The 54,280-nt window shown below is 68.7% G+C and carries 58 protein-coding genes and 2 tRNA genes (2 of these 60 running past the window's edge); 30 read left to right on the top strand and 30 right to left on the bottom strand.

Annotated elements, in window-relative coordinates; genetic code table 11:
- Positions 1–666, bottom strand: the start of a protein-coding gene (gene gltX, locus V5F89_RS08835; RefSeq protein WP_338445292.1) for a glutamate--tRNA ligase. 747 nt of this gene lie to the left of the window's left edge; only the first 666 of its 1,413 coding nucleotides appear in the window; its start codon is at positions 664–666; its stop codon lies off the left edge, out of view.
- A 29-nt stretch (positions 667–695) separates the two neighbouring features.
- Here gltX and V5F89_RS08840 point away from each other — a divergent pair, with 29 nt between their 5' ends.
- Entirely contained in the window at positions 696–2,888 is a 2,193-nt protein-coding gene (locus V5F89_RS08840) for a ComEC/Rec2 family competence protein (RefSeq protein WP_425334343.1), read from the top strand.
- Positions 2,889–2,930: 42 nt separating this feature from the next.
- Here V5F89_RS08840 and lexA read toward each other — a convergent pair whose 3' ends face one another.
- The 6 genes from lexA to V5F89_RS08870 all read right to left on the bottom strand — a co-directional run bounded on the left by lexA (position 2,931) and on the right by V5F89_RS08870 (position 8,707).
- Positions 2,931–3,629, bottom strand: a complete 699-nt coding sequence (lexA, locus tag V5F89_RS08845) for a transcriptional repressor LexA (protein WP_338445294.1) — start codon at positions 3,627–3,629, stop codon at positions 2,931–2,933.
- Positions 3,630–3,711: 82 nt separating this feature from the next.
- Positions 3,712–4,884, bottom strand: coding sequence for a molybdopterin molybdotransferase MoeA (locus V5F89_RS08850; RefSeq protein ID WP_338445295.1), 1,173 nt, complete (start codon positions 4,882–4,884; stop codon positions 3,712–3,714).
- The gene (moaC, locus tag V5F89_RS08855) at positions 4,881–5,354 is read right to left on the bottom strand and encodes a cyclic pyranopterin monophosphate synthase MoaC (RefSeq protein WP_338445296.1); all 474 of its coding nucleotides are present in this window, start codon (positions 5,352–5,354) and stop codon (positions 4,881–4,883) included. Before moaC ends, V5F89_RS08850 begins: the two co-directional genes overlap by 4 nt.
- 126 nt (positions 5,355–5,480) lie before the next feature.
- Complete coding sequence (gene trpC / locus V5F89_RS08860) at positions 5,481–6,266, bottom strand: indole-3-glycerol phosphate synthase TrpC (protein ID WP_338445297.1); 786 nt, start codon at positions 6,264–6,266, stop codon at positions 5,481–5,483.
- A 34-nt stretch (positions 6,267–6,300) separates the two neighbouring features.
- On the bottom strand, positions 6,301–7,062 hold the full coding sequence (locus V5F89_RS08865; RefSeq protein ID WP_338445298.1) for an SDR family oxidoreductase: 762 nt from the start codon (positions 7,060–7,062) through the stop codon (positions 6,301–6,303).
- Positions 7,063–7,288: 226 nt separating this feature from the next.
- Positions 7,289–8,707 carry a sigma-54 dependent transcriptional regulator gene (locus tag V5F89_RS08870; RefSeq protein ID WP_338445299.1) on the bottom strand — a complete coding sequence of 473 codons (1,419 nt, stop codon included), beginning with the start codon at positions 8,705–8,707 and terminating at the stop codon, positions 7,289–7,291.
- A 167-nt stretch (positions 8,708–8,874) separates the two neighbouring features.
- Here V5F89_RS08870 and V5F89_RS08875 point away from each other — a divergent pair, with 167 nt between their 5' ends.
- The 12 genes from V5F89_RS08875 to V5F89_RS08930 all read left to right on the top strand — a co-directional run bounded on the left by V5F89_RS08875 (position 8,875) and on the right by V5F89_RS08930 (position 18,574).
- Complete coding sequence (locus tag V5F89_RS08875; protein ID WP_338445300.1) at positions 8,875–9,000, top strand: aa3-type cytochrome c oxidase subunit IV; 126 nt, start codon at positions 8,875–8,877, stop codon at positions 8,998–9,000.
- 14 nt (positions 9,001–9,014) lie between these two features.
- Complete coding sequence (locus V5F89_RS08880; protein WP_338445301.1) at positions 9,015–10,133, top strand: NAD(P) transhydrogenase subunit alpha; 1,119 nt, start codon at positions 9,015–9,017, stop codon at positions 10,131–10,133.
- Complete coding sequence (locus V5F89_RS08885; protein ID WP_425334344.1) at positions 10,134–10,619, top strand: endonuclease domain-containing protein; 486 nt, start codon at positions 10,134–10,136, stop codon at positions 10,617–10,619.
- Positions 10,620–10,623: 4 nt separating this feature from the next.
- The gene (locus tag V5F89_RS08890; protein WP_006833497.1) at positions 10,624–10,908 is read left to right on the top strand and encodes an NAD(P) transhydrogenase subunit alpha; all 285 of its coding nucleotides are present in this window, start codon (positions 10,624–10,626) and stop codon (positions 10,906–10,908) included.
- Entirely contained in the window at positions 10,908–12,482 is a 1,575-nt protein-coding gene (locus tag V5F89_RS08895) for an NAD(P)(+) transhydrogenase (Re/Si-specific) subunit beta (RefSeq protein ID WP_338447545.1), read from the top strand. The genes V5F89_RS08890 and V5F89_RS08895 overlap by 1 nt, the downstream gene beginning before the upstream one ends.
- A 67-nt stretch (positions 12,483–12,549) precedes the next feature.
- Positions 12,550–13,758 (top strand): parallel beta-helix domain-containing protein, encoded by a 1,209-nt coding sequence (locus V5F89_RS08900; protein ID WP_338445302.1) that lies wholly within the window; start codon positions 12,550–12,552, stop codon positions 13,756–13,758.
- Positions 13,755–14,798, top strand: coding sequence for an SO2930 family diheme c-type cytochrome (locus tag V5F89_RS08905; protein WP_338445303.1), 1,044 nt, complete (start codon positions 13,755–13,757; stop codon positions 14,796–14,798). Before V5F89_RS08900 ends, V5F89_RS08905 begins: the two co-directional genes overlap by 4 nt.
- A gap of 103 nt (positions 14,799–14,901) precedes the next feature.
- On the top strand, positions 14,902–15,597 hold the full coding sequence (locus V5F89_RS08910) for an aspartate/glutamate racemase family protein (RefSeq protein ID WP_338445304.1): 696 nt from the start codon (positions 14,902–14,904) through the stop codon (positions 15,595–15,597).
- A 73-nt stretch (positions 15,598–15,670) separates the two neighbouring features.
- Positions 15,671–16,831 carry a deoxyguanosinetriphosphate triphosphohydrolase gene (locus V5F89_RS08915; protein WP_338445305.1) on the top strand — a complete coding sequence of 387 codons (1,161 nt, stop codon included), beginning with the start codon at positions 15,671–15,673 and terminating at the stop codon, positions 16,829–16,831.
- On the top strand, positions 16,824–17,519 hold the full coding sequence (locus tag V5F89_RS08920) for an NAD(P)H-binding protein (protein ID WP_338445306.1): 696 nt from the start codon (positions 16,824–16,826) through the stop codon (positions 17,517–17,519). Before V5F89_RS08915 ends, V5F89_RS08920 begins: the two co-directional genes overlap by 8 nt.
- A 15-nt stretch (positions 17,520–17,534) precedes the next feature.
- Complete coding sequence (locus V5F89_RS08925) at positions 17,535–17,984, top strand: ABA4-like family protein (RefSeq protein WP_338445307.1); 450 nt, start codon at positions 17,535–17,537, stop codon at positions 17,982–17,984.
- The gene (locus tag V5F89_RS08930) at positions 17,981–18,574 is read left to right on the top strand and encodes a DUF938 domain-containing protein (protein WP_338445308.1); all 594 of its coding nucleotides are present in this window, start codon (positions 17,981–17,983) and stop codon (positions 18,572–18,574) included. The genes V5F89_RS08925 and V5F89_RS08930 overlap by 4 nt, the downstream gene beginning before the upstream one ends.
- 112 nt (positions 18,575–18,686) lie before the next feature.
- Here V5F89_RS08930 and V5F89_RS08935 read toward each other — a convergent pair whose 3' ends face one another.
- Positions 18,687–18,815 (bottom strand): entericidin A/B family lipoprotein, encoded by a 129-nt coding sequence (locus V5F89_RS08935; protein WP_338445309.1) that lies wholly within the window; start codon positions 18,813–18,815, stop codon positions 18,687–18,689.
- A 116-nt stretch (positions 18,816–18,931) separates the two neighbouring features.
- On the opposite strand from V5F89_RS08935, the gene V5F89_RS08940 reads away from it, so the two are divergent.
- Complete coding sequence (locus V5F89_RS08940; protein WP_338445310.1) at positions 18,932–19,165, top strand: hypothetical protein; 234 nt, start codon at positions 18,932–18,934, stop codon at positions 19,163–19,165.
- A 66-nt stretch (positions 19,166–19,231) separates the two neighbouring features.
- Here V5F89_RS08940 and V5F89_RS08945 read toward each other — a convergent pair whose 3' ends face one another.
- A complete protein-coding gene (locus V5F89_RS08945) occupies positions 19,232–20,416 on the bottom strand; it encodes a hypothetical protein (RefSeq protein ID WP_338445311.1) in 1,185 nt (394 codons plus the stop codon).
- 120 nt (positions 20,417–20,536) lie between these two features.
- On the opposite strand from V5F89_RS08945, the gene queF reads away from it, so the two are divergent.
- A complete protein-coding gene (gene queF, locus V5F89_RS08950) occupies positions 20,537–20,995 on the top strand; it encodes a preQ(1) synthase (protein WP_338445312.1) in 459 nt (152 codons plus the stop codon).
- Entirely contained in the window at positions 20,992–22,374 is a 1,383-nt protein-coding gene (fumC, locus tag V5F89_RS08955) for a class II fumarate hydratase (protein WP_338445313.1), read from the top strand. Before queF ends, fumC begins: the two co-directional genes overlap by 4 nt.
- A gap of 181 nt (positions 22,375–22,555) precedes the next feature.
- On the opposite strand, the gene V5F89_RS08960 is transcribed toward fumC, so the two are convergent.
- The 3 genes from V5F89_RS08960 to V5F89_RS08970 all read right to left on the bottom strand — a co-directional run bounded on the left by V5F89_RS08960 (position 22,556) and on the right by V5F89_RS08970 (position 24,929).
- Positions 22,556–22,631: transfer RNA gene (locus V5F89_RS08960), tRNA-Thr, on the bottom strand.
- A gap of 53 nt (positions 22,632–22,684) precedes the next feature.
- On the bottom strand, positions 22,685–23,566 hold the full coding sequence (locus V5F89_RS08965; protein WP_338445314.1) for a hypothetical protein: 882 nt from the start codon (positions 23,564–23,566) through the stop codon (positions 22,685–22,687).
- A gap of 37 nt (positions 23,567–23,603) precedes the next feature.
- On the bottom strand, positions 23,604–24,929 hold the full coding sequence (locus V5F89_RS08970; protein WP_338445315.1) for a replication-associated recombination protein A: 1,326 nt from the start codon (positions 24,927–24,929) through the stop codon (positions 23,604–23,606).
- A 99-nt stretch (positions 24,930–25,028) separates the two neighbouring features.
- Between V5F89_RS08970 and V5F89_RS08975 the strand changes: the two genes are divergently transcribed.
- The 3 genes from V5F89_RS08975 (at position 25,029) to V5F89_RS08985 (ending at position 26,499) form a co-directional block, all read left to right on the top strand.
- Positions 25,029–25,661, top strand: coding sequence for a PadR family transcriptional regulator (locus V5F89_RS08975; RefSeq protein ID WP_338445316.1), 633 nt, complete (start codon positions 25,029–25,031; stop codon positions 25,659–25,661).
- Complete coding sequence (locus V5F89_RS08980; RefSeq protein ID WP_338445317.1) at positions 25,658–25,978, top strand: DUF2218 domain-containing protein; 321 nt, start codon at positions 25,658–25,660, stop codon at positions 25,976–25,978. Before V5F89_RS08975 ends, V5F89_RS08980 begins: the two co-directional genes overlap by 4 nt.
- 68 nt (positions 25,979–26,046) lie before the next feature.
- On the top strand, positions 26,047–26,499 hold the full coding sequence (locus V5F89_RS08985) for a hypothetical protein (RefSeq protein ID WP_338445318.1): 453 nt from the start codon (positions 26,047–26,049) through the stop codon (positions 26,497–26,499).
- A gap of 1 nt (position 26,500) precedes the next feature.
- Here V5F89_RS08985 and V5F89_RS08990 read toward each other — a convergent pair whose 3' ends face one another.
- Entirely contained in the window at positions 26,501–27,649 is a 1,149-nt protein-coding gene (locus tag V5F89_RS08990) for a glycosyltransferase family 1 protein (RefSeq protein ID WP_338445319.1), read from the bottom strand.
- 176 nt (positions 27,650–27,825) lie between these two features.
- On the opposite strand from V5F89_RS08990, the gene V5F89_RS08995 reads away from it, so the two are divergent.
- The 5 genes from V5F89_RS08995 to V5F89_RS09015 all read left to right on the top strand — a co-directional run bounded on the left by V5F89_RS08995 (position 27,826) and on the right by V5F89_RS09015 (position 34,341).
- Entirely contained in the window at positions 27,826–28,953 is a 1,128-nt protein-coding gene (locus V5F89_RS08995) for a phosphoserine transaminase (protein ID WP_338445320.1), read from the top strand.
- Between the two features lie 80 nt (positions 28,954–29,033).
- Complete coding sequence (gene serA, locus V5F89_RS09000) at positions 29,034–30,629, top strand: phosphoglycerate dehydrogenase (protein ID WP_338445321.1); 1,596 nt, start codon at positions 29,034–29,036, stop codon at positions 30,627–30,629.
- 103 nt (positions 30,630–30,732) lie between these two features.
- Positions 30,733–31,845, top strand: a complete 1,113-nt coding sequence (locus V5F89_RS09005) for an ATP phosphoribosyltransferase regulatory subunit (protein ID WP_338445322.1) — start codon at positions 30,733–30,735, stop codon at positions 31,843–31,845.
- 160 nt (positions 31,846–32,005) lie between these two features.
- The gene (locus tag V5F89_RS09010; protein WP_338445323.1) at positions 32,006–33,295 is read left to right on the top strand and encodes an adenylosuccinate synthase; all 1,290 of its coding nucleotides are present in this window, start codon (positions 32,006–32,008) and stop codon (positions 33,293–33,295) included.
- Positions 33,296–33,369: 74 nt separating this feature from the next.
- Positions 33,370–34,341, top strand: coding sequence for a MarR family transcriptional regulator (locus V5F89_RS09015; protein WP_338445324.1), 972 nt, complete (start codon positions 33,370–33,372; stop codon positions 34,339–34,341).
- A 984-nt stretch (positions 34,342–35,325) separates the two neighbouring features.
- On the opposite strand, the gene V5F89_RS09020 is transcribed toward V5F89_RS09015, so the two are convergent.
- The 4 genes from V5F89_RS09020 to argH form a co-directional block, all read right to left on the bottom strand.
- A complete protein-coding gene (locus tag V5F89_RS09020; RefSeq protein ID WP_338445325.1) occupies positions 35,326–36,120 on the bottom strand; it encodes a siroheme synthase in 795 nt (264 codons plus the stop codon).
- The gene (gene lysA, locus V5F89_RS09025) at positions 36,117–37,376 is read right to left on the bottom strand and encodes a diaminopimelate decarboxylase (protein WP_338445326.1); all 1,260 of its coding nucleotides are present in this window, start codon (positions 37,374–37,376) and stop codon (positions 36,117–36,119) included. The genes V5F89_RS09020 and lysA overlap by 4 nt, the downstream gene beginning before the upstream one ends.
- Positions 37,377–37,485: 109 nt before the next feature.
- Positions 37,486–37,734 carry an LPS translocon maturation chaperone LptM gene (gene lptM, locus V5F89_RS09030; RefSeq protein ID WP_338445327.1) on the bottom strand — a complete coding sequence of 83 codons (249 nt, stop codon included), beginning with the start codon at positions 37,732–37,734 and terminating at the stop codon, positions 37,486–37,488.
- Positions 37,734–39,110 (bottom strand): argininosuccinate lyase, encoded by a 1,377-nt coding sequence (gene argH / locus V5F89_RS09035; protein WP_338447546.1) that lies wholly within the window; start codon positions 39,108–39,110, stop codon positions 37,734–37,736. Before argH ends, lptM begins: the two co-directional genes overlap by 1 nt.
- Positions 39,111–39,126: 16 nt before the next feature.
- Between argH and V5F89_RS09040 the strand changes: the two genes are divergently transcribed.
- Positions 39,127–39,705, top strand: a complete 579-nt coding sequence (locus V5F89_RS09040) for a TlpA disulfide reductase family protein (protein ID WP_338445328.1) — start codon at positions 39,127–39,129, stop codon at positions 39,703–39,705.
- A gap of 155 nt (positions 39,706–39,860) precedes the next feature.
- Here V5F89_RS09040 and V5F89_RS09045 read toward each other — a convergent pair.
- Positions 39,861–39,936, bottom strand: a tRNA-Val gene (locus V5F89_RS09045).
- 87 nt (positions 39,937–40,023) lie between these two features.
- Here V5F89_RS09045 and V5F89_RS09050 point away from each other — a divergent pair.
- On the top strand, positions 40,024–41,001 hold the full coding sequence (locus tag V5F89_RS09050; protein WP_338445329.1) for an asparaginase: 978 nt from the start codon (positions 40,024–40,026) through the stop codon (positions 40,999–41,001).
- 48 nt (positions 41,002–41,049) lie between these two features.
- On the opposite strand, the gene V5F89_RS09055 is transcribed toward V5F89_RS09050, so the two are convergent.
- From V5F89_RS09055 to fmt, 4 genes are all read right to left on the bottom strand, one after another.
- Entirely contained in the window at positions 41,050–42,162 is a 1,113-nt protein-coding gene (locus V5F89_RS09055; protein ID WP_338445330.1) for a zinc-binding dehydrogenase, read from the bottom strand.
- Positions 42,163–42,326: 164 nt separating this feature from the next.
- The gene (truA, locus tag V5F89_RS09060) at positions 42,327–43,067 is read right to left on the bottom strand and encodes a tRNA pseudouridine(38-40) synthase TruA (RefSeq protein ID WP_338445331.1); all 741 of its coding nucleotides are present in this window, start codon (positions 43,065–43,067) and stop codon (positions 42,327–42,329) included.
- A gap of 11 nt (positions 43,068–43,078) precedes the next feature.
- A complete protein-coding gene (locus V5F89_RS09065; protein ID WP_338445332.1) occupies positions 43,079–44,116 on the bottom strand; it encodes an alpha/beta hydrolase in 1,038 nt (345 codons plus the stop codon).
- A gap of 34 nt (positions 44,117–44,150) precedes the next feature.
- A complete protein-coding gene (gene fmt / locus V5F89_RS09070) occupies positions 44,151–45,056 on the bottom strand; it encodes a methionyl-tRNA formyltransferase (protein ID WP_338447547.1) in 906 nt (301 codons plus the stop codon).
- A 52-nt stretch (positions 45,057–45,108) separates the two neighbouring features.
- Between fmt and recR the strand changes: the two genes are divergently transcribed.
- From recR to V5F89_RS09090, 4 genes are all read left to right on the top strand, one after another.
- Positions 45,109–45,705: a recombination mediator RecR gene (gene recR, locus V5F89_RS09075; RefSeq protein WP_338445333.1), complete on the top strand. Its 597-nt coding sequence runs from the start codon at positions 45,109–45,111 to the stop codon at positions 45,703–45,705.
- Positions 45,706–45,876: 171 nt separating this feature from the next.
- Positions 45,877–46,443, top strand: coding sequence for a peptide deformylase (locus tag V5F89_RS09080; RefSeq protein WP_338445334.1), 567 nt, complete (start codon positions 45,877–45,879; stop codon positions 46,441–46,443).
- 71 nt (positions 46,444–46,514) lie between these two features.
- On the top strand, positions 46,515–47,927 hold the full coding sequence (locus V5F89_RS09085) for a DNA recombination protein RmuC (RefSeq protein WP_338445335.1): 1,413 nt from the start codon (positions 46,515–46,517) through the stop codon (positions 47,925–47,927).
- 16 nt (positions 47,928–47,943) lie between these two features.
- Positions 47,944–48,663, top strand: a complete 720-nt coding sequence (locus V5F89_RS09090; protein ID WP_338445336.1) for a hypothetical protein — start codon at positions 47,944–47,946, stop codon at positions 48,661–48,663.
- Between the two features lie 36 nt (positions 48,664–48,699).
- Here V5F89_RS09090 and V5F89_RS09095 read toward each other — a convergent pair whose 3' ends face one another.
- The 8 genes from V5F89_RS09095 to V5F89_RS09130 all read right to left on the bottom strand — a co-directional run.
- Positions 48,700–49,101, bottom strand: coding sequence for an META domain-containing protein (locus V5F89_RS09095; protein ID WP_338445337.1), 402 nt, complete (start codon positions 49,099–49,101; stop codon positions 48,700–48,702).
- A 72-nt stretch (positions 49,102–49,173) separates the two neighbouring features.
- Positions 49,174–49,986, bottom strand: a complete 813-nt coding sequence (locus V5F89_RS09100; RefSeq protein ID WP_338445338.1) for an RNA methyltransferase — start codon at positions 49,984–49,986, stop codon at positions 49,174–49,176.
- Complete coding sequence (locus tag V5F89_RS09105; RefSeq protein ID WP_338445339.1) at positions 49,986–50,270, bottom strand: HPr family phosphocarrier protein; 285 nt, start codon at positions 50,268–50,270, stop codon at positions 49,986–49,988. The genes V5F89_RS09100 and V5F89_RS09105 overlap by 1 nt, the downstream gene beginning before the upstream one ends.
- Positions 50,270–50,683, bottom strand: coding sequence for a PTS sugar transporter subunit IIA (locus V5F89_RS09110; RefSeq protein ID WP_338445340.1), 414 nt, complete (start codon positions 50,681–50,683; stop codon positions 50,270–50,272). The genes V5F89_RS09105 and V5F89_RS09110 overlap by 1 nt, the downstream gene beginning before the upstream one ends.
- Before the next feature lie 64 nt (positions 50,684–50,747).
- Positions 50,748–51,659, bottom strand: coding sequence for an RNase adapter RapZ (gene rapZ / locus V5F89_RS09115; protein ID WP_338445341.1), 912 nt, complete (start codon positions 51,657–51,659; stop codon positions 50,748–50,750).
- A gap of 40 nt (positions 51,660–51,699) precedes the next feature.
- A complete protein-coding gene (locus V5F89_RS09120; RefSeq protein WP_338445342.1) occupies positions 51,700–52,143 on the bottom strand; it encodes a serine kinase in 444 nt (147 codons plus the stop codon).
- Positions 52,140–53,720, bottom strand: coding sequence for a sensor histidine kinase (locus V5F89_RS09125; protein ID WP_338445343.1), 1,581 nt, complete (start codon positions 53,718–53,720; stop codon positions 52,140–52,142). Before V5F89_RS09125 ends, V5F89_RS09120 begins: the two co-directional genes overlap by 4 nt.
- A protein-coding gene (locus V5F89_RS09130) for a response regulator transcription factor (protein ID WP_338445344.1) crosses the window boundary here: on the bottom strand, positions 53,713–54,280 show its 3' portion. It continues 179 nt past the right edge of the window; the window shows 568 of its 747 coding nt (coding positions 180–747); the start codon falls outside the window, past its right edge — the gene reads right to left on this strand; its stop codon occupies positions 53,713–53,715. The genes V5F89_RS09125 and V5F89_RS09130 overlap by 8 nt, the downstream gene beginning before the upstream one ends.

Genomic DNA, 54,280 nt, shown 5'->3' on the forward strand with positions numbered 1-54,280 from the left:
CGCGCGATAGATCGGCAGCTGGCGGAAGGCGTTGTTGAGATGATCGTCGCCGCGAATGACGTGGGTGACGCCCATGTCGTGATCGTCCACCACCACCGCCAGCATGTAAGTCGGGCTGCCGTCGGCGCGCAGCAGGACATAGTCGTCCAGTTCGGCATTGCGCACGGTCACACGGCCCTGAACCCGGTCGTCGATCGCGGTTTCGCCGTCCTGCGGCGTTTTCAGGCGGACCACGAAAGGCGCGCCGGTCGGGGCATCGGCCGGATCGCGGTCGCGCCAGCGCCCGTCGTAGCGCAGCGGCTGCTTCGCCGCGCGCTGGGCGGCGCGCATGTCCTCCAGCTCTTCGGGCGTGGCGTAGCACTTGTAGGCATAGCCGGCGGCGAGCAGCTGCTCGGCCACCTCGACATGGCGGGCGCCGCGTTCGGACTGGAACACGACATCCCCGTCCCAATCGAGCCCGAGCCAGGCGAGCCCGTCCAGAATCGCGTCAATCGCCTCGGGCGTGGAGCGCTTGCGATCGGTATCCTCGATCCGCAGCAGCGCCCTGCCGCCGTGGTGGCGGGCATAGAGCCAGTTGAACAGCGCGGTGCGCGCACCGCCGATATGAAGGAATCCGGTCGGCGAAGGGGCGAAGCGCGTCACGACCTGTCCGCTATCGCTTGCCATATCCGACCTGTTCCTTTCCTATGCTGCCTATGGCAACGGGGGTGCCCGAAGTTCCGCTGGGGGGCGGGTCCGAGCGGCCCGATGCTGCGGTGCAGCGCAATTGGCGCAGCGCGGCCCGTTTGTCCAGTGTCGCGGACGGCCTGGCCGACCGGGCGGAGGCATTCCTGGCCGCAGCGGGCTTCGATCGCGGCCCCTGGCTGGCCGTCGCCTTCGCCGCGGGAATAGCGGCCTGGTTCCTGCTTGCATCGCCCTGGCAGTGGGCCGGCGCGATGGCCGCCGGCGCTTTCCTGGCTCTGGCCGCCGCCTCGACGGGGAGCGATCGCCGCGAACGGCCCGGGCTGCGGCTCGCGGTCGCATCGCTGTCGATCCTGTTCGTCGCCGGAATAGCCGTCGTCTGGCTGCGCTCCGAGATCGTCGGCGCCGAACCGTTGGACCGGCCGCGGGTGGAGCGGATCGAGGCCCGCGTGCTCGACCGGATCGAACAGCCGGCCGAAGAGCGCGTGCGGATCGTGCTGGCCTATCGCGATGCCGAGGCGGCGATGGCGCGCAAGGTGCGCGTCAACGTCCCGCTCGGCGAGGACCTGCCGGGGCTGGGCGAAGGCGCGATCGTGCGGCTGCGCGCGCGGTTGATGCCGCCGTCGCCGCCGATGCTACCGGGCGGATACGATTTCGCCCGCGCGGCCTGGTTCCAGGGGTTTGCCGCGACCGGTTCGCTGATCGGCGGGATCGAAATCGTCCGGCCGGCCGAAGAAGGGGGCACGCTGGCAAGCGTCCAGCGGCGGCTGGCCGCGCACGTCCGTTCCAGCCTGCCGGGATCGCCGGGCACGATCGCGGCCACTTTCGCCAGCGGCGACCGCGGCGCGATCGCGCCGGCCGATGAAGCGGCGATGCGCGATGCCGGGCTGACGCACCTCCTGGCGATCAGCGGGCTCCATGTCAGCGCCGTGATCGCGGCCGCCTATGTTCTCGCGATCAAGCTGCTCGCGCTCTGGCCCTGGCTCGCCTTGCGCGTGCGGCTGCCGGTCCTGGCGGCTGCGGCGGCCGCAGGGGCGGGGGTGGCCTATACCCTGCTCACCGGCGCGCAGGTGCCGACGGTGCGCAGCTGCATCGGCGCGCTGCTGGTGCTGGTCGCCCTGGCGCTGGGTCGCGAGCCGCTGTCGCTCAGGATGGTCGCGGTGGCGGCGATCTGCGTCCTGCTGCTGTGGCCCGAATCGCTGGTCGGGCCGAGCTTCCAGATGAGCTTTGCGGCGGTGCTGGCGATCGTGGCGCTGCACACCAGCGCGCCGGTGAAAGCCTTCCTTGCTCCGCGCGACGAGGGATGGCCCGCCTGGTGCGCACGGCGTGCGGCGATGCTGCTGCTGACCGGCCTCGTGATCGAGATCGCGCTGATGCCGATCGTGCTGTTCCATTTTCACCGGGCGGGGGTCTACGGCGCGCTGGCGAACATGATCGCGATCCCGCTGGTCACGTTCGCCTCGATGCCGCTGATCGCCCTGGCGCTCGCGCTCGACCTGTTCGGAGCGGGCGCGCCTGCCTGGTGGCTGGCCGGCAAGTCGCTGGAACTGCTGCTGGCGATTGCCCACTTCACCGCCGGCCAGCCCGGTGCGGTCAAGCTCGCGCCGCAGATGGGGTTGGGGACGATCGCGCTCTTCGTCGCCGGGGGGCTGTGGCTGGCGCTATGGCGGGGGAAGGCACGGCTGCTCGGGCTGGCTCCTGCCGCAATCGCCGCCGCGCTGCTGATCGCGGCGACGCCGGCGCCCGATGTCCTTGTCTCGTCCGACGGGCGGCACGTGGGGATCGCGGGGGAGGGTGACCGGCTGCTGGTCCTGCGCGACAGCCGCAGCGCTTACGCCCGCGACAACTTGCGCGAACTCGCCGGGCTGCAAGGCGAGCCGATCCCGCTGGCGCAGTGGCCGGGCGCCCGGTGCAGCCGCGACTTCTGCGTGCTCACCATCCGGCGGGACGGCCGCCCCTGGACTTTGCTGATGGCGCGCAGTCGCACCCTGGTGGAAGAGCGCGCGCTCGCCGCCGCCTGCGACCGGGCCGACGTGGTCGTTGCGGACCGCTTCCTGCCGCGAAGCTGCCGCCCGCGCTGGCTCAAGGCGGACCGCCGCCTGCTGGAACGCACCGGCGGGCTGGCGCTTTACCTCGACCGGCCGCGAATGGTCAGCGGCGCCGAGAGCCAGGGCGAGCATGGCTGGTGGCGGGGCGCGCGCCGCTAGCCCGGCAATCGCCCGCAGCCTGCAACCGCGGCCCCTCGCGCGTCAGTGGTAGCGGCGCAGAAGGCCCGAGAGCTTGCCCTGGACCTGAACTTCGTCCGGCCGGTAGACCTGCGATTCGTAGGACCCGTTGGCCGGATCGAGCCGGATCATGCCGTTCTCGCGCCGCAGATATTTCAGCGTCGCTTCCTCGTTCCGCACGAGCGCGACCACGATTTCGCCGTCGCGGGCGACATCGGTGCGGCGCACGAGCGCGAAATCGCCGTCGAAAATGCCCGCTTCGATCATCGAATCGCCCGACACCTCCAGCGCATAGTGCTCGCCCGGGCCGAGCAGGGCGGCGGGGACCGGCAGGCTGCTTTGCCCTTCCAGCGCCTCGATCGGCGCGCCGGCGGCGATCCGGCCGTGGAGCGGGATCTCGATCACGTCGTTCGCCGGCTCGGGCACTGCCTTTTCCGCCCGCCTGGCGGCCGCGCTCCGCAAGTCGACGACATTGTCGGCCCTGGCGCCGCGCGCGACGGGCGTGGAATCGGCCGGATCGCGCAGCACCTCCAGCGCGCGGGCGCGGTTGGGTAGGCGACGGATGAAACCGCGTTCCTCCAATGCGGAAATCAGGCGGTGCACGCCCGACTTGCTCTTGAGATCGAGCGCTTCCTTCATTTCCTCGAACGAAGGCGAGATGCCGGTTTCTTCCAGCCGCTGCTGGATGAACCGGATCAGCTCGTGCTGCTTTGCCGTCAGCATGGCGAAAACTCCCTGGCCGCCTGACACGATCGTGCGCGGTTGCGAACGAATACGGAACAATTAGGCAACCTTGCCAGTCAAGTCAAGCAATTGCGCCATTCTCGAGCCGATAGACCGGAACATCCGTTCCCGCTTTCGCCGGCGGGCAGTGCGGCGGGCGCCAGATCAGCGCATCGGCGCGGGCGAGAGGGGAAAGGAGGCTGCTGTCGCGCTGCATGATCGGCAGGGCGCGTCCGCCGCGCAGGTTCGCCCGCAGGAACTCGCCGCGCTCACCCCCCGGCGGCAGGTCGCGGCCCGCCGGCACCGGCTCGCTGGCCGGCAGCGGATCGGGCGCACCCAGCAGCGCGCGCAGCGCCGGGATCGCGAAGAGGAAGCCGGTGACGAAGGCGGACACGGGGTTGCCCGGCAGGCCGAGGACAAGCGCGCCTTCGCGGCGCGCCACCATCAGCGGCTTGCCCGGCCTGATCGCGACGCGCCAGAATGCCATCCGCGCGCCCCAGGCCTCGAGCGCCGGGCGCACGAGATCGTGATCGCCGACCGAGGCGCCGCCGCTCGTCAGCACGAAGTCGCAGTCGTCGCACCGGGCCAACGCCTGGCCGAGCGCCTCGCGATCGTCGGGCACCGGGCCGATCCGGCGCACCTCGCACGGCAGGGCACCGGCCATCGCGGCCAGCATCGCCCCGTTGGTGGCGGGGACGGACCCGTCGACCAGCTCGTCGCCGCAATCGAGGATCGCGACGCGCGGGGCGCGGTGGACGCGCACGGTATCCGCCCCGGCCGAGAGGGCGAGGGCGACTTGCCGCGGGCCGATCCGGCTGCCGGCGGGAAGCAGCGCGTCGCCTTCGCCGAAGTCGATCCCGCGCGCGCGAATGTTCGCTCCGGGGCCCGGCATCGGACCGGCGAGCGCGAGACGATCCCCGTCGCGCCGGGCGTCTTCCTGTATCAGCACCCGGTCGCTCCCCGCGGGCACCGTCGCCCCGGTCGAAATGCGCACGGCCTGGCCGTCTTCCAGCGCGCCGCCGAACGGGGCGCCGCAGCGGCTCTCGCCGATCACGCTCCAGGGTCCCTCGCCGGCGAGCGCGAAGCCGTCCATCGCGGAAAGATCGGCGGCGGGGCGAGTCAGCCGCGCGGCAAGCGGCTGCGCGAGATAGCGGCCACCGGCGGCCCCGACGGCGAGATCCTCCGCCGGCAAGGCCTGCACCAGGGCGAGCAGCTTCGCCCAGGCGTCCTCCAGCGGCAGGGGCGCTCCGCTCATTCCCCCGCGCGCCAGTCGCCGGACCTGCCGCCGGTCTTCTCGATCAGGCGGACGCCTTCGATCGTCATGTCCTTCTGCACCGCCTTGGCCATGTCGTAGATTGTCAGGAGCGCGACCGAAGCGGCTGTCAACGCTTCCATTTCCACGCCGGTGCGGCCGGTCAGGGCGGCGCGCGCAGTGACCCGCAGGCCGTCGTCCTCGAACGCGAAATCGACCGTCACCGCCTCGAGCGCCAGCGGATGGCACAGCGGGATCAGCTCGCCCGTCTTCTTGGCCGCCATGATCCCGGCGATGCGCGCGGCGGCGAGCACGTCGCCCTTGGGCAGGTCGCCGTCGCGGATCGCGGCGAGCGTGGCGGGCCGCATCGCGATCCGGCCGGTCGCCGTCGCCGAGCGCGCGGTTTCGGGCTTGGCCCCGACATCGACCATGCGCGCGGCGCCCGTTTCGTCGAGATGGGTCAGCCCGTTCATCCGGTTGCCCGCTTTCCCGTTCGACAGGGACCGCTCGGCCCCGGCAGCAGGGCCGGTCGCGGGCGAAAAAGGCGGGTGGTGAAGGTCATGCCCCGGTCTTGCCAGATGCGCCGCGGGGAGGGAAGGTCAGCCTTCCAGCAGGCGCCGCGTCGCGCGCGCCACGTCGTCCTGGCGCATCAGGCTCTCGCCCACCAGGAAGCAGCGGACGCCCGCGTTGGCGAGCCGGCGGCAATCGGCGTGCGTCGCAATCCCGCTCTCGCCCACAAGCAGCGCCCCTTCGGGCGCGAGCGACGCGAGCCGCTCGGAAATGGCGAGATCGGTGCGAAAGGTCTTCAGGTCGCGGTTGTTCACCCCGATCAGGCGCGAGCGCAGGCGCGCGGCGCGCTCCATCTCCGCCTCGTCGTGGACTTCGACCAGCACGTCCATCCCGCGTTCGAACGCGGCGGCCTCGATCTCCGCCATCGTGCCGTCGTCGAGCGCGGCGACGATGATCAGGATCGCGTCGGCCCCGATGGCGCGGGATTCGGCGACTTGCCAGGGATCGACCATGAAATCCTTGCGCAGGACCGGCAGGTCGCAGGCCGCGCGGGCCTCCGTCAGATAATCCTCGTGCCCCTGGAAATAGGGCGCATCGGTCAGCACCGAAAGGCACGCCGCGCCGCCCGCCTGATAGGCGAGAGCATGTTTGGCCGGGCGAAAATCGGCGCGGATCAATCCCTTGGATGGGGAAGCTTTCTTGATCTCCGCGATCAGGCCGAAACCGTCCTGCGCCTTTTCCGCCAGGGCGCGGGCGAACCCGCGGGGCGGGCCGGCTCCGGCAGCGGCGTGATCGAGGTCGTCGAGCGTGGCCCGCGCCCGGCGCACGGCGACTTCCTCGCGCTTGGCGGAACAGATTTCGTCGAGCTTGTTCATCGCGCGTGCCTATGCCGCGCCGCGGCGCGCCTGCCTAGAGCGAATAGCCGCCATCGGTTACCAGAACGGCGCCAGTGGTCGAGGCCGCGGCGTCGGACAGCAGGAAGCCGATCTGCCCGGCGATCTCTTCCGCTGCGGCGTAGCGGCCGAGTGGGGTCGCCATTTTCGCCATCGCCGTCAGCGCAGCCTCGCGGTCGCCGTCATGTTCGGCGACGAGGTCGCGGAAGAACGGCGCCTGGTCCCAGATCGGCGTATCGACCCCGCCCGGCGCCACCGCGTTGACTCGCAGCCCGCGCGGCGCGCCCTCTTTCGCGGCGACTTTGGCGAGCTGGATCAGCGCGGCCTTCGATGCGCCATAGGCGGCGGTGCCGGGTTCGGCCTTCATGCCGCTGACCGAGGCGGTCACGACCATGCTGCCCGCACCGGGGATCGCGCGCATGGCCGCGCGCAGCGAGAGGAAGGCGCCGTCGAGATTGACCGCCATGACCCGCCGCCATTCGGCAAAGTCGCATTCGGCGATCGGCGCGCCCGAGGCGATCCCGGCGTTGACGACCGCGTGATCGAGCGGGCCGAGCGCGTCCAGCCCGTCCCACAGCGCCGGGTCGGCCACGTCGCCGGCAACCCGCAGGCAGTCGCACGACACCGCCAGCCGATCGAGCGCCGCCCCGTCGCGATCCACCAGCACCAGCCGCGCGACGCCATGCGCGTCGAGCCAGCGGGCGGCTGCCGCGCCAATGCCCGATGCGGCTCCGGTGACGAGGGCGTTCCTGCCGGCAAAATCGAACGATGCAGTCATGGCCGCGGCGATAGTCCGCGCGCCCGGCCTTGGCAAACGCCCTTGGGCCGCGTGTGGACTATCGATAGATCTCGTCGCCCCGGCAACGGATCTTGTCACCCCGGCAATGGATCTCGTCACCCCGGACTTGATCCGGGGTCTCGCTTGTTCGGGCGCAGCGTCGGAAGGGTAGCGGGACCCCGGATCAAGTCCGGGGCGACGGGGAAGGTCGACCGGGGGCGCTGCCTCAGGCGGCGTCGTCGATGCCGAGGTCGCTGAGCTTGCGGTAGAGAGTGGAGCGGCCGATGCCGAGGCGCCGCGCAACCTCGGTCATGCGGCCGCGGTAATGGCCGATCGCCAGGCGGATCACGTCGGCCTCGATATCCTCCAGCGCGCGCAGGTTGCCGTCCTCCGTATACAGCATGACCCCGGCGCCTTCGTGAACGGGGCTGATCGTCTCGCCCTGATCGCCGACCATCTCGAGGAGCTGGGGGAAGTTCTCGGCGGTAAGGGTCTCGCCATCGCAATAGACCGCCGCGCGGAACAGCACCGACTGGAGCTGGCGGACATTGCCCGGCCAGTCGAACCCGGACAGAAGCTGCAGCGCCGCTTCGGAAATCGCATGATGGCGCAGCCCCGGCTGCTCGCCGATCCGGGCGAGGAAATAGCGGGTGAGCGCGGGGATGTCGCCCGGCCGCTCGCGCAAGGGCGGCAGAACGATCGTGGTCCCTGAAATGGCGGAATGGAGCCGCTCTTCGAAATGGCCGGTCGCGACCAGGTCGGCCAGCGGCAGGTTGCTGGCGCTGATCAGGCGCACGTCGACGCGAAACCCGTGCCGCGCGCCGATGGGGCGGACGATCCCCTGTTCGAGGCACTCGGCCAGCTTCAGCTGCATGTCCGGTTCCAGCCGGTCGATCTCGTCGAGGACCAGCGTGCCGCCGTCGCAGTGCTGCAGCGCGCCGATCTGCCGGTCGAAGGCGCCGGGAAATGCGTTCGGCTCGTGCCCGAACAGGACCGATTCGATCGAGCTTGCCGATATGCCGCCGATATTGATCGAGCGCATCGGCGCCTTCGCCCTGGGGCTGGCGGCGTGCATTGCGCGCACCAGCATTTCCTTGCCGGTGCCGCTTTCGCCCTCGATCAGCACCGCACCGTGGCCGCGCGCCGCCTTGGCCGCGCGGGCCAGCGCGGTGCGGAAAGAGGGTGCGGTGCCGATCATCGCATCGAAATCGAGCGAAGCCGGCATTTTTTCGGTCAGCGGCTGAAGCTCGTCTTTCGGCGCCTCGTGCTTGGTCGCGCTGCGCAGGGCCTGCATCAGCCGGTCCGGTGCGACGGGCTTGATCAGGTAATCGGTCGCGCCCGCGCGCATCGCCTCGACCGCGAGCAGGGGGCTGGAACTGGTCGTCAGCATCAGGACCGGCAGAGCGGGACGGCGGCTCTTGAGTTCCTCGATCAGGCTGCAGGCGTCGTCGCCCGGCACCCACTGGTCGAGGATGATCGCGGCGAGCTGCATGCCCTGCCGGGTGCCCAGCGTGGCGATGGCGGTCTCCGAATCGTTGACCACCAGCGTGCGCCAGCCTTCGCGCGCGGCCAGCGCGGCGATGAGCCGGCTTTGCGCCGGTTCGTCGTCGATCAGCATCAGAAGGCGCGATTCGCTTTCAGCCATTGTCCCCAAACCGTGCCGTTGCGGTACAGGTCTTCGATCTAGGGGGCGGGGGTAAAGGCGAGATTAAGGCTGTTGCGGTTCGCGAGAACGAATGCGCCGGGCTTGATGCCCGTCCGCCCCCGCGATAGACCGCTGCCCGACAGTTCTATCCAGGGGAAACGACATCCATGGCTTCGGGTAACGATATGAAGGCGGCCAAAGAGACGTACGGCAGCTTCATCGCCCTTCTCAAGTGGTCGGTTCCGGTCATCGCGATCGGCGTTCTGATCATCGTCCTTCTGATCGCCAGCTGATCGCCGCCAGCGTCTTGCGGATCGCGATCCTGAAAGAGCGCGCGCCGGGGGAAACCCGGGTCGCCGCCACGCCCGAAACGGTCAAGAAGTTTCTGGCGCTCGGCGCCGGTGTCGCGGTGGAGGAAGGCGCGGGCGAAAGCGCCGCCGTGTCCGACGAGGCCTATCGCGATGCCGGGGCGGAGCTGGGCCCGGCGGCCGCGACCGTGAAAGGCGCGGATATCGTGCTGGGCGTGCAGGCGCCCGATCCGGCGATTCTGGAGGGCGCAAGACCCGGCGCATGGGTCGCCGCGCTGTTCGATCCGTTCGGCAATCCCGACCGGGTCAGGGCCTATGCCGCGGCGGGGCTCGAAGCGCTGGCGATGGAATTCATGCCGCGCATTACCCGCGCGCAGAGCATGGACGTGCTTTCCAGCCAGTCGAACCTCGCCGGATACAAGGCCGTGATCGCCGCGGCCGACGAATACGGCCGCGCTTTCCCGATGATGATGACCGCCGCCGGCACGGTGCAGGCGGCCCGCGTCTTCGTGATGGGCGTGGGCGTTGCCGGCCTGCAGGCGATCGCCACGGCACGGCGGCTGGGCGCGCAAGTCTCGGCAACCGACGTGCGCCCCGAAACCGCCGAGCAGATCGCCTCGCTCGGCGCGAAGCCGGTCTTCGCCGAAGGGCTCGAGGCGTCGGGCGAAGGGGGTTATGCAGCCGAACTGACCGACGAACAGAAGGCCGCGCAGGCCGAGCTGGTTTCCGGCCATATCGCCAAGCAGGACATTGTCGTCACCACCGCACTGATCCCCGGCCGCGCCGCGCCCCGGCTGATTTCCGACGCGCAGATCGCGACGATGAAGCCGGGCAGCGTGATCTTCGACCTCGCGGTGGCGCAGGGCGGCAATGTCGAAGGCTCGGTGGCGGACGAGGTGGTGGAGAGGCACGGCGTCAAGATCGTCGGCTATGCCAACACCGCCGCGCACCTCGCCGCCGATGCCAGCGCGCTCCTGGCCCGCAACCATTACAACTTCCTGTCCGCTTTCTGGGACAAGGACGCGGGCAAGCCGGTGCTCGACGAGGAAATCGGCGACGCCGTGCGGCTGACGCGCGGCGGCGAAGTGGTGAGCGAGAGGTTGAGGGAGCGCGGCTGAATGCGCGACCACTCACCCGCGGCTCTACGGAGCGCTCGCCGTTTGCGGCGTGAGATGACCTTGCCGGAGCGGTTGTTGTGGTCGAGACTGCGCAAGAACCCCGAGGGTATCAAGTTCCGGCGGCAGCATCCGCTGGGCGAGTATGTTGTCGATTTCTTTTGCAGTCGGGCCAGGACTGTAATCGAGATTGACGGCATAGCGCACGATATGGGCGATCGGCCTTCGCGCGATGCGCGGCGGGATGCGGCGCTCTCCGGTATGGGCTTCCGGATCTTTCGCATTCCGGCGAGCGAGGTTCTGGAGGATTTCGACGCCGTGGCGGATGCGATCTTTCGCGCGTGCCGCGATGTGCCCCCTCCGTCAGCGCTTCGCGCTGCCACCTCCCCCGGTGGGGGAGGGGTTTTCCGCCAGGAATACAGTCAGAACACCTCCCCCATCGGGGGAGGGGGACCACCGCCGTCAGGCGGTGGTGGAGGGGGCCTCTAGCCATATGGACTTCATCTCGATCCTGTCGATTTTCGTGCTGGCCTGTTTCGTCGGCTACTACGTCGTCTGGTCGGTCACGCCGGCGCTGCATACGCCGCTGATGGCGGTGACCAATGCGATCTCCTCGGTGATTATCGTCGGCGCGCTGATCGCTGCGGCGGCGGCGGATGTGCCGGGGGCGAAGTGGTTGGGGCTGCTCGGCATAGTGCTCGCCAGCGTGAACATCTTCGGCGGGTTTGCGGTAACAGCGCGCATGCTGGCGATGTACAAGAAGAAGGAGAAGAAGTGATGTTCTCCTTGCTCGCCGCCGCTCCTGTTGCGGAAGCTGCCGCACATGGCCCAGTGAACCCGTGGGTTGCTCTCGCCTATCTCGTGTCGGGCGTATTCTTCATTCTCGCGCTGCGCGGCCTGTCCTCGCCCGCGACGAGCCGGACGGGCAACCGCTTCGGCATGACCGGGATGACGATCGCCGTGGTGACGACACTGGTGACGCACTTTCCATGGGTCTACCCGGATGCAGCCAAGTGCGCACAAATTCGCGAAGGCGCAGGGAACGGTTCGACTTTTGGCTTCGACGGGCCGGGTCCATGCGGATATATGTCTTATCCCGACTGGGCCAGCGCGGGCGAAATCCTGATCGCCATCGCCATCGGCGCGATCATCGGCATCACCATCGCCCGCCGCATTGCCATGACCGCAATGCCCGAACTGGTCGCGGCGTTTCACAGCCTCGTCGGCCTGGCCGCGGTGCTGGTGGGGTGGGCGGCTTACCTCAACCCCGGCGCCTTCGGCCTGCTCACCGACACGGGCATCGCGCCGGTCAGCAAGATCGAGATGGGCCTCGGCATCGCCATCGGCGCGATTACCTTCTCCGGCTCGGTCATCGCGTTCCTCAAGCTCTCGGGGCGGATGAGCGGGTCGCCGATTCTCCTGCCCGCGCGCCATGTCATCAACCTCGGCACGCTGGCGGCAATCATCGTGCTCACCGCGCTGTTCGCGATAACCACCGGCCCGGCGGAGACGCTGCCGCTGATCGTCGCGCTGACCGTGCTCGCCTTCGTCATCGGTTTCCTGCTTATCATCCCGATCGGCGGGGCCGACATGCCGGTCGTGGTCTCGATGCTGAATTCCTATTCGGGCTGGGCGGCGGCGGCGATGGGCTTCACGCTGGGCAATACGGCGATGATCGTCACCGGCGCGCTGGTCGGCAGCTCGGGCGCGATCCTCAGCTACATCATGTGCCGGGCGATGAACCGCAGCTTCCTCTCGGTGATCGCGGGCGGCTTCGGCGCCGACGACAGCGGCGCGGGCGGCGGCGAGGCGCGCGAACAGCGCCCCTACAAGCAGGGCAGCGCGGCCGATGCGGCCTTCATGCTCGAACAGGCGGAAAAGGTCATCATCATCCCCGGCTACGGCATGGCGGTGGCGCAGGCGCAGCACGCGCTGCGCGAAATGGCCGACATGCTCAAGGACAAGGGCGTCGAGGTGAAATATGCCATCCACCCCGTCGCCGGGCGGATGCCCGGGCACATGAACGTGCTGCTGGCGGAAGCGCAGGTCCCCTACGACGAAGTGTTCGAGCTGGAGGATATCAACGGCGAGTTCGCGCAGGCCGATGTCGCCTTCATCATCGGCGCCAACGACGTGGTGAACCCGGCGGCCAAGACGGACAAGTCCTCGCCCATCTACGGCATGCCGGTGTTCGACGTGGACAAGGCCAAGCAGGTCTTCTTCATCAAGCGCAGCATGGGCGGCGTCGGCTATGCCGGCGTCGACAACGACGTGTTCTATATGGACCAGACGATGATGCTGCTGTCCGATGCGAAGAAGATGGTGGAGGAAATCGTCAAGGCGCTCGACTGAGGCGCGTCGGTCGGTCCTTGCATTCCTCTCCCCCCGCGGCAGAATGGGTTGCAGGGGAGAGACCGATATGATCCGACTGTCGATAGCAGCATTCGCGCTTGCCACCGTCGCCGCGCCGGCGCTGGCCGAAACCGTGACCATCGCGCCCGGGGAAGGGGCGCAGGAACGCCTGCAGGAGGCGCTGATCCTCGCCCGGCCGGGCGACGAGATCGTGCTCGCCGCCGGCCGCTTCGCCATGACCGACGGCCTGTCGCTCGATGTCGACAACGTCACGCTGCGCGGCGCCGGGATGGAGGCGAGCGTGCTCGACTTCACCGGGCAGCAGGGTTCGGGCGAAGGGCTGCTGGTGACATCCGACGGAGTGACCCTGCGCGACTTCGCGATCGAGAACCCGAAAGGCGACGGGATCAAGTCCAAGGGCGCCGACGACATCGTCTATCACGCGATCCGCGTGACCTGGACCGGCGGGCCGAAAGCGAGCAACGGTGCCTATGGCATCTACCCCGTCGAAAGCACCAATATCCTGGTCGATGGCAGCGAAGTCTCCGGCGCGTCCGACGCCGGGATCTATGTCGGCCAATCGCGCAAGATCACCGTCCGCAATTCGGTCGCGACCGACAACGTGGCGGGAATCGAGATCGAGAACAGCCGCGACGCGATCGTCGAACGCAATTTCGTCAGCCGCAATACCGGCGGAATCCTGGTTTTCGACTTGCCCGACCTGCCGGTGATGGGCGGGGGCAACGTACTGGTGCGCAACAACCTCGTCGCTTCCAACACGACTGCCAATTTCGCGCCCGAGGGGAATATCGTCGCCAGCGTCCCGCGCGGCACCGGCATCATGGTCATGGCGAACGAGAACGTCTGGGTCGGGCAGAACCTGCTTTACGACAATCCGACCGCGCCGGTCATGGTCATCGCCTATCCGATGCCGTTCGAGGATCCGGACTACAACCCCTATCCGCGCGAGGTCACGATCGACTGGAACATGGTCGACGAAGGCGGCACCGATCCGCAGCTCGAAGGGGCGGCGCAGCTCGTCGCCGCGTTTGGCGGCACTCTCCCGCCGGTCATGTGGGACGGGCTGGAGGCCGGCGACGGCCGGGAAACGCTGCGCGTCCATCCCGAAATGGCGGGCTGGTCGCTGAACCTCGCCGCGCAGGGCGGCGGCATGGCCAATGCCAGACCCGGGCCGCTGGCGGCGGGGGTTCCCGGACAGCCGATCTCGATCGAAGGCTGGGGGGCCGGGCCTGAGCTGGAGGCGCGGATAAAGTGATCCGCGCCGCGCATCTGCTCGCCGCCGGGGCGCTCGCGCTGGCGGGCGCGATTGCAAGCCACCCGGGGGCCGGGCAGGCCGCGCAGGCCGCTTCCGCCGCCGAAGCGACAGCGGTGAACGACGGCGCGGTGCGCACCGGAATTCCGCGCGACCTGGCGGAGTTCGGCTTCTTCGCCGATGCCCCGGGCCAGGTGCCCGCCGCGCGCGTCGTGCCATACCGGCTCAACACCCCGCTCTATTCGGACGGGGCGGACAAGCTGCGCTTTCTCTATCTGCCCGAAGGTGCGCGGATGACCGCCGCCGGCGACGGCCTGCCGGAGATTCCGGTGGGTGCGGCGCTGATCAAGACATTCGCGTTTGGTGAGGGGGAGGGGCGCCGGCTGATCGAAACCCGCGTCCTTCTCCATCGCGCGGACGGCTGGCTTGCCTTGCCGTACTTGTGGAACGAGGACCAGACCGAGGCGCGGCTTGCCCTGGCGGGCGCTCGGATCGATCTGGTGACCCCGCGCGGCGAGGCGATCAGCTATCGCGTGCCGAACAAGAACCAGTGCAAGGAATGCCACGGCCTGTCGGGCGAGGTGGTTCCGATCGGGCCGAAGGCGCGCAATCTCGCGCACGAGTGGCTGGCGGACATCGCGGGCCGCGGCCTGATCGACCGGGTGCCCGACGGGGCGGATGCCCTGCCGCGCTGGGAAGATCGCGGCGCAGCCGGCGTGGCGGAGGCCGCGCGCGCCTATCTCGACGTCAATTGCGCGCATTGCCACCGGCCGGGGGCGATGGCGTCGAATTCGGGCCTCGACCTTCGCTGGGAGCAGCACGACCCCAAAGCGCTGGGCGTGATGAAGCGCCCGGTGGCCGCGGGGCGCGGATCGGCGGGCCTGCTGTTCTCCGTGGTGCCCGGAAAGCCGCAGGAATCGATCCTGCTGCACCGCATGGCCAGCGCCGAACCCGGGGTCGCCATGCCCGAACTGGGCAAGGCGACGGTCGATCCCGAAGGGGTGCGCGCGGTGGAACGTTGGATCGCGGGTCTGGCGCCTTGAATCCCGCGCCCGAGGAATGGGGATGGCGGCCCCCGCCGTCTGGACGCCTGTGCAGCAGCTTCGCTAAGTCTGCCGGCGATAAGGGATTCGGGAAGGACGGATATTGCGCAAGCTGGGGCTGATCGGCGGGATGAGCTGGGTTTCGACCCGCACCTATTACGAATGGATCAACCGGCTGGTGCAGCGGCGCACCGAACCGCTGGCAAGCGCGCCTCTGCTGATCGAAAGCCTCGATTTCCGCCAGCTCTATGGCCTGCGCGAGGCGGACGATTGGGCGCGCGCGGCCCGGGTGCTGGGCGAATCGGCGCGCCGGCTGGAGGCGGCCGGTGCCGGGGCGGTCGTGATCGCGGCCAATTCGATGCACAAGGTCTATGACGACGTGGCCGCGCAAGTGGACGTGCCGATCCTGCATATCGCGGAATGCGTCGGGCGGCGGATGAAGGCCGACGGCGTGGACAGCGCCGCCTTGCTGGGCACGCGCAATGTCATGACCGAGAACTTCTATCGCCAGCGGCTTGTCGCCCACGGTGTGGACCTGCTGCCGCCGGACATGACCAACGTCGAGGCGCTCGACCGGATCATCTATCAGGAACTGATGCTGGGCAGGGCGTCGCGCGACGCGCAGCGGGCGCTCAAGACCATGATCACGCGCAAGGAACAGGACGGGGCACAGGCGATCGTGCTGGCCTGCACCGAACTGGAGATGATCGTCGACGTCGATGCGAACGTCCTGCCGATCTTCGATTCCGCGCGCATTCATTGCGAGGCGGCGGTGGACTGGCTGCTGGGCGAGACCTGAGCGGCGCGCAAAGCGGCAGGTTGCCCGATTGTTCCGGTTGCCGTGCCTGCGGCCCTGACCTAGTCGCCGGCGCATGACCCGTGCGCCCTTCGCCGCCGACCCCGCCCGTTCGCGCGGTCGCGAATTTTCCGAAGATCGCGGCGGGGTGCGCGGCCCGCGCAGCGAATTCCAGCGCGACCGCGACCGGATCATCCATTCGATCGCCTTTCGCCGCCTCCGCTCGAAGACCCAGGTCTTCATCGCCCCCGACGGCGACCACTATCGCACCCGCCTGACCCACAGCCTGGAAGTCGCGCAGATCGGCCGGGTGATCGCCCGCGCGCTGGGGCTGGACGAGGATCTGACCGAGGCGCTGTGCCTCGCCCACGACATCGGCCATCCGCCGTTCGGCCATGCCGGCGAAGACGCGCTGCAGCAGGCGACCGCCGATGCCGGCGGGTTCGATCACAACGCCCAGGGCTTGCGCGTGCTGATGCGGCTGGAAAGCCCCTATTGCGATCATCCGGGGCTGAACCTCACCTGGGAACTGCTGGAAGGTCTGGCCAAGCACAATGGCCCGGTCTCGGCTCCGGGTTGGGCACTGGCGGAACTGGACGCGCAATTCCCTCTCGCACTGGGAGAGCATTCCTCGCTCGAAGCGCAAGTCGCGGCCGTGGCCGACGATATTGCCTACGACAACCACGATATCGACGACGGGCTGCGTGCCGGGTTCCTGTCGCTGGATGACCTGCTGACGCTGGATTTCGTCGCAGACCAGTGGCGCGAGGTCGAAAAGCGCTTCCCCAGTGCCCCCCGCGAACGCCAGTTGCGCGAACTGGTGAGGGTGCAGATCGGATTGATGGTGAACGATGTCATCGCGCAGACGCGGGGCGCCACGGCGGAAATCGCTTCGGCGGGCGACGTGCGCCGGGCGGGACGCGCGCTGGCGACCTTCTCCCCCGAGATGTCCGCGCGCGAGCGGCGGCTGAAGGCCTTCATGTACGACCGCCTCTATTATCACCGCGATCAGCTCGCCACGGCCGCGCGTGCGCGCGATGTCGTCGCCCGGCTTTACGAAGCCTATGCGGGAGATGCCGCGCTTCTCCCGCCGGGATGGCGGGCTTCGCTACCCGCCGAGCAGCCCGGCCGCGCGCGGCATATCCTCGATTTCATCGCCGGGATGACCGACCGCTTCGCGATCGACCAGTACGCTCGAGTTTTCGGCACCCGGCCCGAAGGGCTGAGCAATGTCTGACCCCCTGCGGATCGCGCTTGTCGGTGCATCCGGCCTGGTCGGCCGGGCGATCATCGGGCTTTCGGTCGGGCGCGAGGACTTTCGTCTGACGGGCCTCGCCCGGCGCGAGATGCCACTGCCGCAAGGCGCGAGAATGGAAGTCTTCGTCGCCGAACCCGCCCGGTGGGGCGAAGTGTTCGAGGCGACGCGACCGACCGCGCTCATCTGCGCACTCGGCACGACCTGGCGCAAGGCGGGGGAGGACGAAGCTGCTTTCCGCGCGGTGGATCGCGATCTGGTTCTGGAAACCGCCCGCGCGGCGAAAGCGCACGGGGTCGAACGGATGGTCGCGATCAGTTCGGCCGGCGCATCGCTGGCCGCCAGGACGTTCTATCTGCGCGTCAAGGGCGAGATGGAGCGGGATCTTGCGAAAATCGGCTTCAAGCGGCTCGACGTGCTCCGCCCCGGCCTGCTGCGCGGCGTGCGCGGCGGCGAGCGGCGTCCGGCCGAACGGATCGGCATTGCCGTCAGCCCGGTGACCGACCTGCTGCTCCATGGCAGCTGGCGACGCTATCGCTCGATCCCCGCACGCACCGTGGCCGAAGCTGCGCTGAGCCTCGCGATGCGCCGCGCAGGCGGACGTTTTCACCACGACAACGACGGTATTCGCCGCGCCGCGCGCGAATTGCCGCAACCCGTAGAAGCCTGAGGGGGAGAGCGGCCGATGTGGACTGCACTATTCGCCGCGACCAACCTGATCGCGCTGGCCGCCTGGACGATCCTGGTCGTCCTGCCCCGCCGCCCCGCGGCCATGGCCGCGGTGCTCTATCTCGGCGTAGGGCTGCTGTCGCTCGGCTATGCCGTGCTGCTGGCCCTGCTTCTGACCGGCGTGGTGGCGGGCGGAGTCGATCCCACCGGCCTGGACGAATTCTCCCTCAAGGCCATGCGATCGGCGTTCGCTTCGGATGCGGCAATGGTCCTCGGCTGGATGCACTATCTCGCTTTCGACCTGTTCGTGGGACTGTGGATCGCGCGCGATGCCGATGCGAAGCGCTTCTCTCGTCTGGCACAGGCGCCGGTCCTGCTGGCAACGTTCCTGTTCGGGCCGCTGGGCCTGTTCACCTGGCTGGCGATCCGCGAGCGGCGGGCGCGGGCGATGGGGCGCTGGAAATGAAGCGGCGCGCCCCGGCCGCAGCGCGCAACAGCGCCCCGATCGCGGAGGTCCTGCGCGAGGAACTGCCCGCAACCGGAACGGTGCTGGAGATCGCGAGCGGTTCGGGCGAACATGCGCTGTTCTTCGCGCGCCGGTTCCCCGATCTGGCATGGCAGCCCAGCGACTCAGACCCGGACGCGCTCGCCTCGATCGCGGCCTGGCGCGAGGAGGAAGGCCCGGCCAACCTTCGCCCGCCCATCCGTCTCGACGCCAGCGCGCCGGACTGGTCCGTGAAAAGCGCGGCGGCGCTGGTGTGCATCAACATGGTCCACATAAGCGCGTGGGAAGCGACGCTCGGATTGTTCGCCGGCGGCTCCAAAGTCCTGGCCGAAGGCGCACCGCTGATCCTCTATGGCCCCTATCTCGAAGACGATGTGGAACCCGCACCGTCCAATCTGGCCTTCGACCGGTCGTTGCGGGAGAGGAACCCGGACTGGGGTTTGCGCAGGGTCTCGCAGATCGACCGCGTGGCCGCCGACCGGGGATTCGAACGGACCCATCGCTACGAGATGCCGGCCAACAACCTTGTCTTGGTTTACCGCAGAAGCTGATTTTCGCGTTTGTTGGGTAGCGACCCGCGAAGACGAGCGGCGTTCGAACGGCCAGCATATCATGCCGGCCGCCGGTCTCACGCGCGTCTAGCGCCGGGGCTGACCCGTACGATCAGATTGCTTCGTCGCCGGCCTCGCCGACCGATTCGATGTCTTGCCCCATGCCCTTGACGGTGTTGCAGGCGGCAGCGGTGAGCGACATCGCCGCGATGCCGAATGCGAGCAGAACTTTCCGAGCCATAGTCAGGTCCTTTCGGATATTGGATTGCATGGTGAAACGGCCGCGCAGCGCATCCGTTCCTCCGCTGCCGCCGTGCCGATTGCACGATCCGGCTGCCGCTCCCATATGCTCGCGCGATGACCCGGCTGCAGACTTTCCTGACCTTTGCCAGCGAGGCGGAGATCGTGGGTCTGTGGGGGCTGGCGATGATCGCGCTGGCTCTGGTCGCCACGCTGGCCGAAGTCCGGCGGCAGAAGCGCACGCGAATCGACCGCGTCGGCTGGGTGCCGTGGAGAGCGATCTTCCTGACCGCGCTCATTGCCGGTGGCGGATTGATCCTGCTGGCGATGAAAGGCCTGCTGGCGGGTTAGAGAGGTTTTCGGTCGAGCCGATGCGGCACCGGGCCGATGTCGTCTCGATGAACGCTCCAGGCCCGGTCAGGCCGGGTCGCCGAGCGCCCTTATGCCGATGGCCTGATAGACCTGCGGCATTTCATCCAGCCGGAACGGGCGAAGCCTGCCGCCCGGGCGGTCGGGCAATTGCCCCACCAGATAGGTTTGCGCGACCGGCGCCTTGCCCGGCGCCGTCACGCGCAGGCGCAAGAGCGGCACATAGACCGCCGCGCTGCCCTGCCGGATAACCCGCACCTGCTGGAGAGGCAGGCGGACCTCCGCCGCTATCTCCCGCGACTCGCCGGCCGGCAGTGCGGCGACGCTTTGCACCGGTGCCAGCGGCGTGGCGGGATCGGCGAGTTGGTCGCCGATCGGGGCCGCGCCGTGCGCGGTGACGAGGTCCGCCTCGACGACGATATCCTCCCACGCCTTGCTCCCACGATTCTCCAGCGCGATCCGGCAGGCAAACGTGGCGTTCATCATGCTGCGGCTGAACCGCACCGGCTGCGCAGACAGGGCAAGCGCCGGCGCCTGCGAAGGTTTGGGAGCCGGTGCCGAAGCGGGCGAACTGGCGCCGGCCGCCGGGGCGGGAGTCGGGTCCGGCGGAGGCGGCGCTTGCTCGGCAGCGCGCGTCAGCGGCCGCTCGATAGCCGGCACAGGCTCGTTTGCCCGGCGGCGGCGCAGGAAGGCGAACAGGCCGCCTACGACCACCAGGGCGGCGACCAGCGCCGCCAGCCATACGGCCCAGGCCGGACCTTCCTCCGGCGCGAAAGCTTGCGAGGATGGCGGGCCTTGCGGTTGCGAGGGCGGTGGCGGCGCAACGTCGGGCCGGGGCGTGGCGGCGCCTTGCGTCGCTGCCTCTTCCGCAGGGGAGGCGGCTGTCCCCTCGCTTGTCGGCTGGGGCGCGGGGGCCGGTTCGGGCGCCGCGGGCGTCGATGGCGCGGTGGTGGGCCGCGGCGTGGGCACTGCTTGCGGAGGCGTCTGTTGCGGCGCTTGCCGGGTCGGCACAGGCGTCGGTGTCGCGGTGGCGCGGGGCGTGGGGGTCTCGGTGGGAATCACCCGCGGCGCGGTGACGATCGGCGCCTCGGGATCGACCGGCCCCTGGACTTCGGGCGTCGGAGTCGCTTCGGGATCGGGCGGCAGACGGAAATCGCGCACCGATCCCGATTGGGCGACCGCAGGCGCGGCGAAGGCCAGAAGAACGACCGGAAGCGAATGGCGAACGTGCATAGATCCCGATGCAGTCAAGGAATGCGTGGCGAAAGGGGTGGAGGCGCTGAATAGGCTCTGAACTGCGAAGCGCAATCCCGTGGGTTGTGCACCGGCGGCGATAAAGGCACATGCGGGGGCATGAGCGAGACATCCGGCACCCTGCACCTGGGGCAGGCGAGCACCCTGCCGCCCTCTCCCGAAGAGGCGCGGCTCGATTACGTTCCCAACCCGCGCGAGGATGCGCTGTACCTGGTGCGCTTTGCCGCGCCGGAGTTCACGTCGCTCTGCCCGGTCACCGGTCAGCCCGATTTCGCGCACCTCGTGATCGACTATGCCCCCGGCAGGACGATCGTCGAATCGAAGAGCCTCAAGCTCTTTCTCGGCAGCTTCCGCAACCACAGCGGCTTTCACGAGGACGTGACGGTCGGCATCGGCCAGCGACTTGCCGCCGAGATGGAGCCGAGGTGGCTGCGCATCGGCGGATACTGGTATCCGCGCGGCGGCATTCCGATCGACGTTTTCTGGCAGAGCGGCCCGCCGCCGGAAGGGCTCTGGGTTCCCGAACAGGGCGTGGCGAGCTATCGGGGGCGGGGATGAGCGCGACACGCACCGAAACCGATACGATGGGCGCGGTCGAGGTCCCGGCCGATGCCCTGTGGGGCGCGCAGACGCAGCGCAGCCTGGGCAATTTCCGGATCGGGGGCGAGCGCCTGCCCCTCCCGCTGATCCGCGCACTGGGGACGATCAAGCGTGCGGCGGCGGAGGCCAATCGCGATCTCGGCGTGCTCGACGCGGATATTGCAGAAGCAATTATTGCCGCCGCGCAGGAAGTGATCGACGGCAAGCTCGACGATCAGTTCCCCCTGGTCGTGTGGCAGACCGGGTCGGGCACCCAGTCCAATATGAACGCCAACGAGGTGATCGCGAACCGCGCGATCCAGATGCTGGGCGGCGAGCCGGGCTCCAAGAAGCCCGTTCACCCCAACGATCACGTCAACCGCAGCCAGTCGTCGAACGATACCTTTCCCAGCGCGATCAACATCGCGGTGGCCGGGCAGATCGTCGGCTCGCTGATGCCGGCACTGCGGACGATGCACACCGCGCTGGAGCGCAAGGCGCGCGACTGGGCTGACATCGTCAAGATCGGGCGCACCCACACGCAGGATGCGACGCCGCTGACGCTGGGGCAGGAATTTTCCGGCTATGCGGCGCAAGTGGGCGACGGGATCGAGCGGATCGAACAGGTCCTGCCGGGCCTCTACCGTCTCGCGCAGGGCGGTACCGCGGTCGGCACGGGGCTCAACGCGCCGGAAGGATTCGCGGAGAAAGTGGCCGAACGGGTCGCCGCGATCACCGGGCTGCCCTTCGTGACCGCGCCCAACAAGTTCGCCGCGCTCGCCGCGCAGGACGAGCTGGTCTTCGCGCACGGGGCGCTCAATGCGCTGGCGGCCAGCCTCTACAAGATTGCGAACGACATCCGCTTTCTCGGCTCCGGCCCGCGCTCGGGGCTGGGCGAACTCGCCCTGCCGGAGAACGAGCCGGGCAGCTCGATCATGCCGGGCAAAGTCAATCCGACGCAGTGCGAGGCGATGACGCAGGTCTGCATCGAGGTGTTCGGCAACCATGCCGCGCTGACATTCGCCGGCAGCCAGGGGCAGTTCGAGCTGAACACCTACCGCCCGATGATGGCGTGGAACGCGCTGCGATCGGTGCGCCTGCTGGCCGATGCGGCGGAAAGCTTTACCGCGAACCTGCTGGACGGGCTGGAGCCGCGGCGCGAGAATATCGCGCGCGGGGTCGAAAGCTCGCTGATGCTGGTCACCGCGCTGGCACCGGCGATCGGTTACGACAAGGCCGCCGCCATCGCCAAGACCGCGCACAGGGAAGGACTGACCCTGCGCGAAGCGGCGGTGCGGAGCGGCGACGTGTCGGGCGAGGATTTCGACCGCCTGGTCCGCCCCGAAGACATGGTCTGAAGCCACGCCCGCGCTCAAACAGCGCGGTAGAGCGATAGCGCAGTCAGGAACGCGCTCAAGTAGCGCGTAGCGCGAAGCGCGGTAGCGCAACAAAGGACTCCATTTTCGCGAAGCGAACCCGGCGCTCAAGTAGCGCGAAGCGCGGTAGCGCAGAAAGGAATCCATTTTCGCAAAGCGAAAATGGTGCCGGCTGCAGGATTCGAACCCGCGGCCCCCTGATTACAAATCAGGTGCTCTACCAACTGAGCTAAGCCGGCGCTGCGCCCTCGGGCGGCGAAGCCTCGGGGCAGTCGAGAATTCGCCCTTTGCGTCAAAGCGCGCCGAAGGTCCAGCCCTCCGTACGCGCGATGTCGTCGGACAGGCCGGCGGGGCGCCAGCGATCGGGCCGGTCGGCGACATGGCGCAGCCAGGCCGCGGCGAGAAGTGCGTCGCTGGCATGGTCGTCGATCGGCCCGCACCCGCCGGTGGCGGGTGAGCCGAACGCGGCGAGGGCATCGTCCAGCTCCGCATGGCTGCGTATCTTGGCGCGCCCGGCGCTGCGCCCCGCCTCCAGCGCAGCGAGGGACGTGTAGATTTCCACCGCGACCGATCCCGCCGGCGGCAAGGGATCGATCGGCCAGACCGGCAGGCTGTCGCGCAGACGGTGCAACATGCGCATCCCCGTCAGGCTGGATTTGCCGACTTGCGCAGCACCCACCAGATTGAAGTTGGAATAGGGTTTGCACCCCATCGCGGCCTGCGCGTTCTCGGTTGCGCGGAAGCGGCCGCGGCCGTGGCTCGCGCCATCGCAGCGAAACCGTGTGCCCTCGCGCGCGCCATGGCGGCGGAAATAGGGGGCGAAGGCGGGGTGATCGACAAAGCTGCCCGCGCCCAGATGCGGATCGTCTGCGCAGATACGCTCGACCAGTGCCCAGAGACGATGGGCGTCGGGCGGTGTGTCCGCAAGGCCCGGAAAGAATGCCCCGCAATCGGCAAAGGGTAGCGAAATGCCGAGATCGAGGCCGACCAGCGTGTCGCGCGGCAGATCGTCGCGCAGCAGGGCCAGGACTTCGGCTCGCGACCAGGCGCGTCCGCGGTCCACCAGCACCGGTGGGCCGCCGTTCGCGTCGGCCAGCGCAAGGGCGATCCCGCGGTGCCGCTCTCCCGCCGCGCCCGACCAGTCGATGGCGAGGAAATGAGCGAAACGCGCCACTTAGCCCAAGCGCCGCTGTGCATGAGGTCCCCGCCACTCACGCGTCACCGCGCAGCTCCCGCCGCCGCTTGTCCCAGTAATCGAGCCGTTTGCGTACTTCGCGCTCGAAGCCGCGCTCGACCGGCTGGTAATAGGCTTGCGGCTCCATCTCCTCGGGCCAGTAGTCGGCGCCGGAGAAGCCGCCCTCGGCGTCGTGATCGTAGGCGTAGTCCTTGCCGTAGCCGATATCCTTCATCAGCTTCGTCGGCGCGTTGAGGATCGATTGCGGCGGCATCAGGCTGCCGGTTTCCTTCGCGCTGCGCCAGGCCGTCTTCTGCGCCTTGTAGGCGGCATTCGATTTGGGTGCGGCGGCGCAGTAGAGGCAGGCCTGGACGATCGCCAGCTCGCCTTCCGGGCTGCCGAGGAATTCGTAGGCGTCCTTGGCCGCAAGGCACTGCGCCAGGGCCTGGGGATCGGCCAGCCCGATATCCTCCACTGCCGCGCGGACCAGGCGGCGCAGGACGAACAGCGGATCTTCCCCCGCCACCAGCATCCGCGCGAGGTAATAGAGCGCAGCTTGCGGGTCCGAACCGCGCAGGCTTTTGTGCCAGGCGGAAATCAGGTTGTAGTGTCCTTCGCGATCCTTGTCGTAGACCGCGACGCGGCGCTGGAGGAAACTGCCGAGTTCGGCGGGGCCGAGCGGTTCATCGACCCCGGCGGAATAGAGCGTTTCCGCCTGATTGAGCAGGAACCGCCCGTCGCCGTCGGCGCTGGCGACCAGCGCGGCGCGGGCCTCTTCGGTCAGGGGAAGGGGGCCTTCCAGCGCCTCGGCCTTGTCCAGCAGGCGGCCGAGTGCCTCGGCATCGAGCCGGTGCAGGATCAGCACCTGGGCGCGGCTGAGCAGCGCTGCGTTGAGTTCGAAACTGGGGTTTTCGGTCGTCGCGCCGACCAGGGTCACCGTGCCGCGCTCGACGAAGGGCAGGAATCCGTCCTGCTGCGCGCGGTTGAAACGGTGGATCTCGTCCACGAACAGCAGCGTGCGCTGGCCCGCCTCGGCCGCGCGGTCGGCCTCGGCAAAGGCCTTCTTCAGATCGGCAACACCGGAAAAGACCGCGCTGATCGCGACAAAGCGCATGCCCACCGCGTCGGCGAGCAGGCGCGCGATGCTGGTCTTGCCCGTGCCCGGCGGCCCCCACAGGATCATGCTCGACAGCTTGCCCGCCGCGACCATGCGCCCGATCGCGCCGTCCGCCCCGGTCAGGTGTTCCTGCCCCACCACTTCGTCCAGCGCGCGCGGGCGCAGGCGGTCGGCAAGCGGGGCGTCGGGGCGCGGCGCGTCGGGCGGAGCGTCTTCGGGGAGCGTGTCGGGAAAGAGATCGGCCATCGCGAGCTAGATAGGGGCGCCTGCGCGGCGGCGCGAGACCCTCTTGAAATTCGATAGGTCTAAGATATATCGTGAAGCAGCTTGAGAAGGAATCGACTCATGTATAGCCATTGCCATCGCAACCACCGTCGTCGCGATCCCTCGACCGGCCATCGCTGGAACTGGAAGGCCGGCTTCGGCGCCGAAGGCCCGTTCGGCCCCAAGGGGCCTTTCGGACCAGATGGACCGTTCGGGCCGGGCGGCCCCTTCGGCGGAGGGCGCGGCCCCCGCCGCGGGCGCATGTTCGGCCATGGCGAACTGCGCCTGGCCCTGCTCAAGCTCCTGGCCGACGAACCGCGCCACGGATACGAGTTGATCAAGGCGATCGAGGAACTGACCAGCGGCGCCTATGCCCCCAGCCCGGGCGCGGTCTATCCGACGCTGCAATTGCTGGCGGACGAAGGCCTGATCGCGGAGCAGGACGATGCGAGCCCGCGCAAGGCCTTCCGCGCGACCGATGCCGGCCGGGCGGAGCTGTCGGACAAGGCCGAGGAAGTCGAGGCGCTGTTCGAGCGGCTGGCCGCCCACGGCGAGCGCGAGCAGGGCGGCCGCTCGCCCCATCTCTGGCGCGCGATGGGCAATCTCGCCAACGTGCTGCGGCATCGGGCCCGTTCGGGCAAGCTTGACCAGGCGACGATCGATTCCATTGTCGATATGATCGACGAGATGGCCAAGAGGATCGAACGCCTATGACAATCCGCAGCACCGCCCGCGTCCCGACAACCGGCGGCTCCCGCTATCTCCAGCAGCTGTGCAAGCACTGGGCGCACACCATGCCCGTCGAATACGACGAGCGGGAAGGTCGGGTGACGTTCCCCGCCCGCGGCCGCAGCGGCAACTGGGCGGGGGATGCCGTGCTGACCATGACCGCCGGGCCCGAAACGCTCGACTGCACGATCGCCGCGAGCGAGCCGGGCCAGCTCGAGGCGCTGAAGGACGTGGTTGCCCGCCATCTCGATCGCTTCGCGTTTCGCGAGGCGCCGCTGACCTTCGACTGGCGCGATTCCTGAGCTTGCTGGCGCACGGGTGGCGGGAATGGTATTCTCGCCGCCGGGTCGCGGGGAGAGAGGGTTCGAAAATGGTGGAAGCTGCCAGCAAGACGCCGTGGCACCTGTGGGTGGTGGGCGTGCTCGCCACGCTGTGGAACGCGTTCGGTGCGAACGATTATACGCAGACCCAGATGGGCAATCGCGACTATTTCGCGATGATGGGCTTCGATCCGGCGACGACCGACGCCGCCTTGCGCTTTTTCGGCGATATGCCCGCCTGGGCAAGCGCCGCCTGGGCGCTCGGCGTCTGGGGCGGGCTTGCCGGATCGATCCTCCTGCTTCTGCGCAGCCGCTGGGCGATCGCGGCTTTCGCCGTGTCGGTGGTCGGCCTTGTCGGCTCGACGATTTTCCAGTGGCAGGTCGCCATGCCGGCCGAGCTTGCCGAGCTGAACAACCCGGCGATGTTCGCGGTGATCTGGGCCGTGGCGCTGCTGCTGCTATGGTATGCCTGGAGAATGCGCCAGCGCGCCGTTCTGCGGTAAATCAACCCGATTTCGCCGCGACCAGGCGAAGATAGCTGTCGGCCACCGCCTGGTTGATCGCATCCCACGCGAAATCCTTGCTCCGCGCTTCGCCGGCGGCGCCGTGGCGCGCGCGCAGAGCCGCGTCGGTGCAGTAAGGGGCGAGCGCGTCGGCGAAGGCGAGGGGGCACCCCGGCGGCACCAGGTGCCCGGTCGTGCCGTCCTGAACCAGGCTCGCGCTGCCGGTCGCGCCGGCCGCCACCACCGGCAGACCGCAGGCCATCGCCTCCAGCGTGACGTTGCCGAACGTCTCGGTGATCGAAGGGTTGAAGAACACGTCGCCGCTCGCGAGCGCGCGGCCGAGGTCGGGGCCGGTCTGGAACCCGACAAATATCCCCCCCGGCAGCGCGCGTTCGAACCAGCAGCGGGCCGGGCCGTCGCCGATCACCAGCACCCGGTGCGCGATTTGCCGCCGCCGCAGTTCGACGATCGCCTCGGCGAAGATGTCGAGGCCTTTTTCCATGACCAGCCGGCCGAGGAAGACGATCGCCACTTCGTCGTCGGCGATGCCACGGTCGCGGCGCCAGGCGGGATCGCGGCGCGCGGATGCGAAGATCGTGCGATCGACACCGCGGGTCCAGAGCGAGATGTCGTCGTTCATCCCCTGCTCGCGCAGCGTATCGATCATGCTTTGCGACGGGGCGACCAGCGCGTCGCAACGCCGGTAGTAACGGCGCAGGATCGCCTCCAGCGCGGGTTCGGTGAAGCCGAGGCCGTAATAGCGGGGGTAGGTTTCGAAGCGGGTGTGGACCGATGCCAGAACCGGGATGTCGCGCGCCCGCGCCCAGCGCACGGCAGCGTGCCCGGTGAGATCGGGGGACGACGTATGCACGACATTGGGCGCGAACCGCTCCAGATCGGCGAGGTTGTCGTTCGACAGGCCGAGCGGGAACCGGTATTCGGGCCGCCCGGGGATCGCGACGCTGGGCACGCCGACAAGGTCGCCGGTGGGGGCGAAGGCCGGCTCTTCCACCATCGGGGCATAGACGCGCACTGCCGCCCCCTGGCGCAGCAGGTAACCCACCAGCCGGTTGAGCGCCTGGTTCGCCCCGTCGCGTACGTAGTTGTAATTGCCGCTGAACAGGGCGATGCGAAGATCTGCGGTATCCATGGTCGGCACGGCCATAAGCGGACCGGATCGGAATGGCGAGAGGGTCGCGCGGCAAATGTGGCCCGCCCGGCCGATGAAATGCATCACTGTCCTTGACTTGTTGCAACGCAACATTATTGCCGCGTTTGGGCCACGCGGTCCCAACGCCGCGCGTGCTCTCTGCAAGGAGAGAATACATGACTGACCTTACGCCTCCGGCGCGCAAACCTGCGCGGCCGCAGTTCTCCTCTGGCCCCTGTGCGAAGCCGCCGGGCTGGTCCCTCGAAAAACTGTCCGCCGAATCGCTCGGCCGTTCGCACCGCTCCAGGCTGGGCAAGGCGCGCCTTGCCTATTGCATCGATCTGATTCGCGAAGTGCTCGAAGTGCCCGAGACCCACCGGATCGGCATCGTGCCCGGGTCGGACACCGGTGCGGTCGAAATGGCGATGTGGACCATGCTGGGCGCCCGTCCGGTGACCACGATCGCGTGGGAAAGCTTCGGCGAAGGCTGGGTCACCGACGCGGTCAAGCAGTTGCGGATCGATCCCACGGTGATTCGCGCCGATTACGGCGAACTGCCCGATCTGCAGCAGGTCGACTGGGGCCACGACGTGATCTTCACCTGGAACGGCACGACTTCGGGCGTGCGCGTGCCGGACGGCGAATGGATCGCGGCAGACCGCGAAGGCCTGGCGATCGCCGATGCGACCAGCGCCGTGTTCGCGCAGGACATTGCCTGGGACAAAGTCGATGTCCTGACCTTCTCGTGGCAGAAAGTGCTCGGCGGGGAAGGGGCGCACGGCGTGCTGATCCTGGGCCCGCGCGCGGTCGAGCGGCTGGAAAGCCACACCCCGCAGTGGCCGCTGCCCAAGGTCTTCCGCCTGACCAAGGGCGGCAAGCTGATCGAGGGTATCTTCCGCGGCGAGACGATCAACACCCCCTCCATGCTGGCGGTCGAGGACGCGATCTTCGCGCTCGAATGGGGCAAGTCGATCGGCGGGCTTGCCGCGATGAAGGCGCGCGCCGATGCCAATGCCGCGGCGCTCGACGCCATCGTGCGCGAACGCGACTGGCTCGGCCACCTGGCAGCCGACCCGGCGACGCGCTCGAACACCAGCGTCTGCCTGACGGTCGAGGGCGCGGACGGCGATTTCGTCAAGAAGTTCGCCGCACTGCTGGAAGAGCACGACGCGGCTTACGACATTGCCGGATATCGCGACGCGCCGCCGGGTCTGCGCGTCTGGTGCGGCGCCACGGTCGATACCGCCGATATCGAGGCGCTCGGCCCCTGGTTCGACTGGGCCTGGGCGACGCTCAGGGCCTGAAGGCAGGCGCTTTCCCGCTTCCCCCGACGATATTCTGCACGAGGCCCGGCCAGCGGCCCGGCCCTGCCAAGGAACCGATCATGACCAAACCCAAAGTTCTCATTTCCGACAAGATGGACCCCAACGCCGCGCGCATTTTCGAAGAGCGCGGCTGCGCGGTCGATGTGAAGCCCGGCATGACGCCCGACGAACTCAAGGCCGTCATCGGCGAATACGACGGGCTCGCCATTCGCAGCGCGACCAAGGTGACGCGCGAGATCCTCGATGCCGCGCCCAACCTCAAGGTCATCGGCCGCGCGGGGATCGGGGTCGACAATGTCGATATCCCCTATGCCAGCGGCAGGGGCGTGGTGGTGATGAACACCCCGTTCGGCAACTCGATCACCACCGCCGAACACGCGATCGCCATGATCATGGCGCTGGCCCGCCAGATCCCGGCCGCCAACGCGCGCACGCAGAACGGCGAATGGCCCAAGAACGACTTCATGGGGGTCGAGGTGACCGGCAAGACGCTGGGCCTGATCGGCGCCGGCAATATCGGCTCGATCGTGGCCAGCCGCGCGCTCGGCCTGCGGATGAAGGTGGTCGCGTTCGATCCGTTCCTGACCGCCGAGCGCGCGGTGGAGCTGGGGGTCGAGAAAGTCGATCTCGATACCCTTCTGGTGCGCGCCGACTTCATCACGCTGCACACGCCGCTGACCGATCAGACGCGCAATATCCTCAGCGCCGAGAATATCGCGAAGACGAAAAAGGGCGTGCGGATCGTCAACTGCGCGCGCGGCGGGCTGATCGACGAGGCGGCGCTGAAGGACGCGCTCGACAGCGGCCATGTGGCCGGGGCCGCGCTCGACGTGTTCCAGACCGAGCCGGCGAAGGAATCGCCGCTGTTCGGAACGCCCGGTTTCATCTGCACCCCGCATCTGGGCGCCAGCACGACCGAGGCGCAGGTCAACGTCGCGCTCCAGGTCGCCGAGCAGATGGCCGACTACCTCGTCAACGGCGGTGTCACGAACGCGCTCAACATGCCCAGCCTCAGCGCCGAGGAAGCCCCCAAGCTGCGCCCCTATATGGCACTGGCCGAAAAGCTGGGCAGCCTCGTGGGGCAACTGGCGCACGGCAATCTCGTCAGGATCAGCATCGAGCGCGAAGGCGCGGCGTCCGAACTGGCCGGCAAGCCGATAGAGGCGGCGGTCCTCGCCGGGCTGATGAAGCAGTATTCGGACAGCGTGAACATGGTCAACGCGCCCTATCTGGCAAAGGAGCGCGGGCTCGACGTGCGTTCCGTCCGGCACGAGCGCGAAGGGGCCTACAACACCCTCGTGCGCGTCACCGTGGGCACGAGCCAGGGCGACCGGTCGGTGGCCGGGACTCTGTTCGGCAACGACAATCCGCGCCTGGTCGAGATCTTCGGCATCGGGATCGAGGCCGATCTGACCGGCGACATGCTCTATATCGTCAACGAGGATGCGCCGGGTTTCATCGGGCGCATCGGCACGCTTCTGGGCGAGAACGGGATCAATATCGGGACCTTCCATCTCGGCCGTCGGCCCAATGGCGCCGGCGCCGGGGGCGAGGCGGTCCTGCTGCTCTCGGTCGACCAGCCGATCCCCGAAGACGTGGTGAAGAAGGCCTGCGCGCTCGAGGGCGTCAAGGTCGTGATGCCGCTGGCGTTCTGATCCGGCCCGGGCGCTCCCGGGGTTGACCCGGGAGCGTTCCCGGCACAGGCGGACCCGGCAAGCGCCGTCCGGGATCGCCCCTGCGGCAAGGGAAGACTTGGACATGACCGACCCCGACGATCTCCTGCCCGAAGGCCTCGAAGACAGCCTTCCGGCCGAAGCGGCCCGGCTCACGGCTGCCATGCGCGGCGCGCTCGACGTGCTCGATTCGCACGGATACGACCGGGTGCGCCCGCCGCTGGTGGAGTTCGAGCGCTCGCTGGCCGGGCGGATGGACGGGGTCAGCCCGCGGCGCATGTTCCGCTTCGTCGACCCGGCCAGTCTGCGCACGCTTGCGCTGCGGAGCGATATGACCCCGCAAGTCGGCCGGATCGCCGCCACCGGGCTTGCCCGCGCACCCCGGCCGTTGCGCCTCAGCTATGCCGGCGAAGTGGTCAGGATCAGCGCGGACCAGCTCGACCCGGCGCGCCAGCGGCTGCAGCTCGGCGCCGAGCTGGTCGGCAGCGACGGCCCCGAAGCCGCCGGCGAGCTGGTCGCGCTCGCGGTGGAGGCGCTGTCGGCGGCCGGGGCGCGCGGGATCTCGGTCGATTTCACGATGCCCGATCTCGTCGATACGCTGGCAGCCTCGGCCTTGCCCGTCCGGCCCGACCGGATCGAGGCCGTGCGGCGCGAACTCGACATGAAGGACGCAGCCGCGCTGCGCGAAGCGGGGGGCGAGGGCTACGTTCCGCTGCTCTATGCCGCCGGCGCGTTCGACGATGCCATCGCGCGCGTGGCCGCGCTGGACGGCGCCGGGGTGCTGGAAAGCCGGATCGCGGGGCTGCGCCAGGCGGCCGCGCGCGTCCCCGCCGGCGTCCGCTGCACGCTCGACCCGACGGAACGGCACGGGTTCGAATACCAGTCGTGGTTCGGTTTCACGCTCTACGCCGCCGGATCGCGCGGCGCGGTGGGGCGCGGCGGAACCTACTGCATCCGCGGCAGCGAGGAGCGTGCGACCGGGTTCTCGCTCTATCTCGACGCGCTGCCCGATTGCGGCGATGTCGCCGCGCCGCGCCAGACGCTGTTCCTTCCGCTCGGCCACGATCGCGATGTGGCCGCCCGGCTGCGGGCGATAGGCTGGCGCACGGTCGCCGCATTGACCGAAGGCGAAGACCCGCGCGCGCTCGGCTGCACCCACCGGCTGGAAGGCGCCGAGACGGTCGCGGTCCAGCCATGATGCGTGTTCGGGGCGCGATGCCGCGGCTTGACTCGCCCGCACCAGCCGCTTTAACGCGCCGGGCGCATTCGGGGCCGGGCTGGCCCCTCCATCCCCGTCCCCTGGTCGAGTCCTGTCGAAGGACCATGAGGATTTCCCCGGCAGGGGAAGAGGTGCAAGCATGGCCAACGTAACCGTAATCGGCGCCCAGTGGGGCGACGAGGGCAAGGGCAAGATCGTCGACTGGCTGGCCAGCCGTGCCGATGCTGTGGTCCGTTTTCAGGGCGGGCACAATGCCGGGCACACGCTGGTGGTGGGCGACAGGGTCTACAAGCTCAGCCTGCTCCCCAGCGGGATCGTGACCGGCACGCTTTCGGTGATCGGCAACGGCGTCGTGCTCGACCCGTGGGCGCTGAAGGCGGAGATCGAAAAGCTCGAAGGGCAGGGCGTGACGATCACGCCCGACAACTTCGCGATCGCCGACAACTGCCCGCTGATCCTGCCGCTTCACCGCGACCTCGACGGCTTGCGCGAGACCGCGGCGGGTGCGGGCAAGATCGGCACCACCGGCCGCGGCATCGGCCCGGCTTACGAGGACAAAGTGGGCCGCCGCGCGATCCGCGTGTGCGATCTGGCCCACCTCGACCATCTGGAACCGCAGCTCGACCGCCTGTGCGCGCACCACGACGCGCTGCGCGCCGGGTTCGACCAGCCGCCGGTCGACCGCGAGGCGCTGCTTGCCGACTTGCGCGAGATCGCCCCCTTCGTGCTGCAGTTCGCGCAGCCGGTGTGGAAACGGCTCAAGAAAGTGCGCAAGGCCGGGGCGAAGATCCTGTTCGAAGGGGCGCAGGGCGTCCTGCTCGACGTCGATCACGGCACCTATCCCTTCGTCACCAGCTCGAACACGGTCAGCGGGACCGCTGCCGCCGGTTCGGGGCTGGGGCCGGCCAGCACCGGCTTCGTGCTCGGCATCGTCAAGGCCTATACCACCCGCGTGGGCAGCGGGCCTTTCCCGACCGAGCTGAACGACGACGTCGGCCAGCGGCTGGGCGAGCGCGGGCACGAGTTCGGTACCGTGACCGGGCGCCAGCGGCGCTGCGGCTGGTTCGATGCGGTCCTGGTGCGGCAATCCTGCGCGATCAGCGGCGTCACCGGGATCGCGCTGACCAAGCTCGACGTGCTCGACGGGTTCGACACGGTGCGCATCTGCACCGGCTATCGCCTGCACGGGAAGATCATGGACTATTTCCCTGCGCACGCGGCGGATCAGGCGGCGGTGGAGCCGATCTACGAAGAGATGGAGGGCTGGCGCGAAACCACCGCGGGCGCGCGCAGCTGGGCCGAGCTGCCGGCGCAGGCGATCAAATATATCCAGCGGGTGCAGGAACTGATCGAAACGCCGGTGGCGCTGGTCTCCACCAGCCCCGAACGCGAGGATACGATTCTGGTGCGCGATCCGTTCCTCGACTGACGCGATTACTCCATTCTTGACTTAATCCTGTTTTGTTCTAGCTGTGTTCTGCGGTAGAGCACAGGGAGCAGAACATGGGTCAGGTGGACTTCGCGTACGAGATGGCGGGAAATGTGGGTGCGAGGCCGACGGTGGCGGTCTTTGCCGATCGGGCGGACTTGCGGCACGAGATCGGCGAGGATGCGGCTGCGGCCGGCTTGCGGATGGACCGGGCCGGCGCGATCGCGTCGCTGGACGAAGGGGGTGTTCGCCCCCTGGCCGACGTGGTGATCGTCGACTGCCCGGTTGCGGAAGCGGCGGCTCTGGCGACGCTGGCCCGGCTGGACATTCGCGCCGCCCGGTCCGGCGCCCAGCTCGTCGTCTCGACCACGATGGACGCGCTCGATGCCGTGTTCGGCTGTCTCGACCAGTCGCATGCGCAGGTCCTGGTGGAGCCTGCCAGGGGGGAACGCATGGTTGCGCTCGCGCGCGCGCTGACATTGCTCCCCGGCTCGCGGGTGCGCGAATTGTCCGAGGAAGACCGGCTGACCTTGCTGCGGCTGACCGAACAGGTGAGCGAGATTGCCGCGCAGATAGAACGCCTTTCGGCGGGCCTGCCGAAAGGCGAAGGGGCCTTCCGGTTCGAATCGCCGGCGGACGATTTTCGCAGCGAAGAGGAAACCGCCGAACGCAAGCTGCTGCGCGAAGCGCGTCCGCCGCTGCCCGATCCGCGACTGGTCCGGCAGATCATCCGCCATCGCCGTATGCGCGATCGCTTTTTCGATCCGGCGCTGTTTGCCGATCCGGCATGGGACATTCTCCTCGATCTCACCGCGGCGCGGGCGGAACACGCGCGCGTTTCCGTCACCAGCCTGTGCATCGCCAGCGGGGTTCCGCCGACGACCGCCCTGCGCTGGATCGGCCAGATGGTCGATTCCGGGTTGCTCGAGCGGGTCGAGGACGAAACCGACCGCCGGCGCGCCTTCATCGCCCTGTCCGATCGCACGGCGGAGGCGATGGCGCGTTATTTCCAGGAAATCGGCAAGGCGGCGGACAAGCTGGTCTGAAGCCGGTCTTGCGGACGGCGAAAGCAGCTTCGTTCCCTCCGCGTCCGGTGCAGGCGGGCCAGGCCGCCGGTACACCGCCCGATACCCTCCGAGCCCCAGCGCAGGCTGGGGCCTCAGGCCGCTGGCGTGTCGCCGGTAACCCTCCGCGCACCCACGCAGGCGGGGACCAGGCCGCCGGCGCTATGTCCGATACCCTTCCGAGCCCCAGCGAAGGCTGGGGCCTCAGGCCGCTGGCGCTGCGCCCGATAGCACGAGGTCCCAGCCTGCGCTGGGACTCGGGAAGGGGGTCAGGTTATGGCAAAAATGGCTTGACAATTATAACCTATTGGGTTATAGGAGCCCCGCCAGTCCACTCTGGCACACAGCGACGGGGGCGGAGCGTGTACGCGTCACGCAGGCCGCTTCGTCCAGACGGCCGGTGCCTCGGGGGGCTAGTGACCTTCAGAGAAAGCCCCCTTTGCCGGTATGCGAGGAGTTTTCGGGGGACCTGTCCCTTTCCGCCCTGCGGTGGGCCTCAACGCCGCAGAGCCAGGGACACCCCCGACGGATACGGTGCCGGCGAGCCCTGGCCGTATCTCGCCTCGCAGCCCTCAGGGCCGAGCGAAAGGTTGCCGTAACCCCTTTCGCCGTTCGCAACGATGTTACCAAGGCAACCCTGTGACGCCCAGGTGGCAATCCTGTGATGCCCAGGCGGCACCGGCCGATTCCGTCCGCTTGCCTTCATGCCCCGGCGCAAGGTCCGCATTCGCCAGCGGATGGTGGGGTGTGCCTGCTTGCCTGCTTTTCCGTTTCTCTCCCCCCTCCGTTTCCCCCCCTCTCCGATCCCCAGCGCAGGCTGGGGTCTCGTGCTAGCAGGCGACACGCCAGCGGCCTGAGGCCCCTGCCTTCGCAGGGGCTCGGGAAGGTATCAGACGCAGCGCCAGCGGCCTGAGGCCCCAGCCTGCGCTGGGGCTCGGGGAGGTAGCGGCCCGGGAGCCCCCGGCCTTAGCTGTCGGCACGCCGGCGCAGCACGAGAGTCAGGCCCGTGGCGGGAAGCTCTGCCGGCGGCTGTGCGTCTGTGTCCAGCGGCCGGCGAACCGCGTCGGCGCGCGCGCGGTCGAGGATTGCGGGGGGGACGCGGGAGTCGTGGAGCACCGTGTCCGCCTGGCCCAGCCAGCGCGCTTCGCGCAAAGTGAGGTCGTCGGGATCGTCGCTTGCCAGATCGATCTCGATCGGGGCAACCGGCTTCTCGTCGCTCGCGTCCTGCAGCCACGATGCGACGCGATCCGCCGCCACCCCGCGCAGCGGATCGAGCGCGCCCCCCTCGGCCAGCGCGGCATCGAGCGCGCGCCGGCGGTCGGCGGCGTCGGGAAAGCGGCTGCGAAGCACGTCGCGCGCGGCATAAAGCGCTTCGGCAAGTTGCCCCAGCGGGGGCGGCAGAACGGCTTCGAGCCGCAACCGCAAATGCTTGGCAAGGCCGGCCGATGCACCGCCGGTTCCGACCGCCACCAGCACCGGATTGCGGTCGAGCACGCTCGGCACGGTGAAGTCGCACAAGTCCGGCCGGTCGGTCGCGTTGACCAGCAGGCCGCGCGCTTTCAGCCGCCGGACTGCGGCTTCAGCCTCCCCTGCGTCGTCGATAGCCACGAAAGCGAGGCGCGCATGGTGCGCCTCCGCCTCGCCGCAGCAGGTGCCGCCGGCGCGTTCGACCAGCCGCCGTTTCGCGTCCGCCGCATCGCCTTCGCCCAGCACCACGACCCGGGTGCCGGCGATGCGATGGAAGAGCGGCAGGCTTCTCATAACCAGTCGGGCACCCGTTCCACGTCCATGATCGTATCGGCCGGAATGCGGTCGGCGACGACCGCGAACCGGTTACCGTCCACCAGCACTTCGGCCACGAAGCCGCGGCTGTTGTAGCTCGAGGCCATCGTCGCGCCATAGGCACCGGCGGTGCGGAACACCGCGAGGTCGCCGGCCGAAAGCGCGTCGGTCTCGCGGTCCATCGCGAAGGTATCGCCGGTCTCGCAGATCGGGCCGACGACATGCGCGGTCGCTTTCTCCCCGCTGGGCGCAACGGCTTCGATATCGTGCCAGGCGCCGTACATCGCGGGGCGGGCGAGATCGTTCATCGCCGCGTCGACGATCACGAACGGAGGGCCGTTGCCGCTGCGCTTGGTGCGGATCACGCGGGTCAGCAGGACCCCGGCGTTGCCGGCGATGACCCGGCCCGGCTCGAACGTCAGCCGCACGCCCCAGTCGCGCGTGACCCGCGCGACCATTGCGCCGTATTCGGCCGGGGAGGGCATGACCTCGCCCGCCTTGTAGGGCACGCCGAGACCGCCGCCGAGATCGGCGTGGGTGATCGTATGCCCCTGGCCCCGCAGTTCCGCGATCAGCCCGCCGAGCTTGGTGAAGGCGCTTTCGAGCGGCTCGAGATCGGCGAGCTGGCTGCCGATGTGGACGGCCACGCCGCGCATATCGAGCCCGGCCTCGTCCGCCAGCGCGGCATAGACCGCGCCGGCGCGGTCGAGCGGGACGCCGAACTTGTTCTCGCGCTTGCCGGTGGAGATCTTCTCGTGCGTGCGCGCATCGACATCGGGGTTGACCCGCAGCGCGCAGGCGGCCGTCCGCCCGATGCGCCGCGCGATGGCGGCCAGCTCGTACCCCTCTTCCTCCGATTCGATGTTGAACTGCCCGATCCCCGCCTCCAGCGCCTGGACCAGCTCGTCGTGCGTCTTGCCGACGCCGGAAAAGACCACGTCCGCCGGGGCCATGCCCGCGGCCAGGGCGCGCGTCAGCTCGCCGCCGGAGACCACGTCCGCGCCATAGCCTTCCTGCCGCAGGACGCTGAGCACCGCGAGGTTGGGATTGGCCTTTACCGCGAAAGCGACATGGGCGTTATCGAGGCCCGACAGGGCTTCGCGAAACACCCGCGCATGGCGCACCAGCGTGGCGCGCGAATAGACGTAGACCGGCGTGCCCACCGCCTGGGCGATGTCCGGCAGCGGTACGTCCTCGGCATGGAGAATGCCGTTCCTGAGTTCGAAATGATCCATGCGCGGCCGCTTAGCGAGAGGAAGGGGGACAGTCGAGCAAGCCTTGCTTGCCCGGCGGATATGCCGGCATCCGTCGGGGGGGGGCGGGGGGGCGGGGCGTCGATGCGCGCTATTCGGGCGGCAGGTCGAAGGGGTCGTCTTCCCGTTCTTCGGAGCGCTTGCGCAGCTCCACGCTGCGTTCGGGCGCCGCCTGCGGCTCGAGCGCGAGGAGATCCTCCGGCTCCGGCCGGACTTCCGCCCCGTAGGGGGCGGGGGGCAGCGAGCCGCCCGCCGGCGGTTCCAGATCGGCGCGTTGTCCGCAGCCTGCGAGCAGGGCGGCCAGAGCGGCCAAAGCCAAGGGAGGGAAGATCCGGCGCATTATCGCTCCATGCCCAGCGCCTTGTGCGCTTCGTCGACGCGCTGCCTTACCTGATCGGGCGCGGTCCCGCCATAGGATGCGCGCGCCGCGACCGAGGCATCGACCGAGAGCGCGGCATAGACCCCTTCACCGATGCGCGGATCGATCGCCTGCAACTCGTCGAGCGAGAGCTTGTCGAGCGCGACGCCGCGCTCTTCCGCCAGCTTCACCGCGGCGCCGGTGATATGATGCGCCTCGCGGAAGGGAATGTCCGCCTCGCGCACCAGCCAGTCGGCGAGGTCGGTTGCGGTGGCGAAGCCCATTTCGGCCGCCGCGCGCATCCGCGCGGTGTCGAACGTGCTGTCGGCGACCATCCCGGTCATGGCCGCGATCGACAGCGCCAGCAGTCCGGCCGCTTCGAACACCGGCGGCTTGTCGTCCTGCATGTCCTTCGAATAGGCGAGCGGCAGGCCCTTCATCGTCACCATCAGCGCGGTCAGACAGCCGACGATGCGCCCGGCGTGGCCCCGGACCAGCTCCGCCGCGTCGGGGTTCTTCTTCTGCGGCATGATCGAGCTGCCCGTGCTCAGCGTATCGGGCATTCGGATGAAGCCGAACGGCTGGCTGGCCCAGAGGATCATCTCTTCCGCCAGCCGCGACAGGTGCAGCGCGCACTGGGCGGCGGCCTGGAGGTAGTCGATCGCGAAATCGCGGTCGGACACGGCATCGAGGCTGTTCGCCGTCGGCCGGTCGAACCCCAGCGCCTCGCAGGTCGCCTGGCGGTCGATGGGAAAGCCGGTGCCCGCCAGCGCGGCGGACCCCAGCGGGCATTCGTTGAGCCGCGCGCGCGCATCGGCAAACCGGCTGCGGTCGCGGCGGATCATCTCGTAATAGGCCATCAGGTGATGGCCGAGCGTGACCGGCTGGGCTGTCTGGAGGTGGGTGAAGCCGGGCATGACGCTGCCCGCGTGCTCGCCCGCGCGCGTCACCAGCGCCCGCTGCAGCGCCGCCAGCCCGGCATCGGCCTGGTCGATCGTCTCGCGCACCCAGAGGCGGAAGTCGGTCGCCACCTGATCGTTGCGGCTGCGCGCGGTGTGGAGCCGCCCGGCCGCCGGGCCGATCAGTTCGGCGAGCCGGCTTTCGGTGGTCATGTGAATGTCTTCGAGGTCCCAGTCCTCCGGCACGCCCTCGGCCGCGTACTCGGCCGCGACGGCGTCCAGGCCGCGCGAAATGGTATCGGCGTCCTCTCCGGTGACGATTCCCTGTGCCGCGAGCATCGCGACATGGGCCTTGCTGGCGGCAATGTCGTGCCGCCAGAGCGCCTTGTCGAACGGGATCGAGGCGTTGATTTCGCGCATGATCGCGCTAGGGCCTTCGGCGAAGCGCCCGCCCCACATCGCATTGGATCCGCCCGTGTCGTTCTTGTCGTCGTTCCGGTTGTCGTTCACGTGTGTCGCCCTGGCTCTGGTTCTGGCCGGCTGCGATAGGCAAGCGCCGGAGGCGGCGCAAGGCGAGGGCGCGTCGGCGGAAGACAAGGCCGGCCTGGCCGGCATCTTCGACCGCAGCCATGCAGGCGACCTGATGCCGGCGATCGAAGTGGTCGACCCGGACGGCGAGACGTTCAATCTCGCCGCCGCGCAGGGCACGCCGGTCCTGCTCAACCTCTGGGCGACCTGGTGTGCGCCCTGCGTCAAGGAAATGCCCCAGCTCGACGATCTTGCCGGCGAATATGGCGACAGCTTGCGCGTCGTCACGGTAAGCCAGGATATGGGCGGCGCGGAGAAAGTCCGCCCCTTCTTCGCGAGCATGGGCTTCGATCATCTCGAACCGTGGATGGAACCCGACCTCGAACTGGGCTTTGCGCTCGAGAGCCAGAGCCTGCCGACCACCGTGCTCTATGACGCGAGCGGCCGCGAAGTGTGGCGCGTTGTCGGCGAGCACGACTGGTCCGGCGCCGACGTGCGCGAGGCGATCGCCGAAGCCGTCGACTAACCGGTCGTGCGCGGCGGCGACGGGGCAGGGGACGTCCCGATCGTCGGGCGCCACCTGGCGCTGCAGAGCGCCGGTGGATCGGTCGGCCGCGCACGATCCCTATATTTCTCGTTCGCTGTTCCAGAATTGCGAACGACGGCGTGGGTCCGGTTCCCTGGTGGGCGGTGACGGGTTCGAACCGCCGACCCCCTCGGTGTAAACGAGATGCTCTACCAGCTGAGCTAACCGCCCCATGGGAAGCGCCAGCACATAGCGTGCATTGGCGGAGAATCAATTGCCGTTGGCCTCGCGGCTTTGCGGCGCTAGGGCGCGCTGGGTATGAACCGACCGCATATCCGCATCCTCGCCACGGGCGGCACGATTGCCGGGTCCGCCGGATCGGCGCTGAAGCGCGGTTACCGGCCCGGCCAGATCGGGATCGCCGAGATGGTGGCCCAGGCGCAGGCGCTGGGTCTGGAGGCCGAGCTGGACGGGCACGAAGTGGCCGCAGTCGGTTCGCAGGACATCGGCTGGCGCGAATGGCAGGCGCTCCACCGCCACATCGCCGATGCCTATGCCGACGACGGGGTGGACGGCGTGATCGTGACCCACGGCACCGACACGGCCGAGGAAACGGCCTGGCTGCTGGACCTCACGCGGCCCGCCGGCAAGCCCGTCGTCCTGGTCGGCGCCATGCGCCCGGCCGATGCGGTCGGGAGCGACGGGATGCGCAATTTCGCCAATGCCGTGCGGGTGGCGGGGGATCCCGATGCCTCGGGGCGCGGCGTGCTGGTGGTGATGGGCGACGCCGTCTTTGCCGCAAGCGACGTGCGAAAATCCGCCACTGCGCAGATCGATGCCTTCCGCGGGTTTCCGCGCGGGCCGCTGGGCCTGGTCAATCCCGCCTCGCTCGACTGGTTCGGGCCGCCGGCACGCCCCGGCGACCCGGCGCGCTTCGCCTGGCCGGAGGCGCTGCCGCGGGTGGAAATCGTCTATGCCCACGCCGACATGGATGCCGCGCCCGTGCACGCCGCGCTGGCAGCCGGATCGCGCGGGCTGGTGCTGGCCGGGCTGGGCCACGGCAATGCGCCCGCTTCCGTCATCGCCGCGCTGGCCGAAGCCGGCGTGCCGGTGGTCCGCTCGAGCCGCGTCGACGAAGGCTCGGTCGATCGCAATGTCGAACTCGACGACGATGGCCTGGGCTTCGTCGCCGCGCGCGCGCTCAATCCGCAAAAGGCGCGCATATTGCTGCAACTGCTGATTGCCGAAGGTGTCGACGAGATAGCCGCGATGCAGGCGGCGTTCGACCGGCGATAGCCATGCAAGCCCCGGCCTTCGCCGGGGCCCCCGCGTGGGGATGACTCTCTATCCCCAGGGCGTGACCAGATATTTCTCGCCCGTCTTCATCGCGCGATAATCTGTCGCCGCGTCCTTCTCCAGCATCTGCTCCAGCGTCACCTCGCGCTTGTAGTGGCTGGCGAAAGTCGTGGTGAGATTGTCGAGCACGCGCTTGCGCATCCGGCCCACGGTTTCCGCGCCCGCCTGCGCGAGGAACGGGGTTAGCAGCCAGCCCGAGAGCGTCCAGCCGAAGCCGTAGCTGGGCGTCAGGATCGTCGGGCCGAGATCGAGCCGGCCGTAGATGAACATGCGCTTCTGCTGGTTGGAGCCGTAGCGCGAATATTCGCGCATCTTGCCCACGGCGACCCGCTCCATCGCCTTGAAACAGGCATCGACCGTCTTGCCGCCGCCGATCGGATCGAACCCGTAATAGGCATCGGTCGCGTCGATCGCAGCGCAGAGCTGCTCCATGAAATCGTCGTCCGACGAGTTGACGACGTGTTTCGCGCCAAGCCCTTTCAGCAGGTCGACCTGTTCCTGCTTGCGCACGATATTGACCAGCGCGATCCCGTCTTCCTGGCAGATGCGGTTGAGCATCTGGCCGAGGTTGGAGGCGGCGGCGGAATGGATGATCGCCTTTTGCCCGTCCATCTTCGCATTCTCGACAAAGCCCAGGGCGGTCATCGGATTGACGAAAGCGCTCGCCCCGTCGCGCGCGGAGTTGTCGCCCAGCGGCAGACACATGGCGGCATCGGCGATGGCATATTGGGAGAAGGCCTGGCCCGGGACGCAGGCGACGCGCTGGCCGACGAGCGCCTGGGCCGCTTCCGAATCGCCCGCCGCGACCACCGTGCCCGCGCCCTCGTTGCCGACCGGCAGGCGCTGCCCGTGGCGGCCCTTGGCGCCCGAGTTGAAGGGTTCGGGCATATGGGCGACGAGTTTGCCGGGCGAGAACTCCGCATTGTCGATGTCCGCCTGGCCGAACAGCAGCGCAAGGTCGCTCGGGTTGATCGGCGCGGCTTCCATCTTCACCAGCACCTGGTTGCCGGTCGGGTCGGGAAACTGCGTTTCGGCGACTTCCACCGTCAGGGTGCCGTCGGCCGCGAGGGTGGTGAAAAGCTGCTTGCCGGCGGTGGTCATCGGTCGATTTCCTCTCTCTGGTTTTCGAGGCGGCTGCGCCAGCAGCTTCGCCTCCCCGGAACGAACGGTTGTGGTTTGCAACGCTCTCTAGCGACCTTCGGGGCAAGGTGCGAGACCGGATTTGACCATACCCGCGATACGAACGACGATCGGCCCGGAAGGGGTCAGGGATAGACCGCCCGCACGAAATAGAGCCCGCCGGGCGGAGCATTGAGGCCCAGCGCCTGGCGGTCGCGCGCGGCCAGCGCCTCGGCCACCTGCTCCTCCCGCCAGCGGCCCATGCCGACGAGCGCGAGGCAGCCGACCATCGAGCGGACCTGGTGGTGGAGAAAGCTGCGCGCCTCCGCCTCGATCAGCACGTCCTCGCCCGCGCGGCGGACGGCGAGGCGGTCGAGCGTCTTGACCGGGCTCGCCGCCTGACAGTGGACCGAGCGAAAAGTGGTGAAGTCGTGCCGCCCGACCAGCGCCTGCGCGGCGCGGTGCATGGCGTCGGCATCGAGCGGCTGCGGCACTTGCCACGCGCGATCCTTGTCGAGCGTGAGCGGCGCGCGGCGGTTGACGATCCGGTATTCGTAAGCGCGCCCGATGCAACTGAAGCGCGCGTGCCAGTCGTCCGGCACGATCTCGCATCCGATCACCGCGATCGGATCGGGGCGGAGAAGCGCGTTCAGCGCCTCCATCAGCCGGAACGGCTCGAACGGCTTTTCGATGTCGACATGGCTGCGCATGGCGAGCGCGTGGACACCGGTATCGGTGCGGCCCGAGGAATGGAGCGTCGCGTGCTCGCCCGTCACCGCATGGACCGCGCGCTCGACCGCTTCCTGCACGCTCGGCCCGTGCGGCTGGCGCTGCAGGCCCATGAACGGCGTGCCGTCGAATTCGAGCGTGAGCGCGAAGCGGGTCATGCCTTGCCGGGTCAGCGCGCCTCGGCGCGGGCGAGCGCTTCGAGCAGGCGCGGCTCGAACACCTCGGGCGCTTCGACTTGCGGCGAATGGCCCAGATCGTCGAAAACGACGAGTTCGCCGTCGGGGAAGCGGCGCGCCGCTTCGGGCGCGAGGGCCGGGATTGCGCGAAGCCTCTGCTGCACGTCCGGCGGCGCCTGCCCTTTGCCGAAAGTGGTCGTGTCCAGCATCCCCACCATCAGCGTGACCGGCATGGTCAGACGCTCCAGATGCTGGGAGATCGGCTGGGTCAGGATCATCTCGCTGGTCTTGGCCTGGGCGTAAGCGACGGCATCGCCGCTGGCGTACTGGCCTGCGAGCATCCGCACCCAGCGGTCGTAGCGCGGCTTCCATTCGCCGTGGTAATATGTGTCGAGCTGGTACTGGCGGATATCGTCGTAACCCTTGGCCCGCTCCTGCTCGACCAGCTTCGACAGCGGCACGTAAGGCACGCCTTCGGCCATCCGGTCGGTCAGCCCCAGCGGATTGATCAGCACGAGCTGGCGGACCGCGCCCGGATACATGTGCGCGAAATGCATCGCCAGCATGCCGCCGGTCGAATGGCCGATCACCGCGGCATCGGCGATCCCCTGCCGCTCCATCAGCGCGCGGGTGAAGGCCGCCATCATGGCGAACGTGTACTGCGCCTCGCGCGGCTTGGAGGATTTGCAGAACCCGATCTGGTCGGGAATCAGCACGCGGTAGCCGGCGGCGAGCAGCGCCTCGGCCGTGCCCTGCCAGGTCGCCCCGCAGAAGTTCTTGCCGTGCAGCAGCACGACGCTGCGGCCGTTGGGCTCGTCCGGGGCGACGTCCATGAAGGCCATCTGCGCCGCGGTATCGCCGAGCTGGACCGGCATTGTCTCCACCGGCCACGGATATGCGAAATGTTCGAGATCGACGCCCAACTGCTGGACCGCAGGGGACGGGGCCTCCGGCTGCGCGGCGGCGGGGTGCGCCAGCGCGGCGAGGCCGATGGCGGCGGCAAGGATGCGGAGAAAGGGCGGTGTCTTCATGGTCGTTCGGCTCCGGTATTGCGCGGCGTCGGGATCATTCCACCATCGTCCCTGATGGCACCGCCCTTCCGCGCAGGAAGGCCGCGACGTCCATCGCGGGCTTGCCGGCGCGCTGGATGCGGGTGGGGCGGAGCGCGGCGTAGCCGCAGGCGATGGTGAACTCGTCGTCGAGCGCCGTACCAGGCTTCCCCTCGCGCGCGACCACGTCGGCTTTCAGCACTTTGATCCGCTCGCCGCCGAGGGTGAACCAGGCGCCGGGGGAGGGGGCCATGGCGCGGATCTGGCGCTCGATCGCCTCGGCATCGTTCGTCCAGTCGATCCGCGCTTCGGCCTTGTCGATCTTGGGCGCGTGACTCGCCTGCCGATCGTCCTGCGGCACGGGCTGGAGCGCAGGAAGATCGATCAGCGTGCCGACCATCAGCTGCGCGCCGATCTCGGCCAGTTCCTCGGTCAGCTCGCCCGCGGTCTTGTCGTCGACCGGGGTGCGCGCGGTGGCGAGCATCGGGCCGGTGTCGAGCCCGGCCTCCATCTGCATGATCGTGATCCCGGTCACTGCGTCGCCCGCCAGGATCGCGCGCTGGATCGGCGCCGCGCCGCGCCACTTGGGCAGCAGGCTGGCGTGAATGTTGAGGCAGCCGTAAGTCGGCACGTCGAGCACCGCCTGCGGCAGGATCAGGCCATAGGCGGCGACGACCGCCACATCGGGTTCGAACGCCGCGAACTCCGCCTGGGCCTCCGCCGATTTCAGCGACGCGGGGTAGCGCACGGGAATGTCGCGCACTTCCGCCTCGCGCTGGACGGGCGAGGGCTGGAGCTTCTTGCCCCGGCCCGCGGGGCGCGGCGGCTGGGTATAGGCCGCGACCAGCGTGTGCCCCGCGTCCGCCAGCGCTGCCAGCGCCGGCACGGCGAATTCGGGCGTTCCCATGAAGACGATGCGCATAAGCCCGGCGGCCACCTTTCGTTGCGGGAGCGCAGGCCCTATCTCCCCCCTCATGGCATCGCAAGAGATCGAGAACCTCGCATCGGCGCTCGCGCGGCTGCCCGGGCTCGGGCCGCGCTCCGCCCGCCGTGCGGTGCTGTGGCTGGTCAAGCGGCGCGAGACGGCGCTCGACCAGTTGCTCGGCGCGATGGCCGAGGTGCGCGACAAGCTGGTCGAATGCCCGGTGTGCGGCAATATCGACACCCGGGCGCCGTGCGGCATCTGCGCCGATCACCGGCGCGATGCGCGCGCGATCTGCGTGGTGGAGGATGTGTCCGACCTCTGGGCGCTCGATCGGGCGAAGCTGTTCACCGGCAAATACCATGTGCTCGGCGGGCGGCTCTCGGCGCTCGACGGGGTGCGGCCGGAGGACCTGACGATCGGCGCGCTGCTCGAACGGGTGCGCGATGGCGGGGTGGACGAGATCGTTCTGGCGATGAACGCCACGCTGGAGGGGCAGACGACCGCGCACTACATCGCCGAACGGCTGGAGGACCTGCCGGTGCGCGTGACCCAGCTTGCGCACGGCCTGCCGGTGGGCGGCGAGCTGGACTACCTCGACGAAGGCACGCTGGCCCAGGCGCTGCGGGCGCGAAGGCCGGTGGGGTAATGTAGCGTAGCATAACAAAGCATGAGTCCCAGCGAAGGCTGGGACCTCAGGCCGCTGGCGCTCCCTGGGTTGTTTCGAGCCGGCGCTCCCCGAGCGGCCTGAGACCCCAGCCTTCGCTGGGGCTCGGAAAGCTCACTTGTCGATTGCGGCGCCGCATACTATTTTACCCCCATGGCAATCCGCGAAATTCTCGAAGTGCCGGATCCCCGGCTCAAGGTCGTGTCCGAACCGGTCACCGCGTTCGACGACGAGCTGAAGACGCTCGTCGAGGACATGTTCGATTCCATGTATGCCGCGAACGGCATCGGCCTCGCCGCGATTCAGATCGGCGTGCCCAAGCGCGTGCTGGTGATCGACCTCCAGCCCGAAGACCCGGATGCCGAGCCCGAAGTGTGCGACCACGGCGGGCATCAGCATACGCACCAGCCGACGAAGAACGAGCCGCGGATTTTCGTGAACCCGGAAATTCTCGACCCGGCGGACGAACTGGCGACTTATCAGGAAGGGTGCCTCTCGGTCCCCGACATCTATGCCGACGTCGACCGCCCGGCGACCTGCCGCGTGCGCTGGCAGGATCTGGAGGGGAACGTCCACGAAGAGCAGATGGAGGGCCTGATGGCGACCTGCATCCAGCACGAGATGGACCACCTCGAAGGCATTCTCTTCATCGACCATCTCAGCCGGCTGAAGCGGCAGATGGCGCTCAAGAAGCTGCAGAAGCTGCGCCAGGCGGCGTGACGCCGCCGCCAATGGCGGAAAACTCGCCGGGCCATCTGGCGTTCCGTTTCCGTTCCGCCTAGCGTGGTGGGATGGATTCCGTGGTTCTTATCCCTGTCGTACTGATTCTCGGCCTGGCGCTCGGCGCATTGGCCGGGTGGTTTGCCGGCGCGCGCCCGATTGCCGAATGGAAGGCGCGCCACGAGGAGCGCGATGCGGAGGCGAAGCGGCTGGCGGACAAGATCGCGGCGATGACGCCCGAACTCGCCACGATGAGCGAGCGGGCCGCCCGCGCCGACGCGCTGGCCGAGCAGCTCGACCGCGCGCGCGAGGAAAACGCCGCCTTCCGGGCGGAGCGCGCCGGGTTCGAGGAACAGAAGCGCCTGCTGGAGGAATCGCGCGAGAAGCTGCTGAAGGAATTCGAGAATACCGGCGCCAAAGTGCTCGGCGCGGCGCAGGAACGCTTCCTCGCCAGCGCGACCGAGCGCTTCGGCCATTCGGAGAAAGCCAGCAAGGCGGCGCTCGCCAGCCTGCTGCAACCGGTGGGCGAACGGCTGAAGAAATACGAAGAGCAGGTCGCCGCGCTGGAAGAAAAGCGCACCGATGCCTTCGCGCGCCTCCACCAGCAGATCACGGAGATGCAGCGCGGGCAGGAAGAGGTCCGGCGCGAGGCGCAGCGGCTGGGCAATTCGCTGACCAACGCGCCCAAGGCCCGCGGCCGCTGGGGCGAGCGGGCGCTTCAGAATGTCCTCGAACAATGCGGGCTGAGCGAACACACCGATTTCGATCTGGAACATTCGCTGGATACCGAAGAAGGCCGCCTGCGCCCCGACGCGATCGTGCGCGTGCCGGGGCAAAAGAAGCTGGTGATCGACGCCAAGGTGTCGCTCAATGCCTATCAGGCCGCGTTCGAAGCCGACGACGAGGACGAGCGCCGGCGGCACCTCGACCTTCATGCCAAATCGATGCGCGGCCATGTCCAGGCGCTCGGCGCCAAGAGTTACCAGAGCCAGTTCGAGGAAGCGCCCGATTACGTGGTCATGTTCGTGCCGGGCGAACATTTCGTCGCCGCGGCGCTGGAGCACGACCCGGAACTGTGGGACTTCGCCTTCCGCAACAAGGTTTTGCTGGCAACGCCGACCAACCTCGTCGCCATCGCGCGCACGGTGGCGCAAGTCTGGCGGCAGGACACCATCGCGCGCGAGGCGATCGCGATCGGCAAGGCGGGGGCCGAACTCTACGACCGGCTCGCTGTCGCCGCAGAGCATATGAAGCGGGTTGGCGGCGGGCTGGAAACCGCGGTCAACAACTACAACAAGTTCGTCGGCAGTTTCGAACGCAACGTGCTTTCCGCCGGTCGCCGGCTCAGGGACAAGGGGATCGAGATCGGCAAGCGCGAGATCGATGAGATCCCGCTGGTGGAAAGCGCCCCCCGTTATACCGCGGACGATGCCGAGGGGGAGGAGTCGCGTTCGCTGCCTTCGCTTGACAAAGGCGGGGATTGACGCGGAAGAACCGCCGATGCGTGCCGCCCCGATCGTTCCCGCCCTGTTGCTCGCTCTTGCGCTCGCCGCTTGCGGCGAAGGCCGTGCGCCATCGGAAGAGCTGCGCGACGCGACCGAGCGGCTGGTGCAGGAAGCGGCGGGCGCGGCGACGCCCCCGCCTGCCGGCGGCCCCTATGCGCCGCGCGACGAGTGTGCCGGGCTTCCCGGCGGGGATGCCTTTCGCCGCGATCTGGCCCGGGCGGTGGAAGCGCGCGATGTCGATGCCATGCTCGCGCTTGCCGCGCCCGACATCAAGCTCGACTTCGGCGGCGGGGCGGGTGCGGAACAGTTGCGCAAGCGGCTGGAGCAGCCCGAATCGCCGCTATGGCAGGAACTGGCCGCTTTGCTTCGCCTCGGCTGCGCCGCTCAGGGGCAGGCGGGCATGACCATCCCCTGGTATTTCGCCCAGTCGATCGACGGAGTGGACCCGATGACGGGAATGATCGTGACCGGAAAGGGCGTGCCCCTCCGCATGGCCGCCGCGCCCGATGCCGAACCGGTGCGCGCGCTTTCCTGGAACGTGGTGGAACCGGTCGGAGGATACGTCCCCGACGCGCCTTTCCAGCATGTCGCAACCGTCGACGGGGCGCGGGGATATGTGGCGACGAACCGCCTGCGCAGCCTGATCGACTATCGCCTGATCGCATCGAGCCGCGACGGGAAGTGGAGCATCACCAGCCTGGTGGCGGGCGACTAGAATCGTCTTCATCGAAACGGCGCCGGCCGTTCGCGATCAGGGTTGCGGCTCCGCGGGTTCCAGGTGCGCCTCGTGCCCGCTCGACTGCAAAACAAGCGCCCCGTCGCGCCACTCGATCGTCGGCGCGGCCACGAGGAGCGCCGATATGGCCTGCTCCTGTTCCCACACCGCGCCTTCGCAGAACATCCTCGTGCCCGCGAGAGGACCGGCGATCAGGCGCTCCTGCTCGACCCGCCAGTCGCCGGCGATGGTGTTGCAACCGACGTTGGCGGACAGCCTGTCGTCCCGGAACGTCAGCGTGGCCCTGTCGGGCACCACGGGCGCGTCGCCGTCGATCGAGACGAAGCGCCATTCGCTCTGCGTCAGCCGCTCGGGAACGGGAGCGCGCGGCACGCAGGCAACTAGCAGGACAAGAAGCGGCACAGCGACGAATCTCATGGCGCCCTACTGGCTGCGCGAGGCTGAGTGCTCGCTGAATGGCGGGGGGCGATCGGCGCCTTGGCGTTGTGACTACGGGTCGAGCGAAGCGAGGACCTCGTAGGCGAGCACCGCCCCGGCGACGGCCGCGTTCAAGCTGTCCGCCCGGCCGCGCATCGGCATCGTCACGCGCAGATCGCAAGCCGCTTCGTAGCATTCGGGCAGGCCGCGCGATTCGTTGCCGACGAGGATGAAGCAGGGGGCGGCGTAGGGCGCCCCGCGGTAAGGGACCGCATCGCGCAGGCTTGCCGCGACCAGTTGCCCCGGCCCGCTGCGGAGCCAGGGGAGGAACGCGTCCCAGGCGGCCTGCGCGATCCTCTGGGTGAATATTGCCCCCATGCTCGCACGGACGGCTTCGACGCCGAAAGGATCGGCGCAATCGTCGATCAGGATCAGTCCGCCCGCGCCCACCGCGTCGCCCGTGCGCAGCATCGTGCCCAGATTGCCCGGATCGCGCAGCGCCTGCGCCACCAGCCAGATGGGCGCCCTGCTGCGATCGAGCGCGGCAAGCGAAGTGTCGAATTCGCGGAATACCCCCGCGATGGCCTGCGGATTGTCCTTGCCGGTAATCCTGGAGAGAATCTCGGGCGTGGTCTCGACGATCGTTCCGCCGGTCTCCTCGACCGCGCGTTCGAGCGCGTCGGCCAGGGGATGCGGATCGCGCCGTTCGGCCATGACCAGGATCTCGGGCGCGAAACCCGATTCGCGTGCATCGGTCAGCAGGCGGAGACCTTCGGCCAGGAAACGGCCTTCGCGGCGGCGGTGCTTCTTGTCGCGGAGCGAGCGCAGGAACTTGACCGTGGGGTTGGAAAAGCCGGTGATGCGCCGGCGGGATGGAGCCGGCATCAGTCCTCGCCGAAACCGTTGACGACCAGATCGCACAGCTCGTCGAGCACCTGAGGGGCGTCGTCGCCGGAGACGATCACCTCGATCGTGTCGCCCATGGCGGCGCCGAGCATCATCAGGCCGAGGATCGAACCGCCCGCCGCCTCGTTCCCGTCCTTTGCGACGCGAACGTCGACACCGGGCGGCAACTGGCTGACGACGGTGACGAACTTGGCGCTTGCCCGGGCGTGGAGCCCGCGCGTGTTGACGATCCTGACTTCGCGGCTGACCTTGCACTGCTCCATCACGAAACGTCGGCATGCCGCCCGAGCAGTTCGGACGCCACGGTGATATAGGTCTGGCCCGCTTCCCGCGCCGCCCGGACCGCTTCGGCAGCGGTCGCCTTCTTGCGCACGCCGGCGAGGCGGATCAGCATCGGCAGGTTGATCCCCGCAATCACTTCCACCCGGCCGGCTTCCAGCAGCGAAATCGCCAGATTCGACGGGGTCCCGCCGAACAGGTCGGTCAGAATCACCACGCCCTTGCCGCAATCGACCCGCTTGATCTCGTTCGCGATGTCCTTGCGCCGCTGCTCCATGTCGTCGCTGGGGCCGATGCAGACCGTGGCAATCGCGTCCTGCGGGCCGACCACATGCTCCATGGCATGAACGAATTCATCGGCCAGGCGGCCGTGAGTGACCAGAATCACGCCGATCATGTGCGAGGGCTTCGTCCGAACTGGAGGGTGGAGAATATGCGAACCATGGCCAGCAGGCAGAGACTCATTGCCGGCCTTCGATTTCGTCGGCCGCGCGCGATCCAAGATTGCGATGGATGACCGTGGGCGAAAAACCTTCATCGTGCAAGGCCTGAGCGAATCGCTGGGCGGCATAGACCGACCGATGCCGTCCGCCGGTGCAGCCGAAAGCGATGTTGACGTAGCTTTTCCCCTGCGCCTCGTACCGGGGGAGCAGCGTGAGCACGAGATCGCGGATCTGCGCGAAAACCGGCGCGAAACTGCCGTCGCGTTCGATATGTTCGCCCACTGCGGCATCCAGCCCGGTCTGCTCGCGCAATCCGGGGACCCAGTGCGGATTGTCGAGAAAGCGCATGTCGAACACCAGATCGGCGAGCGGCGGCGTGCCCCGCGCAAAGCCGAAGCTGGTCACGATCACCGCCATTTCCTGCGGTGCGCTGTCGGCGAACTGGGCGCGGATCGCATGCTGGAGATCGTTGCTGGAAAAATTCGAGGTGTCGATCACCACGTCGGCCCAGCGGCGCAGCGGCTCCAGCAACTCGCGTTCGGCCTTGATTCCGATGTGAACGGGACGGTCGATCGCCATCGGATGGCGCCGGCGGGTTTCGTTGTAGCGCCGCTCCAGCTCGCTGCTGTTGCAGTCCAGAAACAGCGTCGTCACCACCAGGTCGCGCCGTTTGGCGATGTCCTTCACTTTCTCCATGATATCGTTCGGCACGAACCCGCGCGTGCGCGAATCGAAGCCGATGGCGAGCGGATGGCGCGACGAATCGGGATTGGGGGGGCCGATCAGGCGGCCGAGCAGGCGGATGGGGAAGTTGTCGATCGCTTCCCATCCCAGATCTTCCAAAACCTGCAACGCCGTCGTCTTCCCGGCGCCCGAAAGCCCTGTGACAAGGAGAATGCGCTGGCGATCAGCGGGCGAATCGTCGACCATGGATGCAGGGTGTGCTCGGTATTGGTGCGAATGGGAAGGGTCAGTCGCGCTCCGTCCCTGCGAGAGGCAGGCCATAAGTGCGCAGGGCGATCTCGGCGCGGAACGCGGCCGGAGCTATCGCGGGATCGAACGCCAGCGTCGGCACGTCGGCGCCGGCGATTTGCACGGTCGCGGCCCGTTCGATGTAGCGCGGCGCCTGCGGGTCGAGCGCCAGGTGCAGGCTCACCGGCGCCTCGACCGCCGGAAAGGTCAGCAGCCCCAGGTTGCGCGCTTCCAGCAGGCCCCGCGTCCGGCCGGGCGGCAGGGCCCAGAGCGCGCCGGCACGCATCTCGAGCAGGATGCCGTCGTCCCCCACCAGCATGGCGCCCCTGTCGATAAGCGCCAGCGCGAGGCTGCTCTTGCCCGCGCCCGGCGGCCCTTCGATCATCAGCCCGCGTCCGGCGATGGCAACGCAGGTCGCCTGGCGGGTCAGAGGCGCGCTCAAGGCAGCGGTCTCGCGGCCGGCAGGCCGAGGACGAGGCAGGCTCCCTGCCGGCCGTCGGGCCGGCTTCGCGCTTCGAGAGTGCCGTCGTGCGCCTCGGCGATCGTCCGCGCTATCGCGAGGCCGAGGCCGCTGTGGTTGCCGAACGCCTCGGCATCGGGCCGGACCGAATGGAATCGCTGGAACACCTTTTCCCGCGCATCCTCGGGTATTCCGGGCCCTTCGTCGCATATCGACAGCACGATCCGGCTGTCGTCGTCCCGCGATACGGTGATGTCGATCGTGCCGTCCGGGGGCGAAAAGGAGACCGCGTTGTCGAGCAGGTTCTCGATCACGCGTTCGAGCCGCAGGGGCACGCCCATCACCGGGGCCTTCGCCTCGCTGCGGTGGAGCCGGATACGCCGGCCTTCGTTTTCCGCCCGGCTCTCGCGCGCGGCGATGATCGCCGCGGCGAGATCGCCCAGGTCCAGTTGCTCGAACGTGGCGCGCGAAATCTCCGCATCGACCCGGCTGGCGTCGGATATCTCGGTGACGAGGCGATCGATCCGCCGGATGTCGTGCTCGGCAATCGCGATCAGCTGTGCGCGTAGTTCGGGATCTTCGACTTTGGCGATCGATTCGACCGCACTGCGCAGCGAGGCCAGGGGATTCTTGATTTCATGCGCGACGTCGGCAGCGAAATGCTCGACCGCGTCGATCCGGTGCCGCAGGGCGCTCGTCATGTCGGATACCGCCCGGGCCAGCGCTCCGATCTCGTCGCGCCGCTGCGGCATCCGCGGGACCTCGATCGCGCGCTCGCGGCCGAGGCGGACGCGCATCGCCGCCCGCGCCAGCGACTGGAGCGGGCGCACGATCGTGCGCGCGAGATAGAGCGAAAGGAAGATCGAGCCGAGCAGCGCGATCATCACCGCCATCCCCAGCGTCGAGCGCGCCTGACGAACCTTCTCGGTAATGTCGAGCGCGTTGCGGGTCGTCAGCAAGGTCGCGCCGTTGAGCCCCACGGGCACCGCGGCGTTGATCACCGGCGAGCCGTCGGGCGCGTCGCGCAGCTGGATCTGCGAGACTCCCTCTTCGCGCGCGCGCGCCAGCTCGGGCCAGGAATCGGCCACGGGCTCTTCCGGTTCGATGTAGTCGGGTATCGGGTCCGCGCCGACGATCGTATCGACAGCGCGGTCGAGCCAGCGGGCGAACTCGACCGAGAACGGATCGTTGCCGAGATCGTCGAATTCGAATGCCGGGCCATCGAGCGCGAAGCTGTCGGCCCAGAGCATACCCTCGGCATCGAACATGCGCAGGCGCATCTTCTGTTCCTTGCCGATCTGGATCAACAGCGCCTCCTGCCGTTGGCGCGAGGCGCCCGCCAGGGCTTCGGCAGTGATCTGCGCTTCGATCCGGGCAAGCTTGTAGCGTTCGGAGAGGAGCTGCTTGCGATAAGTGTCGAGATAGAAAATGCCGCCGCCGAGAAGCGCCAGCGGCAGGAGATTGACCGCAAGGATACGCGTCGTGAGCGAAAGGCGCCGCGACCAGCTCAGCCGGTCCAGACGCTCGTCGATCCGGTCGCGAAGCCCGGTGTCAGCCATCGCTGAAGCTGTAACCTGCGCCGTAGAGCGTTTCGATCGCGGAAAAGGCCGGGTCGACAGAGCGGAACTTGCGCCGCATCCGCTTGATATGGCTGTCGACCGTGCGATCGTCGACGAACACGTCGTCGGGATAGGCCGCGTCCATCAGCGCGTTGCGCGACTTGATCACGCCGGGGCGCGCGGCCAGCGCCTCCAGCAGGAGGAACTCGGTCACCGTCAGCGACACCGCCTTGCCGTCCCAGGTCACGTTGTGGCGGGCCGGGTCCATCGTCAGGCGCCCGCGCACCAGCGGCTCGCTGGCGTTCCCGTCGTCCTGGGCCGGGCGTTCGTCCCTCTCGCGCCGCAGTTCGGTCCGCCGCAGGAGCGCACGGATGCGCGCGAGCAGGAGCCGCAGGCTGAACGGCTTGGCGATATAGTCGTCCGCCCCCAGTTCCAGCCCGGCCTCCTCGTCCTGCTCGTCGTCCTTGCTCGTCAGGAAGATCACCGGCAGGCTGGAATGGCGGCGCAAGCGGTTGAGCAGCTCCATGCCGTCCATGCGCGGCATCTTGATATCGAACACC

It is taken from the genome of Pelagerythrobacter marensis (assembly GCF_036700095.1).
GTDB classification, from domain to species: Bacteria; Pseudomonadota; Alphaproteobacteria; order Sphingomonadales; family Sphingomonadaceae; genus Pelagerythrobacter; species Pelagerythrobacter marensis_A.

Coding starts and splice junctions, on each gene's coding strand:
- V5F89_RS08840 (WP_425334343.1), top strand. CDS start 696: ATGGCAACGGGGGTGCCCGAAGTTCCGCTGGGGGGCGGGTCCGAGCGG.
- lexA (WP_338445294.1), bottom strand. CDS start 3,629: ATGCTGACGGCAAAGCAGCACGAGCTGATCCGGTTCATCCAGCAGCGG.
- V5F89_RS08850 (WP_338445295.1), bottom strand. CDS start 4,884: ATGAGCGGAGCGCCCCTGCCGCTGGAGGACGCCTGGGCGAAGCTGCTC.
- moaC (WP_338445296.1), bottom strand. CDS start 5,354: ATGAACGGGCTGACCCATCTCGACGAAACGGGCGCCGCGCGCATGGTC.
- trpC (WP_338445297.1), bottom strand. CDS start 6,266: ATGAACAAGCTCGACGAAATCTGTTCCGCCAAGCGCGAGGAAGTCGCC.
- V5F89_RS08865 (WP_338445298.1), bottom strand. CDS start 7,062: ATGACTGCATCGTTCGATTTTGCCGGCAGGAACGCCCTCGTCACCGGA.
- V5F89_RS08870 (WP_338445299.1), bottom strand. CDS start 8,707: ATGGCTGAAAGCGAATCGCGCCTTCTGATGCTGATCGACGACGAACCG.
- V5F89_RS08875 (WP_338445300.1), top strand. CDS start 8,875: ATGGCTTCGGGTAACGATATGAAGGCGGCCAAAGAGACGTACGGCAGC.
- V5F89_RS08885 (WP_425334344.1), top strand. CDS start 10,134: ATGCGCGACCACTCACCCGCGGCTCTACGGAGCGCTCGCCGTTTGCGG.
- V5F89_RS08890 (WP_006833497.1), top strand. CDS start 10,624: ATGGACTTCATCTCGATCCTGTCGATTTTCGTGCTGGCCTGTTTCGTC.
- V5F89_RS08895 (WP_338447545.1), top strand. CDS start 10,908: ATGTTCTCCTTGCTCGCCGCCGCTCCTGTTGCGGAAGCTGCCGCACAT.
- V5F89_RS08900 (WP_338445302.1), top strand. CDS start 12,550: ATGATCCGACTGTCGATAGCAGCATTCGCGCTTGCCACCGTCGCCGCG.
- V5F89_RS08915 (WP_338445305.1), top strand. CDS start 15,671: ATGACCCGTGCGCCCTTCGCCGCCGACCCCGCCCGTTCGCGCGGTCGC.
- V5F89_RS08920 (WP_338445306.1), top strand. CDS start 16,824: ATGTCTGACCCCCTGCGGATCGCGCTTGTCGGTGCATCCGGCCTGGTC.
- V5F89_RS08925 (WP_338445307.1), top strand. CDS start 17,535: ATGTGGACTGCACTATTCGCCGCGACCAACCTGATCGCGCTGGCCGCC.
- V5F89_RS08930 (WP_338445308.1), top strand. CDS start 17,981: ATGAAGCGGCGCGCCCCGGCCGCAGCGCGCAACAGCGCCCCGATCGCG.
- V5F89_RS08935 (WP_338445309.1), bottom strand. CDS start 18,815: ATGGCTCGGAAAGTTCTGCTCGCATTCGGCATCGCGGCGATGTCGCTC.
- V5F89_RS08940 (WP_338445310.1), top strand. CDS start 18,932: ATGACCCGGCTGCAGACTTTCCTGACCTTTGCCAGCGAGGCGGAGATC.
- V5F89_RS08945 (WP_338445311.1), bottom strand. CDS start 20,416: ATGCACGTTCGCCATTCGCTTCCGGTCGTTCTTCTGGCCTTCGCCGCG.
- queF (WP_338445312.1), top strand. CDS start 20,537: ATGAGCGAGACATCCGGCACCCTGCACCTGGGGCAGGCGAGCACCCTG.
- fumC (WP_338445313.1), top strand. CDS start 20,992: ATGAGCGCGACACGCACCGAAACCGATACGATGGGCGCGGTCGAGGTC.
- V5F89_RS08970 (WP_338445315.1), bottom strand. CDS start 24,929: ATGGCCGATCTCTTTCCCGACACGCTCCCCGAAGACGCTCCGCCCGAC.
- V5F89_RS08975 (WP_338445316.1), top strand. CDS start 25,029: ATGTATAGCCATTGCCATCGCAACCACCGTCGTCGCGATCCCTCGACC.
- V5F89_RS08980 (WP_338445317.1), top strand. CDS start 25,658: ATGACAATCCGCAGCACCGCCCGCGTCCCGACAACCGGCGGCTCCCGC.
- V5F89_RS08985 (WP_338445318.1), top strand. CDS start 26,047: ATGGTGGAAGCTGCCAGCAAGACGCCGTGGCACCTGTGGGTGGTGGGC.
- V5F89_RS08990 (WP_338445319.1), bottom strand. CDS start 27,649: ATGGATACCGCAGATCTTCGCATCGCCCTGTTCAGCGGCAATTACAAC.
- V5F89_RS08995 (WP_338445320.1), top strand. CDS start 27,826: ATGACTGACCTTACGCCTCCGGCGCGCAAACCTGCGCGGCCGCAGTTC.
- serA (WP_338445321.1), top strand. CDS start 29,034: ATGACCAAACCCAAAGTTCTCATTTCCGACAAGATGGACCCCAACGCC.
- V5F89_RS09005 (WP_338445322.1), top strand. CDS start 30,733: ATGACCGACCCCGACGATCTCCTGCCCGAAGGCCTCGAAGACAGCCTT.
- V5F89_RS09010 (WP_338445323.1), top strand. CDS start 32,006: ATGGCCAACGTAACCGTAATCGGCGCCCAGTGGGGCGACGAGGGCAAG.
- V5F89_RS09015 (WP_338445324.1), top strand. CDS start 33,370: ATGGGTCAGGTGGACTTCGCGTACGAGATGGCGGGAAATGTGGGTGCG.
- V5F89_RS09020 (WP_338445325.1), bottom strand. CDS start 36,120: ATGAGAAGCCTGCCGCTCTTCCATCGCATCGCCGGCACCCGGGTCGTG.
- lysA (WP_338445326.1), bottom strand. CDS start 37,376: ATGGATCATTTCGAACTCAGGAACGGCATTCTCCATGCCGAGGACGTA.
- lptM (WP_338445327.1), bottom strand. CDS start 37,734: ATGCGCCGGATCTTCCCTCCCTTGGCTTTGGCCGCTCTGGCCGCCCTG.
- argH (WP_338447546.1), bottom strand. CDS start 39,110: ATGTGGGGCGGGCGCTTCGCCGAAGGCCCTAGCGCGATCATGCGCGAA.
- V5F89_RS09050 (WP_338445329.1), top strand. CDS start 40,024: ATGAACCGACCGCATATCCGCATCCTCGCCACGGGCGGCACGATTGCC.
- V5F89_RS09055 (WP_338445330.1), bottom strand. CDS start 42,162: ATGACCACCGCCGGCAAGCAGCTTTTCACCACCCTCGCGGCCGACGGC.
- truA (WP_338445331.1), bottom strand. CDS start 43,067: ATGACCCGCTTCGCGCTCACGCTCGAATTCGACGGCACGCCGTTCATG.
- V5F89_RS09065 (WP_338445332.1), bottom strand. CDS start 44,116: ATGAAGACACCGCCCTTTCTCCGCATCCTTGCCGCCGCCATCGGCCTC.
- fmt (WP_338447547.1), bottom strand. CDS start 45,056: ATGCGCATCGTCTTCATGGGAACGCCCGAATTCGCCGTGCCGGCGCTG.
- recR (WP_338445333.1), top strand. CDS start 45,109: ATGGCATCGCAAGAGATCGAGAACCTCGCATCGGCGCTCGCGCGGCTG.
- V5F89_RS09080 (WP_338445334.1), top strand. CDS start 45,877: ATGGCAATCCGCGAAATTCTCGAAGTGCCGGATCCCCGGCTCAAGGTC.
- V5F89_RS09085 (WP_338445335.1), top strand. CDS start 46,515: ATGGATTCCGTGGTTCTTATCCCTGTCGTACTGATTCTCGGCCTGGCG.
- V5F89_RS09090 (WP_338445336.1), top strand. CDS start 47,944: ATGCGTGCCGCCCCGATCGTTCCCGCCCTGTTGCTCGCTCTTGCGCTC.
- V5F89_RS09095 (WP_338445337.1), bottom strand. CDS start 49,101: ATGAGATTCGTCGCTGTGCCGCTTCTTGTCCTGCTAGTTGCCTGCGTG.
- V5F89_RS09100 (WP_338445338.1), bottom strand. CDS start 49,986: ATGCCGGCTCCATCCCGCCGGCGCATCACCGGCTTTTCCAACCCCACG.
- V5F89_RS09105 (WP_338445339.1), bottom strand. CDS start 50,270: ATGGAGCAGTGCAAGGTCAGCCGCGAAGTCAGGATCGTCAACACGCGC.
- V5F89_RS09110 (WP_338445340.1), bottom strand. CDS start 50,683: ATGATCGGCGTGATTCTGGTCACTCACGGCCGCCTGGCCGATGAATTC.
- rapZ (WP_338445341.1), bottom strand. CDS start 51,659: ATGGTCGACGATTCGCCCGCTGATCGCCAGCGCATTCTCCTTGTCACA.
- V5F89_RS09125 (WP_338445343.1), bottom strand. CDS start 53,720: ATGGCTGACACCGGGCTTCGCGACCGGATCGACGAGCGTCTGGACCGG.